Origin of the sequence: Methanosalsum natronophilum, assembly GCF_024808815.1 — an archaeon.
GTDB lineage: Archaea > Halobacteriota > Methanosarcinia > Methanosarcinales > Methanosarcinaceae > Methanosalsum > Methanosalsum natronophilum.
This window is the reverse complement of record NZ_JANUCS010000002.1, coordinates 1-57671: the sequence shown is the minus strand read 5'-3', so window position 1 is coordinate 57671 and position 57671 is coordinate 1. Positions and strand designations below refer to the sequence as shown.

Genomic DNA, 57671 nt, shown 5'->3' with positions numbered 1-57671 from the left:
TGTTGTCAATTTTTTCATTGATTCCTGTAGCATCGAGGAGCTTATGACCAGTATTTGCAATAAAATCAACAACAATCAATCCTATCACTAGCACCAAAAGTGCTGCAACTATAACTGGTACATACATGAGTACTGTTGTTATGAAATCCGCAACCACTACTATATTGAGAAAGTCTATGATTATTGCAGCAAAAACAATGTAGACAAACCACCGAATAATGCCACCAAAAAAATCAGCCGATGTAGTCCCTGCTTTACTTATCACATCTCCTAAAGATGTTTTATCAATCATATTTACAAGCCCAACTTTAGTAAATAATTTAGATCCAATTTTACCCAAGGATCTTCCTGCTATCCATCCTACAAGCAACAAAACAATAACAGCAACCAATATAGGGATAACTGCTATAAATTGATCTAGCGTAGCCATTAAACTATCCATTACGGTCATATTTATCCAACCCCACAAATTAATTTTTTTTCATTCTATAGAGTAATTTTGTACTCAAATCTGAAAAATTGACGGCTTTTTTAGCCCTATAAATAAGTCTATATTGATTTGAAGAGTTAAATAAAAATGCGAACCATTCATTTGAATTCATTATAAGAAAAAAGTATTCTGAGTCTAGTATAAAGTGTAAAGTATCTAGGTATAAATTATTTTAAGAACTAGCAGTTTTATATGAGCTAGCTATATAATTCTTTTTAGCAGTTGTTAGATAAATGCAATATCAAGTTAGAAAAATTTTTTAATTAAAACCACTTCAGCATCAAGCTAGTATCTAATGTCCAATAATAATTAAAATTTCATTCTAAATATGTTTTTTACAAATAACAGACTTATAATCTATTTATTCATTATCAGAAAACAATATAAATTAATAAAGATGATTATAGAAGTATGAAAGCTTGTATTATGTGTGGTGGGGCCGGTACAAGGTTGAGACCATTGACTTTTGGAAGACCTAAACCAAATATTCCTATACTAAACAAACCATCTGTTGCTCACTTGGTTGAACATTTAGAAAAAGAAGGTTTTAATGATATTGTAATTACGGTAGGTTATATGGCTGAAAAGATAGAGGAATATCTAGGCGATGGCCGTATGTTTGGTGTGCATATTGATTATGTATATGAGGATAAAAAGCTTGGAACTGCAGGTAGTGTGAAAAACGCTGAAAAATATCTCTCTGATGAGCCATTTATTGTTTTAGGGGGAGATCATGTTCTAAACTTAGATCTTCGTGAAATGTATAGATTCCATAAGATAAACGATGGTATAGTTACAATTGGTCTCCTTTCAATAGATGACCCACGGGAGTTTGGTATAGCTGATATGGATGTAAATAACCGTATAAAAAGGTTCTTAGAAAAACCTGGCCCAGGCGAGATATTTAGTAATCTTGCAAGTACTGGTATCTATATGTGTGACCCTGAAATATTTGAGTGGATACCAAGCGGTAAAAGATATGATTTTGCAAAAGATGTTTTTCCAGACATTCTTGGAAAAGGAAAATTCATTAATGGAATGCTTGTAAGGGGTCAATGGACAGATGTAGGTAATCCAGCAGCTTACAGGCAGGCTCAGAGATGGATGCTTGAAGGTTTACCTGAAACACAAATAGAAGGGAGCTTTAGGGCAACAAAGTCGCGTATAAACGGTCCTTTGAAAATTGGGAACAATGTTTCGGTAGGATATAATTCTGCACTTGTTGGACCGCTTGTAATTGGAGAAAATACAGTAATTGGAGATAATGTTTTGATTGGTCCTTATACTACCATTGGTTCTAATTGTAATATCATGAACAATAGTAGAATACTCTCATCTTATATATTTAATCATATCAAAATTGGAAATAATTGTAACCTTTCAGGTTCGATTATTGATAATAACACAAATATTGGTGATAATTGCAGTATTGAAAATGGTACTGTTATTGGACCTAATGTTTTAATTGGTCAAGGGTCTACAATTCATTCTGAAATTAAAGTTTGGCCTGATGTTACAATCGAGGAAAATATGAATGTTAAAGAAGATATAATAAATATGGATTATGAAACATCACAAGATGGATCTTGAAAAAACTATATATCAACTTTAACATAATTATTTGTTCAATGAACAAATTCACAAAATTTTTGCTTGCATCTTTTATTATAAGTATTATAGCAATTTTGTTTATCTTAATTATCACAGTTGATGCAACTACTTTTCAACATTTGCTTTATGTTCAACCCCAGTATCTTATTTTAGCTATTGCTGTTCATATTTTTTCTTACTTTATATGGGGACTTCGGACAAAGTTCATGTGTTCTGCTTTAAACTATGATATAAGTAGTTTAAAAGCAACTGAAATAATAACGTCAGGTGCTTTTGCAGCCACTTTCACACCTTCTTCAGCAGGTGGTGAGCCTGTTAGGATTCATTTACTTAACAAGCACAATATTCCTTTAGGCAAATCAACAGCTATTGTGTTGGCTGAAAGGTTGCTGGATGCCTTCTTCATTGTGCTTACTTTACCTTTTGCTCTATATATCTTTGGTGATTTACTTTCATCATCTGGAATGAATGCCTTTTTAATATATCCGATATTGTTTTCTATATTTATCATAATGATATTGATTTATGCTCTTTGGCGTCCTGACCATACACGAAACGTTGTCCACTTTATTGCTAATAAAATTGGAAAAACTATAGGTAAAACTGCGGACAAGATGACTGGAATCTTATCTAAAATTGATTCAGAGCTTGATAATTTCCATAACAGTATTTCTTTATTCTTAACAGATGGAAAAATTGGTTTAATTTATGGGATTTGTTTTACTATATTTTATTGGCTAGTACAGTTCTCGATATTACCTTTGATATTGCTAGGTTTAAATCTAAATCCATCTGTAATAGCAGCATACTCGGCTCAGATATTAATCACTTTGATCTCGATTGCAGCGATAACTCCCGGCTCAAGTGGTATTGTTGAGTTAGGTGCAACACCTATCTTTGCACTTTTTGTTCCTTCACCAATGCTGGGACTTGTTGTTATTGCTTGGAGATCAATTACATATTATCTAAACATAGTTATAGGTGGGTTTGTAAGTATAAAAATATTAAAAGACATGGATATAATTAATAGAATATTAGATTGATATGTATTTAATGAAGTCATTATGATCTTCCCCTATTTTCCGCAATAGATCGTTTTTGCTGGTGTATGGTCTACTGGAAGTAATATTTATAGCTTGTTTCTCAGTAACACCTGGAATTTTTCTAATTAGGTTCAGAGTTGATCTATTTACATTTAGTGGATAGGGTAATCCATGTAGTGCCCTTGGTTTGTGAGAAAAAATAGTTACATCCAGTACTTTTCCAACAGGATATTTTATTGGAATCTTTACAATAAGGGGATATGTCCCAAGCTGCCTGGCCAAAGTAAAGTTATCATGGGATTCTTCGCATATGACATCTTTTAAAATGGTTCCTGCAGGCACAACTTTTTTTAACATTGGTAAATCAATTTTGTTTCTAATACGTTCTTTATATTGCATGAAAAGTTTCTTGTTTTTATTGAGTTTTTTCTTTTTATTGTAGATTGGAGTTCCAGGAAAAGCAATTACTTGTCTTATATTGATCCGTCTTAGGTAATAATCATTTTCAAGGACTCTCTGCAAGAACTCATAATTAAGTTGAAATGTTTTTTTTGATTCTCCTGCTAATCCATGTACTATGTTTAGTCCAGGTAAAAATTCAGGTAATCCATTGTAACCTCTTATTTTTCCAACACTGTTAATTAACTTTATAGCAAAAAAAACATCATCTGGATCTGCTTTCAGATTATTTGCTTTAATCACAACTGGATCTGCACTTTCCATTCCAATAGCAGCTACGTCACCCGGTGTATGATACTGAATTATTGTTTTCATGATTTCTAGAGATTCATCTGGATATTGTGCTATAGTTGCTGGATTGACATTGTCCATATGTAGTGTTTTTAATTTAGGGGCTACGCTACGTATGCCCTTATATAATTTATTGATCATTTCAGGTTGTGGTTTTGGCATTCTTTCACTGGTTTCACGTGCATGGTAACCAAATAGATCGGGTTGACGACCTAATCTAAAATGCAAAGTACCTTGTTCATATAAACTTTTGATCTCTGAAACAACATCTTCTATTTGTCTAAAATAAGGTTCACCATAGAAATGTTCAGTACAAAAATCACAATAGGATTTCCTTGCACACCCTCGATATGTTTCTATCTCCGCAACAATGTGAGGGAATTTGGGGTGTAAGATTGGCAGATATGCACCTATGCAACTCCATCTACTAATTTCTTCATTGGTACGCAACCTAAAATCAATATTAGAAATTTCATTCTTAGTTTCGTATTTTATCAAATCGAAGACAAATGCTTCTATATCGCCCTTTACCAGTAAAAAATTATCAGTTTCAACATCTATGCTTTTGGCTACGCTTCCACCTTCTTTACTAAGACCCAAGTGCACAGGGCCACCTAATAATTTGATTCCTTTTGATGCTCTAAATAATGAACGTATTTCGTTTTCACTTATTGGGGTTGCATTAAGGTATTTTCCCGGGACTGTTGAACCTGCAATTATTATCAAGATATCTGAATTCACAATCCAATCTTTTGTATTTTCAGGATAAACTCTTAAATGATCTATTGTAGTATAATTTATGCTGTTTTTAGATAAACCTGCGTCAATGAGTGCACCAGCTATATATCTTGGATAAGGTGAAATGTATGGATCTACTCCAAGGCAAGCAGGCTCGTCAACATATCCATCAATTATCATCACTTTCATTTTATCATTTTATTTGCTAGTCTTATATTGAAGTAGTATATCTTTAATCAAGGTATATTTACTCGTGGTTTACATCAATAAAAGTGTTCTTATATTTTGATTAATATTTAACTATTAGGTGTTTTATTTTATGAGAAGTGATAGTATTAAAAAAGGTGTCGAAAAGGCACCTCATCGTTCTTTGTTAAAGGCAGCTGGACTTACAGACTCTGAAATCAAAAAACCCTTCATAGCAGTAGTAAACTCTTGGAATGAAATCGTTCCAGGACATATACACCTTGATAAACTCGCTGAAGGAGTAAAAGCAGGGATAAGGTCTGCAGGAGGGGTACCTTTTGAATTTAATACAATAGGTATATGTGATGGTTTGGCTATGGGACATGAAGGAATGAAATATTCACTTCCAAGTAGAGAAGCTATAGAGGATTCAATTGAACTAATGGTTCAGGCTCATCAGCTTGATGCCATGGTATTGATTCCTACATGCGATAAAATTGTGCCTGGTCATTTAATGGCCGCTGGTAGACTTGACATACCTACGATTGTTGTTACAGGTGGACCTATGCTACCTGGCTTTTCAGATGATAAAAATAGAGATCTAGTCTCGGTTTTTGAAGGCATTGGTGAATTCAGAAATGGTAAGATTAGTGAGGAAGAGTTTCATTTAATAGAAACACTATCTTGTGGGGGAGCAGGATCATGTGCAGGCTTATTTACTGCAAATACTATGGCTTGTCTTACTGAAGCACTAGGGTTATGCTTACCTGGATGTGCTACAGCACACGCAGTTGATGCTAAAAAAATACGTTATGCTAAAGAATCTGGTGAAAGAATTGTGGAGATGGTACATGAAAATCTAACACCAAGTAAAATAATCTCACCCGAATCAATAGAAAATTCAATAAAGATCGATATGGCTATTGGAGGAAGTACTAATACGACCTTGCATTTACCTGCTATTGCAAAAGAGTTTGGAATGGAGCTACCTTTAGAGTTATTTGATGAACTCAGCAAGACAACACCTCATTTAGTATCTCTTAGACCAGGTGGAGAAGACCTAATGCTTGACTTTGACCGTGCTGGGGGAGTCCAAGCTATAATTAAACAACTTGAGCCTTTATTGGATATGGATGCCAAAACTGTAACTGGAAAGACGGTCAAAGAAAATCTTAAACAACTTATAATCGCTAATCCAAAAACAAACCAAAGAGTAATATCATCTTTAGAGAATCCCGTTCATGCAGAAGGCGGTATTGCTATCCTAAAAGGTACACTTGCACCAGAAGGTGCTGTTGTAAAACAATCAGCCGTTAGTGATAAAATACTAGTGCATACAGGAAAAGCTAAAGTATACAACAGCGAAGAGGATGCAATGAAAGGTATCATGGATGGTAAGATCCAAGAGAATGATGTTGTAGTAATACGGTATGAAGGGCCTAAAGGTGGACCTGGAATGAGAGAGATGCTATCACCAACATCTGCAATAGCTGGACTTGGTCTAATTGATTCTGTTTCTTTGATAACTGATGGAAGGTTTTCTGGAGGTACTAGAGGCCCATGTATTGGACATGTTTGCCCAGAAGCTATTGATGGAGGCCCTATTGCTCTTGTAAAAACAGGTGATGAAATAGAGATTAATATTCCTAAGAGAATTTTAAACTTAAATATAAGTGAAGAAGAACTAGAATCAAGGAAAAAGTCGTTGACACATCCACCCAAAAAGGAAATAAAAGGATACCTATCTAGGTATCAGAGATTTGCCGGTCCTGCAAATAAAGGTGGTGTATTTGATTGAGGGAATAAAAAAATCACTTATATTTTTTATTTTTACTATTAGAAGGATGTTTTAATTTGGAATTTATAGGATTATGTACTGCATGTAACAGAAATACTAAACTTTATACCTGCATAATATGTGGTAGCTTGGTATGTAGTAGTTGTTTGGAGAATAATACTGGATTATGTAAATTATGCATGAAAGGTAAGAATATATGAGACTTTGGACTATTGCTCAACAATCAAGCTCGAGATAAGTAAGTGATACCATCTTCTTGGATTTTATTGATTTGACCTGACTCATGTAAATGTTCAAGTTGTTCTTCGATCAGCTCAACATTATACTTTTTCGCGAGTAAGTTTGTAACAACATCTTTTTTTATAGTTGATCTAATTGGGATATATGCAAGCAAATTCTTCTTCAATGAATTAGAGTTTTGTGGGCTATTGTTAAAAAAGTTCTCATCATCTTTGAGTAAAGAGCTTTCATCATGATGGTAAAATGTTTTATTTTCAATTGATAGACTATTACTTATTGGTTGATTATCACCAATATCAGCAATCAAAAAATCTTTATCCTTTGGACAATGGATTAAATTGAAGTTTTCGTAATTAATGGTATCAATGGTATCCTTATTTTCATCAATTTGACATTCTTGAGTTTCATCTCTGAATACCTTTTGTTCTAATTCATTAGCATTTTGAATATTTATTTTTTGATCTAGGTTAAAAACAGTGGTTTCTAAAACTTCAATTTTTTTTGTGATAACATTTAATTCATCGAAAAGAGTAGAAAGGTCTTTGTTATTTTCAAAGTCTTTGCTATTATTATCTTCAACAAGAGAAGACTGTGTTTCCATAGGCTCAGCTGAATTTAGATGATTTTCTATTAATTCTCTTACAAAATGGCTTTTGTTTTCTATTTCATTTAGTTTTTCAAATAAATCATCTGGTAGACTTATAGTTAATCTTTTCATGTTGATCATTTAAAGGTCTTTAATGAATAAATCATACAGTTCGAACATATTCTTTTTATTAATAGGTATAGGTGTTTTAAATTATTCCTCTACAAATAGCTGTTTTAATACATGGATTTACTATTTTATACTAGATAATTTATTGGGTGCATTAAAGAGGATTCAATACCCAGATCATCTACCGATTCACGTACCATGATGTCAGCCATTGAGACAATGGGAAACACATAAGGTGAATTTTCTATGGGGCCATATAATACATAATCTCCTGCCGCTACAACTTGCATACTAACTGATCCAATATCGCATATTTTATATTTTAGGTAATCTTCTTTTTTCTTTTCTTGTAACCATTTCCAGGATGATGGTGCATTATGTATTCCTGAGCCAACAGGGAGTCCCCACTTAGCTTTTGATACAATTGACATTCGAAGAGCTATTCCAGCACCGTTTCCCATAGGAGTAATACTAGGATCAATTAATTTATTTCGGATCCCACATTCTTCAGCTACATCTATTAGTCCTTTATCTAGTAAATTACCACCATTATCCAATAAACTTATTCTACCGTCTAATGACGAATCTACTGCATTAAAACCTAAAATAATCGCACTATCAACATCTGAAATTTTCAAGGCTTCAATTTCTTCATATTCAGTGCTCATATTCAAAGAATTATAGATTGCTCTATCAGCCAGTCCAGTTTCTGTAACATGCTTAGAAGCATTTATTCTAACATCTGGTTCCGAGGAATCAACAATGAAAGGTACATCAGAAATATTGTCAATAAAATCAATATATCGTATAATACTTTCAGATGATTCTGCGTATATATGTATGATAGAAGGTATTTTAGTTTCATCTGAACCTTGTTGCTGAATGTTAATTAACTCTTCAGCAGAGCTCTTATCGAACAAGCCCTTTGTTGGATCACTAACAATCTTGTGACCTTTGTAAAATATAGTTCCAGCAATAACACTTGGGAGTTCTCCAGGCTGTCCACCTACTTTAGTTCCCGCAATGTTGCAAATTGTTTGATCTTTTTGAAATCTGAACATTATTAATCCTCATAATTTATACATTAATTTTAAATATGGAACCTGTGACCGAATCTATGCCAAATTCTTCACTTATAATTATATCTGCAGAAGAACCTGCTTTTATAGTTTTAGCTGGTTTTTTATTATTTTTTTGAAGTATGTAGGGATTTTCCTCATATGGTCCGTTTTTTCTGTAGTACTCATGAACTAATCTATGAATTTTTTCTGTATCTGTTATTCCAGTCATATCAACGATATCAACTTGTTCTTGGAACCTTTTGATAGCACTTTCAGGAATATTTTCAATAAATGGTATTGCTCCTTCTGAACCAATGATTCTTCCATTATTATCTATTCCATTTTCATGTAATGAAATTAAAGATTTTCCTGATAAGTGACCTCTAGATTCTCCACCACATAAAAGAATGTACCTTATATTTGAGTTTGATATTACATTGGTGACTACCTTTTCAACACCCAAATTTTCTGTTTTACAGGTTCCCCAGATAGCTGCCTCATCACATGTTTCGATTGAACTAGCGAGAGTAACAACTGCAATACATGACTCAGGATCACCAATGATATAATCACCTTTGAAAGGTGGCCAGTTTTCAGCTATATTGTCCATCTTATCCTCTAATTTTTATTTTTTACAAATAAAGTCAAGTAAATTTAACTAATGCACTAGCAAGTGTTATTGCCTTTGTATAATGTCCACCTACTCTTGATGTATCTACGAAAATATGTTCTTCATTTAGGATTGGAGCTCCTATTCCATCACCACTACCTAAAAATACGAGTGTTCTGAATATAAGATTACCAGAAATACCATCGGGTGCAAAAATAAAGTTACTTTCTTTTATAGCATCCTCAATTAGAATGGTATAGTGCTCAGCTTTAATTCCTTTAGATCTTATTTGGTTGAGCAGAAATTCTCCATCTGCTAATGTTCTGTCAACAACTGGATCTCTTCCAAGATCTCCCATTCTGCCTCCTGATAAAATTCCTACTCTCGGCTCGATATCAAATCTTTTAATAAGCTTTGTTCCGCTGACTATAAATTCAATTCTATCTGCAAGGCTTCCAAATTCGTCAATTCCAACGGGTGCTAAAAAGAAAAATTTACCAGAAGAAGTTACAAGGAGTGCTATCCTATGTAATTTATCAATTTTTAATTCTGATTTCACTACTTTTAATGTATCGGAAGCATTTGCAGTTCCTCTTACTGCTGCATCAACTTTTTTAGCAGCTAATAGTTTTCCTAATTCTTGTTCAGGGTCATTGGTATCAAATATGCGAGAAATAGGAGCGAAAGGTTCAATTTGTTTCTTATTCCCAACTATTACTACATCTGCATACCCTTGCTTCTGAGCTAGGTTTATGCTTGAAATCATTTTAGATGTCGGGTTTCTGATACCGATTGCAACTCTAGCCTTGTTCTTTAATGCTTCTTTTTGAATTCGTTCTAAGAGCTCATTATTTTGTGAGTCCATAGCGTCTCCTCGACTGTTACTTGAAAAAGAATTAAATGCAAACATTAATTAATTTTCCCCTTTATGAGTATACAAGATGATGACTATAGATGAATGGGCCGAAAAATATCGCCCCCGTTCTCTTTCTGAAATAGTGGGTAATAAAAAAGCTATTGAGACTATGAGTCGTTGGGCCGATGAATGGATTCGTGACATCCCAGAAAAAAAAGCTCTTTTACTTACAGGAAAAGCAGGTATTGGGAAGACATCAGCAGCTCATGCTCTAGCTGCTGATTTTGGCTGGGATATAATTGAGCTCAATGCAAGTGATAAAAGAACTGCAGATGCTGTTGAAAGAATTGCCGGTTCAGCTTCAACAATGCATTCATTGGATGGTAGTACTTCTAAACGTCTCATAATTCTTGATGAAGCTGATAATCTTCATGGAACTAGTGATCGTGGAGGAACACGTGCAATTGGTAAGATGGTAAAAGAGACAAATCAACCTATTATACTAATTGCTAACGATATGTATGGCGTGGCATCGACCATCAGGTCATATTCTGTTGAAGTTAAGTTCAATTCAATTCAAACTAGGTCAATGATTCCTCTTCTAAAAAGGATTGCAGTGAATGAAAACATTAAATGTGGTGTTGGTGTCCTTGAAAAAATCGCAGAAGGAGCAGATGGAGATCTAAGAAGTGCACTAAATGATTTCCAAGCAGTATCAATGGGTAGAGATGAGGTAAACCTTGAAGACATTGTTATATCTGCAAGAGATACACAAGCTTCAATATTCAAAGTTCTTCCTAAGATATTCAAGGGACATAATATTGTGGAAGCTTATAGGTCAGTATATTCGCTTGATGAGAGCCCAGAAGACCTTATACACTGGATAGATGAAAACCTGATTTATCAGTATATGACAGATGATAAAAAAATAAATGAGGATATAATAAATGGACTTTTTTGTCTTTCACGCTCAGATATTTATCTTGGTAGAGTTAAAAAAAGACAAAATTATGGTTTGTGGAAATATGCGAGTATGATGATGACCGCTGGGGTTCTAGTATCTGGGAGTAAGCGGAAATCTGGATTTGTGAGATATCAGCCGCCTTCTATGTGGAGAAGACTCGGGCAATTAAGAACAAAAAGAAATCTTAGAGATAATGTATCTGTAAAGATTGGTGAACACTGTAATGAATCAATGAGGTATTCAAGATCTAATTTAATACCTTTATACTCTCATTTTATTAAAAATGAAAATAATGCTATCGATGCAATATCGAGACTTGATTTGAGCATGGATGAGGTTGTATATCTTTCTGGTAATACAAAACCTACTAAAAAAATGAAGGAAATTTATGAAATTGCACAAACTCGCTCATACAAGGAGCAAGAGGAAGAAACATTATTTTATCAATCTAAAAAGAAGCAAGCAAGTGTATCAGAGTTAGATAAATACAAGATGGATATCAAGGCTGAAGACGAACAAAAAAACAATGAAGAAAACAGTCTTAGTCTGGTAGACAATGAAAAATCTTCGAAAGAAAACAAAAAATCTCAAAAAACAATATTTGATTTTTGATCATGAGGTAAATCACATGAGTACTTTAATCGCTGAAGAACTCGCAAAAAACCAAAAAGCCATCAGTGTAGCGGAATTCTTTGAAAAAAACAGACAAATATTAGGGTTTGATTCAGGGCCAAGGAGTTTGATTACAACTATCAAAGAAGCTGTAGATAACTCACTGGATTCATGTGAAGATGCTCAAATACTCCCAAATATTTTAGTTCATGTACAGAGGATTAGTAAAGATCATGTTATTGTAACTATTGAAGATAACGGACCGGGTATTGTAAAAGAACAAATACCTAAAGTGTTTGCTAAATTACTATATGGTTCTAGGTTTCATTCACTAAAACAAAGTAGAGGGCAACAAGGAATAGGTATATCAGCTGCTGTTCTATATTCTCAACTCACTTCAGGACAACCTACTAAGATAATTTCTAAAATAGGAGCACACTCTCCTGCACATTATTATGAATTGATGATTAACACTCGTACGAATGAACCTGAAATCTTTAAAGATGAGGAGATTGACTGGGACCGAAACCAGGGGACTAGAATAGAGTTAGAAATGGAAGCTTCTTATGTAAAAGGTAGAAGACAGTCAGTCTATGAATATTTGAAATCAACGGCTGTTGTGACGCCACATGCAAGAATTACTTTAATAGAGCCGGATGGAAATGAAATTGTGTTTGAACGTGCGACAGACAAATTACCTAAACAGGCACAGGAAATTTTACCACATCCACATGGAATTGAACTGGGCACACTAATGAGAATGTTGCGATATACAGAAAGAAAGAAACTTGGTGCTTTTTTACGTTACTCATTTTCTAAAATAGGTCTTTTTACAGCTGAAGAGATATGTAAAGCTTCAGGATTAGACTTTGATATTGACCCGCATGATATCGATCGAAACCAGGCGAAGAAAATCTTAGAGGCCTTTAAAAAAGTGAAAATCATGTCACCTCCAACAGACTGTTTATCTCCAATTGGAGAAGAACTGATATATAAAGGGCTTCAAAAGGAGTTTGACGTTGATTTTATAGCTACAGCTACACGATCTCCATCTGTATACTCGGGGAACCCATTTGTTATAGAAGTTGGAATCGCGTATGGTGGCAGACTTCAAAAGGACGATAGAGTTGATATCTCAAGATTTGCAAATCGTGTTCCTTTACTATATCAACAAGGTGCCTGTGTGACCACTAGAGCAATTGAATCCATTCGATGGAAACAATATGGTCTTAATCAGCCTGGAGGGGGGCTTCCAATCGGACCAGTTATTCTTCTGGTTCATGTGGCTTCTACGAATGTACCATTCACTTCAGAGTCAAAAGATGCTATCGCAGAAATACCTGCTATACAAAATGAGACTGAGCTTGCATTGAAAGAAATTGCTAGAAAGCTTAATAGATTTTTGAAGCGACAAGGTACACTTAAAAAGAGAAGAGAAAAGGAAATTATAATCACCAAAGTTTTACCTAAAATGGCTGAAAAGCTTGCAAATACGCTAGAAAAACCAGTTCCTGATATAAGCCCAGTTGTTGCTAAGATCATGGGTAACGTGCATATTGACTCAAGTGCAGATAAACATGAGACAGGTGAGATTAATGTTAGAATTAAAATAAATAACCATGGCTCCAAATCGTTCGAGTTTGATATTCATCAACTTCTTCCTTATGAAATTAAAAGGGCAAGTCCTGAACCAAAGGTTGTGAGTGTTGGTGATCAGTATGATTATATTTGGCCTGTAAAAATAAACCCAGGTAACTCTAAAGCCTTAACATATACTTTAGAGCTAATTGATGAAAATGATGAAAATAAATTAGGAAATATTATCGTGGAAGGAATGGAACAAGAACTTGTAACTGGTGCTAAATGTGTGAAAGGGGTATAAATGGCGTCTGAAATCTCAAAAAAGAAACTTGAACATGATCGGCTGGCTAAGCAGAATTTATTAAAGGTAACAGAATCCTTATATGATCAATTCAAGGAAGGCATAATTCCAAACATAGTTATGCCTAGCCGAACCAAAAAAAACATTGAGTACAATGATGAAAGTGATGTATGGGTATATGGGGGACGAGAAAGTGAAAGAAGTTCTAAGACGGTTAAAGGTGCATTTCAACTACTGAAGACCACCCATACAATTGATTTTTTATTGAGCAATCACCTATCTCAAAACCGTGGTTCAACTTTAAGGGAATTATACTACATTTCTGAAAACTGGGATGTTGCTAAGTTTAAAGAGCAACCTGAAAGTGATAGGCTAATTGAAGACCTTGAAATAATCACAAATCTTCAGCGGGAATATTTCCACATGCGTCCAGAAGAAGATGGAGCAACCATGTTTGGACCTATTAGGATTCATGAAGAGACAAAAAGGGGTGACCGGATAATACACTGTCAGGAAGATATAGGTGAAAGTGGTTATCAAATACCTTTCAATGTAGAGAACATAAACTTTGTGGACCATGATGCAAATTTCATAATCGCCATTGAAACAGGTGGTATGTACGCAAGACTGATTGAAAACGGATTTGATGAAAAATATAATGCTATACTTGTCCATTTAAAAGGACAACCTGCTAGATCTACTCGTAGATTGATTAAAAGAATGAACGAAGAACTTGGTATACCTGTGGCAGTATTTACTGATGGAGACCCATGGTCATACAGAATTTATGCTTCAATTGCTTATGGAGCAATCAAAAGTGCACACTTATCTGAATTTATGGCTACACCTGCTGCAAAATTTATTGGAGTTCAACCAACAGATATCGTTGAATATGAACTATCTACTGATAAATTAACGGATAAAGATATAAGCGCACTAAGAAGTGAACTTTCAGACCCGAGGTTTGAGACAGATTATTGGAATGAACAAATAAATCTCCAATTAGAAATCCAAAAAAAGGCAGAACAGCAGGCTTTTGCAGGTAAAGGATTGGATTTTGTAACAGATATATATCTACCCGATAGATTATCCGATATTGGTATAATCTAAATCAAGAAGTATCAATTAATCAGCCAATTTCATTCAGATTTATAACTTTCATTTTTAAGTGTTGAGGCTATTCTTACGACATTTGTCAGAAAACAAGTAGTTTATTTACAAAGTCAAGGTTATAGAAAATCTTATATCATGTATCAACAATTCATTTAGTTGATTCATATGTCAGCAAATAAGGAAGAAGTAAAAGATGTCAAAGGGTTCATGCCAAGGGCAGTTAAATATGCTCAAAGTGTAGATAGTGGCTTTGCGAATGGAATTTCTGAGCTATACAAATCGATATGGACAGATAGAGAAAATGGCCTATCTATGAAACAAAAGCATCTAATCACATTTTCTATAGCTTGCTCAAAGAATAATACGGACAGTGCTAAGAAAATACTTGAAAGGCTAAAAAAATTTAATGCAACACGTCAGGAGATTGAAGATGTGATGATGATAGCTACATGGACAAGTGGTGTTCAAAACTTCACTGACTTTAGTATTGTAGTTCTTGAAGAAATGGATAGACTAGGTTTCTAAAAATCATTGTCAACAATTAGCTTTAACTATTTTTTATATAGAGGTGATTCAATGGATAAAGATACTAAAATTAATTTAGATAATAAAATTTACCTCTATATGATAATCTCAGCTGGTATCATAACTATCCTTTTTTATTTAATGATGAGGTTTGCTGATCAGGGAAATCCTATTTTGGTAATATTAATGGCATTATTGATAGGCGCTGTTGCATTCATCATAGCTAAGTTAATGAAACACTTTTATTTGAAAGAACTTTAATCACTTTCAACCACATTATTAAGAAATTCCTGGTAACACTTTTCAATTAGTTTTGGGCTTCCATTCATATCTACTATCTTGAAATTAAATATTTTAGCAAATTCTTCTACTTTTTGATGAAAATCTCTTTCGTAGTTTAGTCCAGTATCAATTTTTCCAACGGTATTATAACCAACTTGTTCAAAAACAAACTTGGACATTTCATCATCGTAAGGATCCGCACACATTCCAGCAGATTTAGCCATATCTCTCCAATTAGCTGCCCACATTGGTGTTAAGAAAAAAGTTCCAGATCCCCTACAACTCTTTAATGTCTTGAGGTATTCCTTTCTTCCACCTAGAACCGCAGCTATACAGTCATCAACTATTATGCCCTCATCATCTCTTAAAATTTTCACAGCCGTCTCAGATGAATTATATTCACTTTCTACATCAGCAAGCACATTTCCACATAGTCCATATAATAAGAATATCCCATTACAATAAGATGACATTTCATTAATGGATTCATAAACAGATTCTTTCAATTTGTTTGGATGTGCGTGTAATGCAAGTTCTAGTATGTGTATAATAAGTACAATTCCATTTGTTTCTTCCTGATTAAGATATGGTTCAATCTCTTTTTGCTTAAACTTACTGTATGGTAATCCTTGCGAATCGAGCTTTTCAGTAAAGTTATCAGCTTCTCCATTATCGATAATAAGAATATTTTTTGGTAAGGGTCCTTTTTGGATAATATGTATTAATTCATCTTCGAATATCTTACACAGAACAATACCGATATTTGTTGAACTTTTATTTTTCATGGAAAATCCCTGTTAAACATTCGACTTAATTCTTAAAGTATTTTTGCTGAAAAGATAAAGATGTTTTTATTAAAAAAATTCAGTTCTTGTTCATGTGGCTGCACTATAATCATGCCGTGAAACTATATAAACAGAAGTTTGTTGAGTAAATTTCCTTCTAAATATAGTGGCTTTAAGCTTTAGAGTAAAAAATGTTTGGTGTAGCATCCACATCATTATGCGCTCTTTGAGCTCCATTAGGATATATGATAGTTAGAACATCTACTGGAGCAGCCAATTTTTTTGAATCATGTAAATAATATTGGTCAGCTTCCCTTGAAATATCATACACGTTAATTATTGCATAGTTTCTACCAATCTCTTTAATTTCTATTGAATCAAATTCGTACAAGAAATTTTCAAAGGTCTGCTCTAAATTTCTACTACCTAAGAATAATGTGTAAATACTAGAGAAAAGATCTAAATTGTAATAAAGCGAAACTTCAGCATTTTCTTCTTGAAACTTTATTGTCATATGGTATACATGCATGTATTCGGCTGAATTATGGTCAGATATCGCATAGGCTATAGGCATCGAAAGAATAACAGATACTAATAATAAGGAGATTAAGACTTTTCTTCTCATTTATTTCACGACACTACTCTAATTTTTAATAAATGATCCCAATTCTACGTAATCAATTATTCAAAACAACTATAATTCTATATCTATTTATTATATTCGACCGTATTAGTAGTAAATATTAAATTATCAACCTAAATATATTATATAAGATATCAAAAGTTATAAATGGCGTTAGTTATATAAAGTTTGTGTAACTTTCAATACAGAAAATAGTCATCATAATCAACTTGTTTATGATATTTCATCCCTTGATTACCAATGGGCTGAAGTATTTACTAATAATCTACCCGAATGATTTGCTCGATCCTAAACAAAAAAGGTATAAAGCAAGCTGAATTGGAGTAAAGGCAATTCAAATGCAAATATTGTGTTAAATCTTATCCATATACCTATAGAAAGTGGAATAATCTATACTTTCAACATAATCAAATGATGGACACCATTTTGCTTAAATTACTGATACACTAAGACTTTTATTGTATCCATAACTATTGAGAATCAAACATGGAAAATGAAACCACTAATGAAGAAGATACTACTAAAGAAGAGACCAACATAGTAGATTCTAATATTGAAACAACAGACTCAATCGAAGTACCTGATAAACTTATCGACCAAGTGATTGGGCAAGAGCATGCAGTTGAAGTGGTAAAAAATGCTGCTCGACAGAGAAGACATGTAATGATGATAGGTACTCCCGGTACTGGTAAATCACTTCTAGCCAAAGCAATGGCTGAACTCTTACCAAAAGAAGAACTTGAAGATGTTCTAGCATATCCAAACTTTGAAGACCAAAACAATCCTAAGATCAGGAAAGTTCCAGCAGGCAAAGGCAAAGAAATCGTTTCTGCACATAAAATGGAAGCTAGAAAGAAAGCTCAATCCAGAAACATGATTATTATGTTGATTATGTTTGGTATTCTTATATATTCGTTTTATGTGGGGCAATTGCTTTGGGGAATTATTGCTGTTATTTTAATTCTACTCTTATCCCGACACTTTTTACCTAAAGAGGATATGATGGTACCAAAGCTACTTGTTTCAAGTTATAAGAAAGAACATGCTCCATATGTTGATGCAACAGGTGCACATGCAGGTGCTCTTCTTGGAGATGTCAGGCACGACCCATTCCAGTCAGGTGGCTTGGAAACACCTTCTCACGACAGGGTTGAAAGTGGTGATATCCATAGAGCTCATAAAGGTGTATTATTCATTGATGAGATTAACACACTTAGACTAGAATCTCAACAGAGCCTATTAACAGCACTTCAGGAAAAAGAGTATGCTATAACAGGGCAATCTGAAAGAAGTTCAGGAGCACTTGTTAAAACTGAAGCTGTTCCATGTGACTTTATAATGGTTGCAGCAGGGAATCTTGATGCGATTGAAAAAATGCATCCTGCATTAAGATCACGTATAAAAGGATATGGATACGAAGTTTATATGCGTGACTCAATGGAAGAAAATGAAGAAAATCTTAAAAAACTCTATAGATTTGTAGCTCAAGAAGTGGCTAGTGATGGAAATATACCTCCGTTTAATTCAGAAGCAGTAGAAGAAATTATAAGAGAAGCTAGAAGAAGAGCGGGACGAAAAGGACATTTAACCCTAAAACTTCGTGACCTTGGTGGTCTTGTAAGAGTTGCAGGTGATATCGCTCGGTCCAATGGTGAAAAAGTAACAACTGCAAAACATGTAGTTGATGCAAAAAGAACCGCAAGGTCAATTGAACAACAGATTGCAGATACTTATCTTGAAAGAAGAAAAGATTATCAACTCTTCTCAAAAGAGGGAGTTGCTATAGGAAGAGTTAATGGACTAGCAGTTATGGGCGGAGATTCAGGTATTGTTCTTCCAATTATCGCTGAAACAACACCACCTCTATCTACAGCTCAAGGAAACGTTATTGCCACAGGTATGCTCAAGGATATTGCAAAAGAAGCAGTTCAAAATGTATCTGCAGTAATTAAAAATGTTACTGGGAAAGATATTACAAATAGAGATATACATGTTCAGTTTGTAGGAACTTACGAAGGTGTTGAAGGCGATAGTGCTTCAATTTCAATTGCAACAGCAGTTATCTCAGCAATTGAAGAAATTCCAGTAGATCAACAAGTTGCTATGACGGGTTCACTTTCTGTTCGAGGTGACGTATTGCCTGTGGGTGGAGTTACTTATAAGATTGAGGCAGCTGCTCAGTCTGGAATTAAAAAAGTTATCATTCCAAAGGCCAACGAAGCTGATGTTTTAATAGAAGATCATTACAAAGAGCTAGTAGAAATCATACCAGTCTCAACAATAACTGAAGTTATTGAGCACAGTTTGGTCGGTAAAGAAAAAACAACTATAATCAATAAATTAAAAAAAGTAACTCATCTACAGCTGAATCTCGATATACCAGAAGTAGTTCCGGCATCACTTAATAAAGTGAATAATTCAAACAAAGGTAGTAACAATGTCACAAATTGACTTTTTTGATGCTAGAATTATTGAAGGTACAGTAACCGCCATTACGTTAGATAATGGTGATGTAGATGACATATCAGTCAACTTTAGTCAGGGTGCAAGTGTCAGAGCTCTTTGCCATGGGTCTTGGGGCTTTACATCTATTGAAGGAGAGATAGAATTAAATAATGCTCTGGACTCTGCTAAAGAGCTAGCCTATAAAATGAATTCTTATAGCCCAAAAGATAAGATTGAACTTGCTTCAATTGAAGACCCTAAAATAGGGAATTTACCAACTATAAAAATCAATCCTAATGATATATCGATTGCAGAGAAAGTCTCATTACTTAAAGACATCGAAAAAAATGCAAGAGTTAATGGTGTGAAAAGTACTAGCCTGATGTATGCAGAATCTCAGGTTAAACTAGAATATACCAATTCTGAAGGAATTGATTGCGAGTATGAATCTGTTAGGACCGGATTTGCAATAAGTGCAATTGCTTCAGAGAATGATCAATATCAGGTAGGAAGAGAAAGCAGGTTTGGTATACATGGCTATGAAATTTTTGATTTACATGATGCCTATGATTTAGCACAAAATGCTGGAAATACTGCAGTAGATCTTTTAAGTGCAAAACAACCACCTGGAGGGACATTACCCGTTATACTTGATCCTGAACTGGCTGGTGTTTTTGTTCATGAAGCGGTTGGACATGCTTCTGAAGCTGATTTAGTACAAGAAGGTAGTTCTGTATTAAAAGGGAAAATTGGTGAAAGTGTAGCATCTTCTATAGTAAACGTCATAGATGACCCAACATTACACGAGTATGGATACTACCCCTTTGACTCTGAAGGTGCACAAGCTAAAAAAAATAATATCATTAAAGATGGAGTACTAAACTCCTTCTTGCACTCTAGAGAAACAGCTCATGAGTTAGGAGGAAGGCCTGGAAACTGCAGGTCACAAGGCTATTCAACACCTATAGTAAGAATGAGTAATACTTACATAGAAAATGGCGATTCAAATTTTGATGAAATGGTTGAGATGATCAATGATGGGATATATCTTAGCGGATCACGTGGTGGTCAGGTTAATACAGGAGAGGGTATTTTTCAGTTCAACGCAGAGAAAGGTTATTTAATAGAAAATGGAGAAATAACTGACCTATTAAAGAACGTTTCACTATCTGGTAATACTTTAGATATATTAAATAATGTTGAATTGGTAGGAAATGATCTTAAAATGCACTCTGGAAGATGTGGTAAAAATGGACAGCTAATCCCAGTAGCAGATGGTTCTCCTCATATATTTGTATCTCAGGCACTCGTGGGTGGTGATTAATAATGTACGAACTTGGAGAAGCGGCACTAAAACTTGCCACCTCTGAAGGAGCCGAAGAGGCTGAAGTATATGTTCAAACGAATTACTCTACGAGCTCTGATGTTAGGAATAACAAGATAGAAAGTGCGAAAGAGCAAAAAGTAGAAGGTATTGGTATAAGGGCAATAATAAATGGTTCTGTAGGCTTTGCTAGTACCAATATTTCAAGTAAAGTTGAAGAAGCTGTTAGAAGAGCAGTATCTTCAGCCCGTGTCAGAGAAAACGATCCTGATTGGCAAGCACTTCCTTCTAACTCAAAATATCCAAAAGTTCGTGGAATAATGGATGAAAACATTAAATTTATGGAATTGGAAACATCACTCGAGCTAACAAATCAAATGATAAAATCAGTAGATGAGTTAGATGGTGTTGATGTGACATCAGGTAGCTTTTCACGTTCATATGGGAAAAAATTGATTATGAATACAAATGGAGTCAATGTGTTCGAAGAAGAGACTTTAGTCTCTGGTTTTGTGGATACTATAGCTAGAGCAAGTAACCCAAGCCATATCTCTACTGCATATGATTTTCAAATATCTCGAAACCTTGATATTGATATACATAATATTGGTAAAAATGCAGCTCAATTGGCTCTAAAATCACAAAATGGAGAGTCCATAACATCTCAGAAAACGGATATTATATTGCATCCTTTTGCAATTACTGATTTACTAGAAAGCTCATTTGTTCCGTCTCTTAATTCTGATAATGTACAAAAAGGAAGGTCTAGTCTAAAAGGAAAAATTGGAGAAAAAATAGGCTCAGAAGAACTAAGCATTATTGATAGTGGTCTGTTAGATAATGGGATCAATACATCTATTTGTGATGATGAAGGGTCAGCATCAAAAGAAACAAAAATAATAGAAAACGGTATTTTCAATTCATATCTCTATGATAGTTATACTGCTGGCAAGGACAGTACTGAGTCTACTAGTAATTCAACAAGAAGCTCATATAATATGATTCCAAACATAGCCCCAAGAAATTTTATTTTAAAATATCCACAATCTAATGTTGTCGAAGAAACGGCTGATGGTATATATATTACATCACTGATAGGTGCTCATACTGCAAACTCTATTTCTGGAGATTTTTCAGTGGAAGCTAGAAATGCATTTACTATCAAAAACGGTGAAATAAGTAAACCTATTAAATCTGTAATGATATCGGGCAATATATTCGAATTACTACATAAAATCTCAGGTGCTGGATTTGATGTTAGGCTGGTTGGTGGAACGGTAACGCCATCCATAAAATTGACTGATATGAAAGTAATTGGTTCTTAATGCTGAACTTATCTTAAGAAAGATTAATATTTAATGTGTATTAAGCTTAATAAGGCCATTGAATCTATGTCTTCACCTAAGTTTCTATCAACTTATAGGGAAATAGCCTATAATAAGCAGACAGCTGCATTTAAAGTAGCTCAAAGTATTCCTTTAAAATTTGACCATAAAATGTCAATAAATAGTCTATGGGAAATCCATGATAAGGGAATTGAAGAATATAAAAAGATCATAAAAGACAGTGCAGCTAGAATGGGTTATATTACAAAAAATGGAGTATCAAACTCACTCTTGAAATTAAAACTTTTAATTAGTCAAAAACTGCTTCAAAACTGTTGTTTTTGTGAAAGAAAATGCGGGGTAGACAGAACATCCAATGAAGTCGGATATTGTGGTGTTGGAGAAATATCAAAATATGCGACAGAGTTTATTCATATGGGGGAAGAGCCAGAACTTGTTCCTTCACATACTGTTTTCTTTACAGGCTGCACATTCTCATGTATTTATTGTCAAAATTGCAGTATATCTACATCTCCACAAAGTGGTATTGAAATTGATTCTTACAACCTTGCTAAAATTGTTGAAGATAGAAGAAAAAAAGAATCTCTTAACATAAATTTTGTAACACCAATACCCCACTTGCACACGATTTTAGATATAGTGAACAATATAGATACTAATATGCCTATAATTTGGAATTCTAACATGTATCATTCAATAGAGACTTCTAAACTGCTTGAGGGTGTAGTTGATTTATATCTCGGTGACTTCAAATATGGAAATGACGAATGCGCTAAAAAGCTTTCAAATGCAAACGAGTATATGAACACTGTCACAAGAAACTTCCATAAAGCCTATTCTACATCAGAAATTCTTATTAGACATCTTTTATTACCTAATCACATTGAATGCTGTACTTATCCTTTAGTGGTTTGGATAGCTGAAAATATTCCTAAAATAAGATTTAACTTGATGTTTCAGTATTATCCACACTATAAAGCATATGAAGATCCAAAGATTTACCGATGCTTAACAAAGGAAGAAATGCAAAAAGCTTCTTTGTTTGTAAAAGAAAAAGAAACTTTGGACATTGTGTAGTTGATGTATTTGTAACCTCATACTCAAACTTTGTTTAAGGCCTTATCTATTATCTTCATTGCACAAAGATCCCCACACATGGAACAAGCATCACTACAGCTAATTCTACTTTCTCTAATATTACGTGCATGCTCAGGGTTAATTGAAAGCTTATACTGTTTGTCCCAATCTAAACTTTTTCTGGCGTATGCCATCTCTTTATTTAGTTCTAATTCTTTTTCTTTCTGACCTTCTTTTACCAGATTGGCCGCGTGGGCTGCAATTTTAGTAACATTTGCCCCTTCTTTAATGTCATCTATTGTTGGAAGCGCAAGATGTTCGGATGGTGTTGTCATACAAAGAAAATCGGCACCATGCATACCAGCAACACTACCACCAATGGCAGCGGTAATATGATCGTAACCTGGAGCTAAATCTGTCACCAATGGTCCAAGTAAATATAGAGGAGCTTCGTTACATAAATGTTTCATACTTTTGACACTGATTTCGATTTCGTTGATCGGAACATGTCCAGGCCCTTCTACAAAAGTCTGAATGTTGTTTTCCCTTGATAGCTTAACTAATTCACCAAGTATAATAAATTCGATAAATTTTGGTCGATCTGTTGCATCGGCGACACATCCGGGACGCATTCCATCACCTAGACTTATAGTTAGATCATATTCTGCCGCAATCTCAAGTAAATAATCGTATTCTGCATAAAATGGGTTCTCTTTTTCATTGTGCAACATCCATGCAAGTGTGAAAGATCCTCCTCTACTAACTATATCTAAGATTCTATCACTTTTTTGAAGCCGTTCTATGGAATTTTTGTTAATGCCTGCATGTATAGTTACAAACTCAACTCCATCATCCGCCTGTTTTCTTAAGGCATTGAACATATCGTCTGCTGTCATATCAACTACTGAACTTCTTGACTCAGCTGCTTGGTAGATAGGAACAGTTCCAATAGGAATGGTAATATTTTTGATTATTCTTTTTCTAATTGCATCAAGGTTACCACCAGTTGATAGATCCATTAAAGTATGAACACCTGCACTTTCAGCAGCTTTTGCTTTTAAAACTTCATTATCAACATCTGTAAAATCACGTGAAGTTCCTATATTTGCATTTATTTTTGTGCTCATATACTTTCCAATAGCAAAAGGCTTTGAATCTCTTTTGATGTTTTTTGGTATTGTAATTAAACCCTTTGCTACACATGAACATATTGTCTCCTCGTCAATATCCTCAAATAGTGCAACTTTTTTCATTTCATCTGTAATAATACCATTTTTTGCATCTTTCATTAAGGTCATAGTTTTTCCATCACTTTAACTTAGTAATTAAAGAGTGTGCTCCTTTACACAATAATTGTTAAAAAAAGCAGATAAATTCAGTTCAATAAAGATGTTTTTTTAATATATAGTTATTGCAAACTAGGTGGTAATAAGAACTTATATCTAATAAGTTATTTGTACAGAACTAATCATATCTATAAATAAGTTTAGGATTTAATCATATGAAATACCATATTGAAAATAATACACTTTTAATAAAGGGCAATTTTGAAGCAATTAGTACAGGTATAAATGGTGGTATGTCAAAAGTATCTTGTATATTTAATCATTCAGTAACTTCTGACTTTGAATATAAGGATCCAATCGAATATGTAGTAAATTTAGCACAATTAAATGACATTAAGGGTAAATATTTTGGACTTTTGACAGCGGTTGACATGACAAATTTATGTATTGAACAAAATGAAAATATGACTGTATTTGTCACAGCTGGAATTACTCATCCATCTCCATTTAAGCTAAAAAATATCGGAACAATAAACATTATAATAGTATCTAAAATAGCCTTATCAAAGGGAGCAATGGCAAGTGCTATTATTACAGCTACAGAAGCTAAAAGTTTGTGTTTGTTAGATCTAGGATTTGATTTTCTAGGAACAACTACTGATGCAGTGGTGGTGGCTGAAGATAAAACATCTTCAAAAAATGGGGATACTATTACACAATATACTGGTAGCTATACTGAGTTTGGTAGTGATCTAATAAAATCAGTCAAAAAATGTGTTTGTTCTAGTATACTAAAAACACATCCTGAAATAAGCACAAACTTGGTTGATTAATTTTCTTTGCCAATTCAACCCTGGCTTGCTTTATATATTGTCGAAATTCATATATATAGTGAGACCTGTAATCAGCCTCTTAATAAAGCAGATTACAGAACACCTTGTTGGGTGAGGTTACTTTTGAAACATAGGCTGGTGCCCAAAAACATCGAGAGATGCCAATGGGTAAAGCAGGGATTGTCGGCTTAAGGCTCTACCAATCCAGCTGAATAGAAGTTCGGATTCTATTCTACGTTTGATTATGCCAAAACTGAACTAGGAGAGTGTTACTAAGAAATGGTTTCATATTTCGTTAGCAAGGTATTATTGTACACTTTCCTTTTAACCTAAAAGCTCTGTCTTCTGGTCAAACAAAGTTAAATCAGTAGTATTCGAAGTGTTGAACTTTTTGATATAGAATCGAGGAGGAATGATTATGGATGATGATGAGAACATTCACGCAAATCTTGTTAAAGATGTAATGGATGAAAAATATTTTTCAGTTGATAAAGATACCTATGTAGAAGATACAATCTCTCGATTCAGATATTATCGACCAGAAGCTGAAGAGACTACGATATATTATATATACGTGATTAATACCGATGGGCAACTTATTGGAGTATTGTCACTTCGAGACTTGCTTAATGCTAAAGGGACTCTTCCTGTAGAAGCTATCATGAAAAAAGATGTAACATTTTTACATGAAGAAGAGGATATAGAAGTAGCAGCTAGAAAAATGTCTGATGTGGCATATAGAGCATTACCAGTTGTAGGAACTAACAATAATCTAGTTGGAATTATCCGTTCAGAGGAAATGTTAGATGTGGTTGAAGAAGAAGCATCAGAGGATATATTCAAAAGTGCTGGTATGGTTTTCTCTGACGCTGAGGTTTCTAGGAGCTATGCTATACTTGAATCTTCACCCTTGGATATTCTCCGAATTCGTATTCCATGGCTCTTGTTCGCTTTAATGGGTGGTCTACTTGCAGGTGTTGTTATTGAAGGATACGAGGAATCTCTGCAAGCTGTTATTGCATTAGCATTTTTCTTACCTGTTATTATGGATATGGGTGGAAATGTAGGTACTCAAGCCTCTACAATTTTTGTACGTGGACTAGCTGTAGGCCATATTGACGATAAAAATGCTATAAAACACTTTATTTCCGAAGGACAAGTTGGTTTGATGATTGGATTCTTAGTAGGAGTGATTGGTGCTCTAATAGCTTATTTGTGGCAAGGAGTCTTTGAGCTTGCACTTGTAATATTTTTAACATTATTAAGTGTTTGTTTATTAGCATCAATTATAGGATTTGTAATTCCATGGATTGTAAATAAAGTTGGATACGATCCAGCTGCAGTTTCTGATCCAATGATAACCACCGTTAAAGATGTAAGCGGTTTGATTATTTATTTTGGATTAGCTGCATTATTACTCCCAACAGTTCTATGAATAATATTCCTCTATTATAGCACAACTAGTAGAATTTATTACGGCACAAAAATAGGGATATTGGGTAAAATATGTTATTTGAATCAATAAAAATTGGTAATTTAAATATTAGTAATAGGTTTGTCCGTTCAGCAACTCATGAGTGGCTTGCAGAAGAAGATGGTAACCCTACATCCAAAATAGGTGATATATATGAAGAATTAGCTAAAAACGAAGTTGGTTTAATAGTCACTGGTTATTCCTATATATCTTATGAGGGTAAAAGCGCAGAAAAACAACAGGGTATACATAGTGATTATTTAATTAATGGCTATATTCCAATCACTAAAAGGATAAAAAATCATTATGATTCAAAGCTTATAATACAGCTAGTCCATGGTGGTAGACAATCTCTTGTGACAAGCTCTAACCCAATACCCAAAGCACCTTCTTCTGTGCGGGATACTTCAACTAATATAAAGCCACAAGAAATGACTGAAAAAGATATCTATAATACAATAGATGATTTTGCAACAGCTGCAAAAAGGGCTAAGAAAGCAGGCTTTGATGGGGTACAATTACACTGCGCACACGGTTTTCTACTAAGCAGCTTTCTTTCTGCTTATACAAATAGGAGAAATGATCAATGGGGTGGCTTTATAAAAAATAGAGTCAGAATTATAGACTTGATTGTGAAAAAGATACGTAACTTGGTTGGAAATGATTTTCCAATCCTGGTTAAACTGAATGCAACAGATGGTTTCGATATTGAGAAGATACCTGAATCATTGGATCTTCCAGAATGTGTAGAAATCGCTAAGTGTCTTGAGGATTTAGGGATAGCTGCTATAGAGATAAGTGGAGGTATTTTCGAAGCTGGGGATGTAATGTCCCAACCTAATATTGACTTAAAAGACAAAGAAGCATATTTTAAAAAATATTCCCTAGCTATTAAAAGAGAAGTTAATATCCCAATTATATTGGTAGGTGGTATAAGATCAATAGATATTATGCAACAGGTTATAAACAATAAATATGCTGATATGATTTCAATGAGTCGTCCTTTTATTGTAGAACCAGATCTTGTAAAATCATTAAAAAATGGAATAACAAAAAAAACCATTTGCACCTCCTGTAATTTATGCTTTGATAGAACCGGCATTAAGTGCAACTATGAATTCTAAAGAAGGGTTCAGATGCGACTTGATATGTACCTTGTAGAAACTGGTCATTTCTCTACCCGAACAAAAGCTAAAAAGGCTATAAAAGATGGATTTGTAAGATTAGATGGTTTAATTGTATCTAAACCGTCTAAAAGAGTTAATAATGCAGATAAAATTGTAGTTGAATCGGGGCATGATAAGCCAAAAGGATATTTTAAATTATCTTATATCCAGTCACATACGAATGTATTAAGAAGTAATGATCATGTATTGGATATTGGTTCAAGTGCTGGTGGTTTTTTATTATTTTCATCAGAAATAGTTGATCATGTACAAGGTATTGAATACAGCTTAAGCTTTAAAGAAGAACTAGATGAACTTGTTTCTATTTATGATAACATATCGGTCATCTATGGTGATATTTTTTCTATCCATTTAACAGAATTCGGAGATAAGAAGTTTGATGTTATATTGAATGACCTAACATTAGATCCACAAGATTCGGTTACTGCTTTGAGCAGGGTAATTCCAATGCTAAGGGAAAATGGTCGTTTAATACAGGTTCTAAAAACTGAGACCTTTAATGAGATTGAGCCAATATCCGAAAAACTTCAAGAACTAGGGTTTAGGATTAAAAAAAAAATTGGGTCTACTAAAAAAGAAATATACCTTTATTGTGTACTAGATGCATAATGGAAATAATGGTAGAGCAGTCATATTTTAAAGACTGCTATTTTTCGTTATCTAATTACATCATTCCTGAAGCATCATAGTTATGGATGTTATGTTCAGGTTTAACATTCATCATATCTTTTTTATCGGCTCTTAAGACATCATCTACTCTTAGAACCATTGCTGTAGCCTCAGAAGCTGATTTAATAGCTTGCTTTTTGACTCTTACTGGATCCAGTACACCTTTTTCAACCATATTGACAACTTTTCCTTCATATACATCTAAACCTACATACTTATCTTTTCCACTTCCTGAACGAAGTTTTATTAGCATGTCGGTACCATCTAATCCAGCATTTTCAGCTAAGGTTCTTGGTATAATTTCAAGTGAATCTGCGAATGCTGTTATTGCAAGCTGTTCTCGACCTCCTACAGAAGGAGCAAATGAGCGTAGTATGTTTGCAGTACTTATTTCAGACGCTCCGCCACCAGGAACAACTTCATGATCTTCCACTGCAGATGCAATTACATGTAAGGCATCATCAAAAACACGTTCAATATTCTCAGTAACATGCTCGGTTCCACCTCTTAATACAATAGTAACTGTTTTTGCATTACTACATTCTTTGATGAAAGTTTTAGCATCATCAGATTCACCAACTTGTTCTAGTAATCCGGCAGATCCAATGTCAGTTTCATCTATTTCATATAAACTTCTAACAAGCTTAGCACCTGTAGCTCTTGCGAGACTTTTCATCTCGGATTCTTTTACACGTCTGGTAGCATAGATACCATTTTTCTGCAAATAGTGGACAGCATTATCATCAATCCCTTTTGAACAGAATACGGCATTTGCCCCACTTTTGACAATAGCATCTACCATCTTCTTGAAACCTTTATCTTCCTCTTTGACAAAAGCTTCCATTTGGTCAGCAGATTTAATTTGGATTTTAGATTCAGTTCCTGTCTTTTCAACTTCTAATGGAGTATCTATTAGAGCTATTTTTGGATTTTGAATCTTTTTTGGCATGTTTGGATGCAATGCCTTTTTTGTTAAAACGACACCTTCAACTAACTCACTGTCGGTTATTTTTTGGCCTTTATCTTGTACAATTAGTATATCATCATCGATGTTGACCTCACCGTTTTCTAGTACCTTTAGGACAGCATTTACAGCAATGGTTGATATGGTCTCACTGTAGCTCTCAGATGCTTTTCCAGTGATGGATGTGTTTGAAATATTCTTCAAAATTTCTACATCTGATGAATCTATATCAATCTTGTATTCATCTAAATAACTCATTGCTTTTTCAGATGCTAACCTATAGCCATTAAGGATGCTTGTAGGATGAACTCCTTGCTCCATTAGCTCTTGTGCTTTTTCTAGTAACGTACCAGCAAGAACGGCAGCACTGGTTGTACCATCACCAGCAATATCTTCTTGGGTGCGTGCTACTTCTACAATCATTTTTGCTGTAGGGTGTTCAATATCCATTTCATCTAGTATGGTTGCACCATCATTTGTGATAACAACATCACCTATTTGGTTTACTAGCATTTTATCCATACTCACGGGTCCAAGCGTAGTCTTAACTAAAGTCGCAACTGCTTTTGCTGCACGTATATTCATTGATACGGCATCCCTACCTTTAGTTTGCTGCTTATCGCTACCCATTATGTAAACTGGTTGACCGCTATAATTGTTATAATTTGCTGACATAAAATATTACCTCCGAGAAGTGATTTACCTTTGATTTAACTTCAAATCTTACATGTCATATATTGATTTAACTGTTAGTAGTTCTATAAATATTTGGCGGAATAATTCCAACTACAAGTGATGTAAAATATGTTCATTCTATGTACCTTTCAATTCTTTGGGAACAATATTTCCATTTTGGTACCATGATTAGATTCAATAGTAAGTTTGCCCTGTAGTTGTTTTGTAAGCATTTCAATTAACTGAAGGCCAAGTGAAGGCTTATAACCCTTGATTATGTCCTGAGGTATACCAACACCATTATCACATACTTTAAGCCTATATTCGTCACCTATATCTTTAAATTCAACTTTAATTTTACCATCAATTTTTCCTGAAAACGCGTGCTTGAGGGAATTTGTTACAATTTCGTTTATCAGAAGGCCTAAAGGAGTTGCTAGATCTACTTCAAGGTTTATATCATCAATGTCATGTTTAACTAAAACCTTTTTATCATGACAATATAGCTGAGATAAATAATCAGATAGTTGCTTTGTATAATCTGGAATATTAATGCTAGCTGCACTTTCTCCTTGGTACAGTTTTTCGTGAGCTATTGACATTGAACGTATTCTTGTTTGTGTTCTTGTTAAAATGGTCAAAAGCTGTTCATCTTTGATATTCTTTTTTTCTAAATTAATTAAGCTAGAGATTACCTGTAGATTGTTTTTTACTCGATGATGTATTTCTTTTAACAAAAGATCATTTTTTTCAGCTTGTAAAGCTTTTACTTTGTTAGTAGTGTCATGTAAAATAATAAGATATCCGAGTAACGTTCCATCATTGTTTGATATTGATGACCGCTTGATTTCAATCCATTTCTCTTGATTAGCAAGATCTATTTTGAACATATCATCAATTTTTCCATTTTGGGATGATAAAGCCTCATATAAATGATTATAAATTTGTTCGTTCACTTTTTTATTGTTTTCATAAATTAATTTAGTAGCACTTGTGTTCATATCAATGATATGTTCCTTTGTGTCTAGTATAAGTACAGCATCATCTATCTCATCAAAAACTTGAGTTCGTGCTAAAGGTAATGGATTTAATATGTCATGTCTAGTGAAACCGTAAGCAAAAAACAAACTTCCTATAGTGAGTCCAAATGGACTACTATCAAAGCCAAATGGATTTAAAGATAATAAGTTAATAATCAATGTGAACAAAGGAATAAGGGACCCTATTGCTAATATTAGATAGTTAATCCTATGTTCTCTTAAAGAGTTTGAATATTCTTTTAGTAACATATAACACCCTAAAAGAACTGAAAATCCAAGATATCCTGAATGTATCCACGCCCAGGGTCCTCTATAAAATTCTATGGTTGACAAACCATTTATACTGACTAATGTCAAATTGTAATAAAACAATTCATGGGAGTCAATAGTAACTATTAAAAAGAGCCCTATGATTGGTATCAAGAATATAGCTAAAATTAATGATGCTTTCAGATATTTTGCATTATTTGTATATGTAAGTATAAACATCAGCCAAAGGCTAGGCATAAAGGAAATTGAAATAACCTGTAGTATAAAAAAAGCTTCAGCTAAAGAGGAATTATTAGTTAGTAGCTCCATATAGTAAAATAGTGAATAGAGAATAATAGTAACAAAGAAAGCTACTATATATTTCGTACCTACCTTCAGCCTATATGATGAACATAATAATGCAAGAATGGATACGAATAATATAGAGAATAAGAGTCCAACTTGAATCAAAAAACTAACAGTAAATATTTGTTCCATCACTAACTCCAACTTCTTCTAGTGTTTAACTGAACTAATATATTCTTATTCTATATAGGATAACTGTTTTTAGACTTAAGGCTAGTTTTAATATTAACAAATACTACCAGTTTTAAAGGTAGATTAAATTATAATTAACCATTGAAGTATTTTATCTATACATGCTAGCACATGTGATTTTTCTTTTAAAAGGAACTATTTATTGGTATATATTTATTAAAGTAGAATTTTGTGTTGTACTAACAGTTAGTTTTTATTTCAAGTCAGTGTGTTATTGTATAAGCTAGACTCAAAAGCTTTAATAGCAATTGGAATGAATTCGAGTGCTATGCTTACTTTTGTTGGACTTGGTCTATTTGACGAAAAAGACATATCTGTGAAAGGCTTAGAAGCTATAAAGAATGCAGATGAGGTATATGCTGAATTTTATACATCTAAATTAGTAGGGTCTACTATTGATAAAATGGAAGAGTTATATGGTAAACCAGTTAACTTGCTGACAAGGGAAGATGTGGAAATAAACCCAAAGTGGATTGAACGAGGCAAAAACAAAAACATTGTGTTTCTAACAGGTGGGGATACTATGGTATCCACAACTCATATAGATTTGAGGCTTCGAGCTATAGATATGAATATTCCAACTAAGCTAATCCATGCATCATCTATAGTATCAGCAGTATGTGGTTTATCTGGATTACAAAATTATAGGTTTGGGAAATCAACCACAATTCCTTATCCTTATTTAAGCAGCCGTGGTAATAAAATAGTTTCTCATACTCCGCATGAAACTATTTGCTCTAACTTAAAAATGGGTCTGCATACGTTAGTATTTCTAGATATTGATATGGAAAAGGGGTATATGACAATCAATGAGGCCTTAAAAATCTTGCTTGAAATCGATTTGATTAAAGATAGAAACCAGATTTCAGATTCATTAGTTTTAGGTATTGCACGAGCCGGCTCAGACAATCCTACCATTAAATGTGACTACCTTAAGAGTTTATTGGACGCTGATTTTGGGGAACCTTTGCATATACTTGTAGTACCAGCAAATCTTCATTTTATTGAAACCGAGTCTTTAATAAAGCTAGCTAACGCTCCACAATCCTTAATGGACTTGGTTAATGACTGAATTGATACTTTTCATTTATCTAAAATAAGGCTTGAAATTTATTATAGATAGTAAACTTAATGACTACTTATATTAGTATAATAGTGAGTGTAAATATGGTTAAAGATTCAATTGGAGTTATTGTTGGTAAAACAGGTACACTTGAGTTTAAGTTTTTAGTTTCTGAAAGTACGGCAGTTGAAAGAGGGGAATACATAAAAATATGGCATGAAACTGATGGCTGGGTATTAGCGCAAGTAGTTTCGCTAATAAGCTCAAGCGACAATTTTTCATTTGAAGAAGCTAAAAATGGAAAACTTCCAGATAGAAACGAGGAGAATATTATTGGTGACGTAACAGTGATAGGGAGCAGAAACAAGACAGGTTTACTTCGGGCACCTACGATACCTTTTAGCCCGGGTGATAAGATTTATAAAGCGGATAATAAATTAATTTGTTCTGTTCTTGGACTGTATGGGAAGGATATGTATATAGGGTTGCTCGATGGAACCGGTATTCCTGTAAATCTTAGTGTAAATAGTCTTGTTCAAAAACACTGTAGCATACTTGCAAAAACAGGTAGTGGTAAATCTTACACGGCCAGTGTTTTGTTGGAAGAACTACTTGACAATAAAATACCTTTACTTATAATAGATCCACATAGCGAATATTCTTCTTTAAAGAAAGAAGGGTCTATCGATTCAGAATCTCAAAAGAAGTACCAGATATCATCAAAAGGTTATGGATCTAAGATTAAGGTATATACTCCTGCTAATAAAGCCATTAATCAGGATGCAGATGAAGTATTTAGAATAAATGGCATGAACTTGAGTGTTAGGGATATAATTTCAATTTTCCCAGATAATTCTACAAATACTCATGTAGGAATTTTATACGAAGCTGTACAGAAAGTTCGTGCAGAAATGGAAAGTTATTCACTTGACGATGTTATCTTTGAAGTTGCAAACAATGAAAGTAAAGCCAGATGGAATGTTGTAAACTACCTTGAAGAAATAAGGGATACTGAAATTCTGTCACCTAATCCAACTTCAATTGAAGGACTAATTGAGAAGGGAAAAGCATCTATAATAGACTTCAAAGGAGTACCTCCAAACATTCAAGGAATGCTGGTATCTCATCTTTGTACATCTCTTTTTGAGGCCCGTAAGTTAAACAAAATCCCACCAATGATGCTGGTTATTGAAGAAGCCCATAACTTTGCGCCAGAAAGAGGTTTCAGCAAAACACCGAGTTCAGAGATATTGCGGACAATTGCTTCTGAGGGTAGAAAATTTGGACTAGGATTGATGGTAATATCACAACGTCCCGCTAGAATTGATAAGAATATATTATCACAATGTGGGACCCAAATAATTATGAAAGTAACAAACCCAAACGATCTCAAGTCTATAAGTAAAGGTCTTGAAGGAGTTACTTCTTATGTTGAAGAAGAGCTAAAAAGACTTCCACCCGGTATTGCAATGCTTGTTAGTAATGAAGTAGAAAGACCAATACTTATAGATGTAAGGACAAGAAAAACAAAACATGGTGGTGAATCAGTTGATGTTGTTGAGACTAATAAAAAATACAAATCAACTAATATTAATAAAGTGGAACAGAGTCCATCTTCATCTGAAGAAACGGTCGCAAATCCTCCACCTAAAAGAAGGCCTACAAGAAAATCTGAAAAGAGCAATAAAGGTATTTTAAAGAAATTCTTTGGAGCTAATAAATAACGTCAAAAAACAGCATTGTTATATGAAATGGTGATAAATTGGTTGCAGAATTATCAGAAAAAGTGTATAGGTATGAGAACATGTTGAAGAAAGCACTTGAAAAGGCAGATTATGCTCCAATCGAACAATCTCATATGTATAAAATAGCTGAAGACTTTTATAATATGGCACTTTCCTATTATGAAGATGGTAAACATTTTATTGAATTAAAGGATTTAGTTAATGCACTTGGATGTTTCAGCTATGGTCATGCATGGTTGGATGCAGGGGCAAGACTTGGACTTTTCAATGTCGATGATGAAACACTGTTTACTATTTGATTATAGATTAATAGAATTATTTGTGAACTTTGTATAGCACAAAAATATGTTTGAACTTAGAGATTTAAATAATTAAGTAAAGTTAAACTTGGAGATAAGAATATGGCAAATTATCATGTTACACTTGAAGCAGCTTGGTTGGTAAGAGATGTTAAATCGGCAGACGATGCAATAGGAGTAGCAATTGCTGAAGCTGGAAAAAGGTTAAACCCAAAACTTGATTTTGTTGAAGTAGATGTAGGTACAACGACGTGCCCAGCATGTGAGGAACCTTTCAGTAGTGTTTTTCTTGCAGCTAACACTGCCATAGTTGGTCTTGCATTAGAGATGAAAGTTTTCGATGCTGAAAGCGATGAACATGCAGCAAGAATTGGTAAATCAGTTGTAGGTAAAGCTTTGCGTGATGTTCCATTAAATGTAGTTAATGTTGAAGAATTTGAGTAAAATAGAATATTAGGTTGTTTTTATGGATCAGAAAATCTCTGTAGTTGGTCATACATCAGTTGACTACTTATTTAATGTTGAGAAAATAGCTGGCCCAAATGAATCTTATCCCGTAATAGATTATAATGAATATTATGGTGGAGGAGCTGCTAATGTTGCAGCTGGGATTGCAAAAATAGGAGGCAATAGCCAATTAATATCTCCTGTTGGACCTGACTTTTTAGGGTCTGACTATGAAAGTCATTTGTTGAAACTTGGGGTGGATCTTTCTTTAATATATATAATTGAAGGTGAGAAAAATACGAGTGCTTTTGTTTACACTGATAAAGAACATAATCAATGTACATATTTTCACTGGGGTGCTTCATTTAAATTCCCTGAGCTAGTACCTCCAAATGTAAACTTTGTACATTTAGCTACTGCGGATCCGATTTTCAACTCAAAGATTGCAAAGATTACACCATTTGTTTCATTTGATCCAGGACAAGACCTTGTACTTTACTCTAAAAAGGATTTAAGATCAATACTTGAAAACACAAATATCCTTTTTACCAATAGACATGAAATTAAAAGAGTTTGTGAAATCCTGGAAGTTGATATAACACATATTAAAAACTTAGTTGATATTTTAATAATAACTTATGATTCTAAAGGTAGTACAATATATAATAAAAACATTGAATATAAAATTCCAGCCATAGATGTTTGTGCAGTAGATCCGACAGGAGCTGGGGATGCTTATAGGGCAGGTTTCTTAGTAGCATATCAAAAAGGGTATCCTCTAGATAAATGTGGTAAAGTTGGGTCAACTGTAGCTTCGTTTGCTGTTGAATCGGTGGGATGTCAAACTTCACTTCCTACATGGGCTCAAATGGTTGAACGCTTTCAATTACATTATGAACCTATTAATGAATGAAAGAACGGGGGCACTCTCTATTATTAAGGAAGCAATGCACTATGAAAGCGTAGAAAATAATAATGTTATTTGTCATCTATGCAGCCATGAGTGTAAGATAGCACCAAAGTCCCGAGGTATATGTAAAGTCCGTGAAAATAGAGATGGTAGACTTTTCAGTTTGATATATAACACAGTTTCAAGTGAAGCTTTAGACCCAGTTGAAAAAAAACCTTTATACCATTTTAAACCAGGTTCACTTTCTTATTCCTTAGGCACTATAGGTTGTAATTTTAGATGTAAAAACTGTCAAAATTGGCAAATTGCTAGGATGAGTGTTGAACAAAGCCCAAGTTATACCAAACAAATTACTTCGGAATATGTGGTATCAAAAGCATTAGCTTTGAATGCAGAAAGCATAGCCTGGACATATAATGAACCAACTATATGGCATGAATTCACATACGAATCAGCAAAACTAGCTAACGAAAAAGGTCTATCTAATATATACGTATCTAATGGCTACATAACACCAGAGGCTCTGAAACATTTATCTCCTTATCTTGATGCAATGAGCATTGACATTAAAAGCTTTAGGAATAAATTTTATGAACAAGTTTGTGGTGCAAGCCTTGAACCAGTACTAAAATCAACTCATCTTGCAAAAAAACTAGGCATTCATGTAGAGATTGTGACGTTGCTAATTCCAAATATGAATGATAGCTCTGATGAAATAAGAGAATTATCTAGATGGATTTTTCAGAAACTAGGGCCAGATACTCCTATTCACTTTTCAAGATTTCATCCGCAGCATGAAATGAGCAATGTAGGTCCTACACCAATATCGATACTAGAAAATGCTTATAATATTGCGAGAGATGAAGGTTTAGACTTTGTTTATTTGGGTAATGTTCCAGGAAGCAAGTTTGTCAATACCTTTTGTCCTTCATGTGGTGAAAAATTAATTGAAAGGGATGTTTTTAGTGTAAACTCTAGTAAACTAGGTGAAAATTATAAATGCTTTAAATGTAATAGATTCATACCGATAAAAACTAAATGAGAGAATCTATTGAGTAAAGTATGTTAACTAATTTTTAATTAGCATATTCTTCGAAGCCTAACTCTTAATTTAGTAACTATATGATTGATAATATTTTTATTAGGCAAATTGTCATCCGTGTGCAAAATTTAAACAAAAACTTTAAATCTAATTAGTACGTTAGAAGTTTCGCTTTCATTTACACACAAAAAGCCGTCATAACTCAGTTGGTAGAGTGCCTGGCTGTTAACCAGGTTGTCACAGGTTCGAGCCCTGTTGACGGCGTATTTTTCTTTTAGGGCCTATAGCTTAGTCAGGTTAGAGCGCTCGGCTCATAACCGAGTGATCACCGGTTCAAATCCGGTTAGGCCCATTAATATTTCTAAAATGCTACAATATTTTAAATAAAACTTTATTATTGAACACTTTATTTGCTAAACTCACTAAATAGTCAGCTAACTCTTTATAGCGTCACTAAATTGCTGTAAAATTTTAATTAGGAATTGAAAGTAGTTTTTATTTTTAATTTAAAAATATCAATTTATCTTGAATAATTATAAGATAGGTAAATAAGCTAATTAATGATTATTTAGATACCACTCTCTGGAAATTAACTTGGCTAAGCTAGAAAAGCAGCTATGCCTTAAGCAGGCATTAAAATCTAATATTTTCTTTAAAATACAGCATTTACCTTACACTACATATTATTTTCAAGTATCTTTAGTAGTATTTTTTTTAATATTAGACGCTTAAGCCATTTTAAGGCATATTAATCAGATAACAGCTTTTCTAATTCCTTGGTATTATTTATGGGAGCTAAACAGGTGTTATTTCTACAAACATAAGCTTTTGACTCGGAGTCACTTAACTTATCTTTCATTAAAGGTAGTTTAAAAATATCTTCATTTTCTTTATTAATGTACAAAATAAATCTAAGTGGATTAAATCCTTTTTCCGCGATTTCCAACATGCTTTTTACACTTTTCTTTTCACCTGTAATAATAACCTGCTCAAGGGAATTGTACATGAAATAAACAGCAATAAGAAAATAGCAAAAACCTTCAGGTACTTTTTCAATATTATCACCAAAAGATTTAATTTGTATCTTAGCTCGTTTTAAAATATCAATCTTGCCTGTAAGAGAATAGAGCTTAAGCATGTTTACAGCAGCAACCGAATTGCCTGAGGGGGTAGCACCGTCAAAACTATCTTTTGGACGAACAATTAAATTTTCTGCATCCCACCCATATTGAAACAGGCCACCATTTTCATCATCCCAAAAATATTTCAGCATATCATCATTTAGTTCTAAAGCTTTAAACAAATATTGTTCTTCGTAATTTGCTTGGAACAATTCTATTAGACCCCATACTAGATAGGCATAATCTTCGAGAAAACCCTTGTGTTCTACTTTTCCCTGTCTATAGCTTGCATAAAGGCGGCCATTAATATCAGTCATATTGTCAAGTATGTGATTAACGGCTTTTTCTGCTGCATGAATATATTTTTCCTTCTTTAAAACTCGAAAACCTTTTGCAAGTGCAGCAATCATTAGACCATTCCAAGATGTAAGTACTTTGTCATCTTTAAGGGGATGTACCCTTTTTTTGCGATATTGGAATAGTAAATCTTTTTCTTCATTGAATTGAGGTAATTCGTTTGTGTTGATAAGATTAGGTATATTATTACCTTCAAAATTTCCTTTTTCAGTTATATTGTAATAATGACAAAAAGCTTCCCCTTTTGCTTCTCCTAAAACTAGTTTTATTTCACTGGGTGTCCATACATAATATTTTCCTTCTTCACCTTCAGAATCAGCATCTTCAGCTGTATAAAAAGTGCCTTCATTTGAAGTCATATCCCGCAAAATGTAAGTGAAAATCTCTTCAGCAACTTTGGCATAAAAAAGTTTACCTGTAGCCTGATATGCTTCTAGATAAGCTATAGATAACAGAGCATTATCGTACAACATCTTCTCAAAATGCGGTACTAACCACTCCCGGTCAGTAGAATAACGAGCAAACCCAAATCCAATATGATCATAAATTCCACCCTTATACATAGATTCGAGTGTTGTTTCTACCATTTCCAAAGCTTCTTTGTTCCCAGTCATATCCCAATATCTTAATAAATAGTACAGGTTTTGAGGTGTTGGAAATTTGGGAGGATGGCCAAATCCACCATAATCTTTATCGAACTTATCTTTTAACTTTTCGTAGGCTTTTTGCAATACATTTTTAGAAACTTCTCTTTCACCGTGCTTAAAAATTCTTTCTGTCACCTCTGTTATTTGAATTCCCGTTCTATTAATTTTGTCTCTATCTTTTCTCCAGACTCCAACTATTTCATATAAAATTTCTTTGAGACCTGGTCTTCCATAATTACTTTCTTTAGGAAAATAGGTTCCTACAAAAAACGGTTCTTTATTCCCCGTCATAAATACAGTTAAAGGCCATCCTCCACTTCCTGTTAGGGCTTGGCACGCTGCCATATACACACTATCAATATCAGGCCTTTCTTCACGATCTACTTTTATAGGTATGTAATATTTGTTGATGATTGATGCAACTTCCTCATTTTCAAATGATTCTTTTTCCATAACATGACACCAGTGGCACGTGCTATAACCAATACTTAAAAATATAGGCTTATCTTCTTTTTTAGCTTTTTCAAAAGCTTCATCCGACCAAGGATGCCATTTTACTGGATTGTATGCATGTTGTAGTAAATATGGGGATTTTTCGTAAATTAGATGATTAGGTTCAGTATTTTTTTCATTCAAAACAGTCAACTCCCTTATCTTAAATATAAGCTAGAATTTCGTGGGATATTACCAAAATATTTTTTTATTGATATTGAAGTAAAATCACTTATAACAATTAGCTCGACTCGTAAGACTTCAAAATAATATGTATATATTTTAATTTCATCTAAATTGTATTATCTAAAAAGTTTAAAGTCTCCAATTTATAATATTGTCCTTTTTCTATTAAAGGTTGACACTAAACCTAAATCTGAACAATGTTAATCGAAAAAGAGTGTAGCAGTTTATACTTGACTTAGTGGTAACTAAAAAACAATCATATTTTAGTTAAATATGTTTCAATCTTCCTGAAATTAATAGGTTGTATGCTATGTATCAGGACTAAGTTTTCATAGAAACTTGTTGTTTTTTCACATTTATATAGATAGTTTATGAGTGCTGTTTCAACTACAATGAATAAAATTAGTAGTAAAATACTAATCCAACCTTATAATAATTTTAATGTTAGTTCAAATAGCGCGACTCAAGGCTAAAAGTCAAGTGATTAAATTAAATTTAATAAAACAGTATCCCATTTTAGGGATTCTATTACAAAGAATTTGATTCTTATTACCAGTTGTTACTAACAAAACTTTTGATAAAACAGTTGTTAGCTTAAAAGATTATATTTGTTACATCAATCTAAGGTTTAATATACCAGCATTCAGGCCTTTATATTACTACCTTAGAAAACTTGTAAAAATGAAAGGAATATGACTACAGTGTTAGTTGAATACAAAGATGTGACTGTTAGCTTCAATAATGAAGATATTGTGAAAAAATTCAACCTGAAACTAAAAAAAGGTGAAAAAGTTCTTTTTAAAGGAAAGTCAGGTACAGGTAAATCAACACTCTTAAAGCTTCTAATGGGATTCACGTTTCCTTCTCTTGGATCAATTAATTTTAGAGGTAAATCTCTAAACTGTGATAATATTTGGGAAGTAAGGAAAAATGTTTGCTACATATCGCAGCATTCAGATGTATGGGAAGGTCCAGTTATAGATATATTTAAAGAAATTTTCTCTTATAACAATAATGCACAGGACTTGGATTACTCTAAAATAGATTCCTTAATGAATTATTTCAATCTTGATAAAAATAAATTATACCAAGAATATGATAGTCTCTCTGGGGGAGAAAAACAAAGGATATGCATTATTTTGGCAATTTTATTGCCTCGGGAGATTTATCTTCTTGACGAAATTACATCGTCCTTAGATAATGAGATGAAAAGCAAAGTAATAAACTACTTTTTAGAGCAAAACGATTTGACTCTTATAATAGCCTCACATGATTCTCAGTGGGAATCAAATAATATTAAGGTAATACCGATAGGTGAATAAATGGACACTTATGAAATATCTTCTTTTTCCCTTTTTTTGTGTTTATTATTGCTCTTAATACCCTTGTTAATAAGTTATTATATCAAATTAAAATTGATCAGCAAGACATTAGTTACTGTAGCTAGAATGTCAATCCAATTATTTTTAGTTGGAATATTCTTGACATTTCTTTTTGATCTAAATAATAGTTATGTGAATTTTAGTTGGATTTTGATTATGTTAGTGGTGGCTGGATATACTTCTATTAAAGATATAAACTTAAAAGTAAGAGATCTTATATTACCAGTAGCAGCTGCTTTTTTTTTAGGTAATGTTTTAGTATTGCTATATTTTAATCACTTTGTTATTAGATTAGACAATTTGTTTGAGGCTAGATATTTAATTCCTATAGCTGGAATGTTTTTGGGCAATTCTTTAAGAGGTAACGTGGTTGGTTTAAGTGACTTTTTTAGATCCTTAAAGCACGACGAAATGAGTTATACCAATAGACTTTCCTTCGGTGCAAAAAAATATGAGGCTTTAATGCCTTATATTAGAAATAGCCTATTATCATCCCTGCAACCTACACTTGCTAGCATGGTAACTATAGGAATTGTAACTCTTCCTGGTATGATGACCGGTTTACTTCTTGCAGGCGAATCACCTTTATTAGCAGTTACTTATCAGCTAGCTATCATGATTGGAATATATGTATCTACTATGTTAACAGTTTCTTTAACTCTCCTTATGACGATAAGATTTGGTTTCGATAGATATGGACTTGTAAAACAAGAAATATTTAGCAACTGAGTAAATTAAATGGTTCTGAACTGTAACTACAATATATTTATATTTAAATTATGATATATTTGTGGCGAATAGTTAATATAAAATGGATCTTCTTAATAACACAAATCACAGTGAAGGTACTCAACATGAATAACAACAACCTCAAGTATATCGCTATTTTCTTAGCTGTTATAATGGTAGGGGCAGTTTTTGCAATTGCATTCACGGCCATATCTCCACCAGAACAAAATGATGAACAAGAACAGGAAAGAATGGACCCAATTCCCTTTAATGCAATACCTGGGGAAACTGTAAATAGTCCTATAAACTCAATATCAGATGCATTAGATTTAACTCCTGGAGAAGTAGCCTCTGCACAATTTGTTGACGTTTCAAAAGTAAGAGGTACATCATTTGAAATGCTTTTTGGTGAAAGTCTTGATAATATTGAACGTATGTTTAACTCTAAATTGATTAATACATATATAGTAACAGGTCAGCAATCATCATTTGAATTATCTACGATCGAAGATGACCATATAGGTATTCCTTTTGGTGAACCTTATATGCACAAAGACTATCCAATTTTACCAGTTGGTGAAGCATACTTTATGTCGATAGGAACTCCAATGGCTTTAGGCCAGCAAAATGATATAGAGTCATTTATTGACATTATAGTTGAGGAAAAAGAAGGAAATGACCAATTTGAATCTATTTTAGAATATGCTGATGTCAATGAACATAAATTCCAACAGGTTATTGGATCAGGTAACAATCATTTTGATCTATTGTACGTTGGTTATGCTGGGACAGATACTAATGAATATGCTCGTCAGGCAATATATGAAAATCCAAGTGAAGAACTTGTGGAGCTAATCGATGATCTTTCTGAAACTGATAATTTGGAGTATACGGTTGAAGAAATAGATGATATCTTGAAAGTAACTATTCAAGGTTCATTTGAACTAGTTTTAAGCGAACCAATTGAGCCAGATGAAATGTAATTATTATGATATATCATCATATCATAATAACTTCACTTGAATCAGAAGATTTATACATTAGTATGCAATTGTAGCTGCATTATATTATTAGCATAAGGTATTTATGTAAAAGAAATATTCATTAAACCAAAATAGTTAGCTTGGTTTTCTGACTAAAACACGTTAGCTATTAGCTAAAATAAATAAAATTAACAATAATTCAAATTATTATAAAAAATACAATAAAATACAATGATTGATGAAAAATCACGATATTCTAAATATTGTGATTTTGAAGGAGAAATGTAAAATGATAAAGAAAATCGAAGTTCCAGAAGAGTTAGTCAATAAGTCACTCGAAGCACTTGAAATGGCAAGAGATACCGGTAAAGTAAAAAAAGGGACTAATGAAGCTACGAAAGCAATAGAGCGTGGTATTACAAAAATAACCATAATTGCAGAGGATGTAACTCCTGAGGAAATAATAGCACACCTACCAGTACTATGTGAAGAGAAGAATACACCCTATATCTTTGTCAAGGAACAAAAAGAACTTGGTGCAGCTTGTGGAATAGGAGTTGCATGTGCAGCAGTAGCAATAACTGATGCAGGTAAAGGCAAAGAGTTAGTTGATGATATCACTGAAAAGATCAACTCTCTTAATGAATGAATAAATCATAAATGAAGATGGGGAAATTTGGTATGGCAGATGATAACACTGGATTTGCAGCTGAAGTAATTGATGTTATAGGTAATACAGGCATGCATGGAGAAGCCAGTCAGATACAATGTCGTGTTCTTGAAGGTAGAGATAAGGGAAGAATAATTACACGTAACTGTGTAGGGCCAGTTAGAATCGGCGATGTATTTATGTTACTAGAAACATCTAGAGAAGCAAAGAAATTAACTACAAGGTGATGGTATCTAATGGAACAAAGAAAATGTTCATTTTGTGGTGAACTACTTCAACCAGGCTGTGGATCTCTATATGCTAAGAAAGATGGTTCAACTTATTATTTTTGTTCATCTAAATGTGAGAACAACAATAAGTTGGGTAGACTCCCAAGGCGTACAGTATGGACCGAACAAGGTAGAATATATCTCAAAAAGCAATAAATATGGGGTATATAAATGGAAGAATCTTACGTAATGATTAAACCAGACGGTGTTCAACGAGGTCTTGTAGGCGAAATCATTTCTCGAATTGAAAAGCGAGGACTAAAAGTAGCGGCTCTTAGAATGAATACTATCAGTGAAGAAAAAGCTCAAAAACATTATGCTGAACATGAGAATAAACCATTTTTTGGTTCTTTGATATCTTATGTTACTTCAGGGCCTTCAGTTTCAATGGTAGTTAAAGGAAAAAATGCAATATCTATCATGCGGACAATCAATGGGTCTACAAACCCAGTAGAAGCTACACCTGGAACCATACGTGGTGATTTTGCTATTGAAACAGGTAGAAATGTGGTTCATGCATCAGACTCAAAGGAGTCAGCTGATAAAGAAATAGCTCTACATTTTAATGATAATGAAATTGTAGACTATGCGAAGATAGATGAGCCCTGCCTCTATGAGTGATTAAAAAACACCTAATTACATTTTTAAGTTTGATTTCAATCAAATCTTATTAGGGGAGAGTCTTCAAAGATGGGAAAGCAGGATACATTGAGAACACCAATAGTTTGTGTTATGGGTCATGTAGATCATGGTAAAACATCTCTTTTAGATAAAATTAGAGGTACTACTGTGACATCAGGGGAAGCTGGTGCTATTACACAACACATTGGTGCAACTGAAGTTCCTATAGAAACAATTGTAAATAAATGTGGACAGCCACAATTGCTAAATCAATTCATAGTTCCTGGACTTCTTTTTATAGATACACCTGGGCACCATGCTTTTACTTCACTTAGAAGCCGTGGTGGTGCACTTGCAGATCTAGCTATTGTAATTGTTGACATCAATGAAGGATTCATGCCTCAAACTATTGAAAGTCTTCAAATTCTCAAACGTTTTAAAACTCCTTTCCTAGTAGCAGCTAATAAGGTTGATCGAATTTCTGGCTGGAGAAGCTGTCCTAACGAACCATTTTCTCAAGCTTTCAATAAACAGAATGATTATGTACAGCAAATAATAGATACCAAGACTTATGAACTAGTTGGAAAATTATACGAACAGGGATTTAACTCTGAGAGGTATGACCGAGTAAAGGATTTCCAAAAAAATATAGGCATAGTTCCAATCAGTGCTTTAAGCGGTGAGGGAATACCTGATATTCTTATGGTTCTTTTAGGACTAGCTCAAAAATTCTTAGAATCTAACCTACACTTTAATGCCAATAATCCTGGGATAGGAACGGTACTAGAAATCAAAGAAGAAAAAGGTCTTGGAACTACAATAGATCTAATTTTATACGATGGAAAGCTGAAGAAGGGAGATACAGTTGTAGTTGGCAGTTTAGGTGATCCTATTGTCACAAAAGTAAGGGCATTGTTGAAGCCAAGTCCTTTGAAAGAAATCCATACAGAGGAAAAATTCAAAGCTGTAGATGAAGTAACTGCTGCAATAGGTGTAAAGATTGCTGCACCATCATTAGATGAGGCATTAGCAGGAACTCCTCTAAGAGTTGCAAATAGTGAAAATGTTGATGAGGTAGCAAGGGAAATTAAATCTGAACTTGACCAAGTCACATTGCCAACAGGAACTAAAGGTGTCACTATAAAAGCCGATACTATTGGTTCACTGGAAGCGCTTGTAAATGAATTAACAAAAGAAGAAATACCTATTCGCAAGGCTGGAGTTGGAGATATCTCACAAAGAGATGTTATTGAAGTAAGTGCTATCGACGATCTCTATTATTCAGTTATAATTGGATTTAATGTGAATATTTTGCCAGATGCCAAAGAAAAGATGAAATCTTTAGACCTTAAAGTCTTCAAAAATGATGTTATATACAGACTAATAGATGACTATAAAGACTGGGTATCAGAGAAAAAAGAGAAATCCGAAAAGAATATTGCTGAACTCATTGTAAAACCTGGTAGATTCTTAGTAATGCCAGGTTGTGTCTTCCGACAAAGTAAGCCAGCTGTTGTTGGTGTAAAGATAGTAGGTGGGACTGTAAAGAATAATGTAGAGATAGCTACTACAGAGGGCGATGTAATTGGGAAAGTTAAAGGTCTCCAACTTGAGGGTGAGAATATAAATAAAGCTACAGTTGGCATGGAAGTAGCCATGGCTATTGATGGACCTACGGTTGGTAGACAACTCAAAGAAGGTGATACACTGTTTGTAAATGTTCCTGAAAAGCATGCCAAGGTGCTTGAAAAAGAATTACATAACTCTTTGAATGCAGATGAAATCGAATCATTCGAAACATTCTTAGATATTAAAAGAAAAGATAACCCATTTTGGGCAAAGTAAAATAACGATAATCATTGAATAATTTAAATTATATGAAACAAATTGTATAAGCAATTGGAGGAGAAATAATGGCAGATTTTAAAGTAGTAGTTTCGGATCCAAAGTCAAAAACATATCAGTTTGATCTAAAAGGTTCCGAAGCAAATAAATTGTTAGGTAAGTCAATTGGAGATAATTTTGATGGTAACATCTTAGGGCTTAAAGGATATACACTGAAGGTCACTGGTGGAAGCGATAAAACTGGAGTAGTTATGAGAAGAGATATTCCTGGCCCAAAAAGGCGCAAGATCTTAGTTTCTAAAAGTGTAGGTTATACTCCTAAATCAAAAGGTGTTCGTAGAAGAAAATTAATGCATGGTCGTGAAATCGCAACAGATACAGTTCAAATCAATACTAAAGTAATTTCTTATGGTGATAAGTCGATTGAAGAAATTCTTGGTGGCGGTTCTGAAGAAAATGTAGAGGCTGAGAATTAACCTATTCCTATTCTCAACCTTTTAAGTTTCTTACATAGATAATCAAATTAATTCACTTATTTTCAATTAAGTCCAAAACTTTATTTAGAAAATACTCATGCATTCTTGTATCATTAGTAAGTTCTGGATGAAATGCTAAAACTAATAAGTTATCTTCTTCTGCGGCAACAACAACGTTGTTCATATAACTAAGAGGAGTTACTGTACTTCCAAACTCTACTATTGCAGGTGCTCTAATAAAAACACCTTTATAGGGCCTATCTAAAAATTTCACATCTATTTCTGTTTCAAATGAATCTTTTTGTCGTCCAAAAATATTCCTTTTAACTTTTATGTTCATTAAGGATAACAAGTACTGACCTGTTTTCTTTACTTGCTCATCTCCCTCTTTTGCTAACACAATCATTCCAGCACAGGTTCCCATGATTGGTATTCTTTTATTATGAGCTTCTATGATTTCTTCATTAATTCCTTCTGATATCAATAAACTTGACAAAGTGGTGCTTTCACCACCTGTTAAGATTATTCCATCGCAAGATTTTACGCTACCATGATGCTTTATCATGATAATGTTACCTTTCAAACCTAAATTATCCAAGGCATTGTGTAGCATATTTTGATGTTCTGCTACATCTCCTTGTAAAGCAATAATACCAATTGTAAGAGTTCTCATGGTTTAATATTTAATTTCAAAAAATCTCATAATCTGGCTGGATCTTATGCGGATTTATAAAATTATGTATAAGCAAGGAAAAAGCTAAGTTACCATCCACGTATTTGTAAACTTTCTTCTTGTGGTATTGTGCTAATACTTGTCCCTTTCATGCCTGAACCAATTCCTTTTGAAACTTCTGCAAGTACCTTTGGGTTATCATAATTATTAGCAGCTTTTACAATTGCCTTTGCCATAATTTCAGGATTCTCAGCTTTAAATATACCAGAACCTACAAATATGCCGTCAGAACCTAGTCTCATCATTAAAGCAGCATCAGCAGGAGTAGCAATACCGCCAGCTGCAAAATTAACTACGGGTAAACGTTGTAATTTAGCTGTTTCTAACAATAGTTCGGATGGAGCCTCAATATCTCGTGCATACATCAAAAGCTCTTCTTTGTTCTTTCCTTTAAGCTCATGTATTTCACCCATGATTTGTTTCATATGTCTCACAGCTTCACTTACATCACCTGTTCCAGCTTCCCCTTTAGTCCTAATCATTGCGGCTCCTTCATATATTCTTCTAAGAGCCTCTCCTAGATTACGTGCACCACAGACAAATGGAACATTGTATTGAGTTTTGTCAATATGATACTGGTCATCTGCTGGAGTTAACACTTCGGATTCATCAACCATGTCAACACCAAGACTTTCAAGGATTTCCGCCTCTACAAAATGGCCAATACGTGCTTTTGCCATAACGGGTATTGTAACTACATCGATAATGCTTGACACTATTTCAGGATCTGCCATTCTTGCAACTCCTCCAGCCTTTCTAATGTCTGCAGGTACAGCTTGCAATGCCATTACAGCGACAGCCCCCGCATTCTCGGCGATCTTAGCTTGTTCAGGGGTAGTGACATCCATTATGACTCCACCTTTCTGCATTTTAGCAAATCCTCTTTTAATTAGTTCTGTCCCATGTTTTAAATTCTCTAATTCCATTTTAATCATCCTTATTAGAATTAATTATTTGATAATATCACATATATTTAAATACATTACTTATTGGCAGTAAATAACCATATCATTCATCAGATTTTATACGAGCAACACCCACAACTTTATCTTCTGGACGAACATTCATAATCTTCACTCCTTTTGTATTGCGTCCTTGTACTCTAATATCTTTAACAGGTATTCTAATAACAATTCCATTAGAAGTTGTTAGCATTACCTCATCTTCGTTTTTCACTGTTTTTATGTTCACTACGGGCCCATTTCTAAGACTTGTGACAATGGTAATTATACCTTTCCCACCTCTTCTCATTGATCTATATTCATTAAAGAGTGTTCTTTTTCCGAATCCTTTTTCAGTTATTGTAAGAAGTGTCGCATCTTTATCATCATCAACCACATCGATGCTGACTACTAAGTCTTCTTCTTCAAGCCTAATTCCACGTACACCACGTGCGGTGCGTCCCATCTTTCTTACATCTGTTTCTTTAAATCGAATAGCTTTACCATGTCTAGATACAATTATAACATCTTTAGAGCCGTCGGTAAGAATTACATTTGAAAGCTCATCATCCTCATCTAAACTAATTGCAACAATACCATTTTTTCTTTTGTTTCTAAATTCAGAAAGTTGACATTTCTTAACAATTCCTTTTTTAGTGCTCATTAAAAGGTAATGTGAGTCACCAAACTCGGTAATTGGTATCATTGTAGTGATATATTCATCTTTCAGATCAAGAAGGTTAACTATGGCTTTTCCTCGTGATTGTCGACTTGATTGTGGTATTTCATACACCTTTTTACAATAAACTCTTCCTGTATTAGTAAAGAACAAAAGATAGTCATGAGTTGAAGCAACAAAGATATTTTCAACAAAATCATTATCTTTAGTTTCCATGCCAACAATACCTCTGCCACCTCGATGTTGGAGATTATATGTATCTTGAGGAAGTCTCTTTATGTATCCTGAATGTGTTATAGTAACTACAACATCTTCTTTCGGGACTAGGTCTTCATCATCTATTTCATAATCTGACTTTTGTATGATTGTTTTCCGGGTATCTGAATAGTTTTCACGTAATTCGAGTAACTCTTCTTTAATAATTTCATATTTCTTAGGAGTACTTCCAAGTATTTCTTTTAATTCTTTAATAAACTCTAAAAGCCCATCGTACTCTTCATCGATTTTCTTTCTTTCAAGTCCGGTTAGTTTCTGTAATCTCATCTCAAGGATGGCTTTTGCCTGAACTTCATCTAATGGAAACTTATTGATAAGGTTATTCTTAGCATTTTCAGTAGTATCAGAAGCTCGTATAGTACTAATTATTTCATCTATATTATCTAGAGCTATCTTTAATCCATTTAGTATATGAGCCCTTTTTTCTGCTTTTGTCAACTCAAACTGACTTCTTTTTTGTATAACATCAATTCTGTGGTCTAGATAAATTCTCAATATTTCTTTTAGGTTAAGCACATTTGGTACATCGTCTACTAGTGCTAGATTGATTATACCAAAAGTAGTTTGCATTTGTGTATGCTTATAAAGTTGATTCAAAATTATATTAGGATTCGAACCCCTACTAAGTTCGATTACAACCCTTATTCCATCTCTATCAGACTCATCTCTTAAATCTGAAATACCAGAAATTCTTTTATCTCTTACAAGTCCGGCTATATCTTCAATTAGCTTTGCTTTGTTTACTTGATATGGCAATTCAGTGACTATGATTCTATACTTATCGTTTCGAATCTCTTCAATTTCTGCAATTGCACGTACTTTTACTCTACCTCTCCCTGTACGATAAGCATCCTTTATACCTTGTGTACCTATAATCATTCCAGCAGTAGGAAAATCAGGACCTTTGATAACTTCCATCAATTCATTAATAGAAATATCAGGGTTATCTATCATCATTGAAAGTCCATTAATGACTTCACCAATATTGTGTGGAGGCATGTTTGTAGCCATACCAACCGCAATCCCTGTAGATCCGTTAATCAATAGGTTAGGCAGCTTTGCAGGTAAAACGATAGGTTCAGATAGTGAACCATCATAGTTCGGTCTAAAATCAACAGTTTCTTTATCGATATCTTTTAACAGCTCTTCAGATATTTTATCCATACGGACTTCAGTATATCTCATTGCTGCAGCAGAATCTCCATCTATTGACCCAAAATTACCTTGACCATCAATTAATGGATATCTTAATGAAAAATCTTGAACCATTCTAACAATGGAATCATAAACTGCCATATCGCCATGTGGATGATATTTACCAAGAACGTCTCCCACTACACGTGCAGACTTCTTATAACTTTTGTCAAATGTAATCCCAGCTTCTTTCATAGCATATAATATTCTTCTATGGACAGGCTTCAATCCATCCTTTGCATCAGGTAAAGCTCGACCAACAATAACACTCATTGCATAGTCAATATATGACTTTTTCATTTCATCTTCAATAAAAATAGGTACTACATGACCATCATTTGCACCAAGTCTATTATTATCAATTTTAGAGTTACTTTGATTGTTATCTTCCATTATTTCACCTATCGGTAATCACACATCTAGATTTACAACTTCTTTTGCATTTCGTTGTATGAATTCTCTCCGTGGCTCTACATCATCTCCCATCAAAATGGAAAACACTTCGTCAGCTGCAACTGCATCATCCATTGTTACCTTTAAAAGTGTTCTAGTTTCCGGATTCATCGTTGTTTTCCAGAGCTGCTCAGGATTCATCTCTCCTAAACCTTTGTAGCGCTGATATGTAACTCCCTTATTTCCCAATTCGTTCAATTTAGTTTTTAAACCATTTTCTGTATAAACATAATATTCGGATTTACCTTTTTTTATTTGGTACAATGGGGGTTGTGCAATGTAGAGGTAACCAGCATCTACTAGTTCAGTCATGTACCTGAAAATAAAAGTTAAAATAAGTGTTCTGATATGTGCTCCATCAACATCTGCATCAGTCATGATGATTATTTTATGATATCTAGTTTTAGTTATGTCAAATTCATCACCAATCCCAGTACCCAGGGCTGTGATGAGTGAAAGAATTTCTTTATTCTTTAACATCTTGCCAAGCCTTGCTTTTTCTACATTTATTATTTTACCTCTGAAAGGTAATATGGCTTGGAATGCTCTATGTCGGCCTTGTTTTGCCGATCCACCAGCAGAATCACCTTCTACTAAGTATAATTCACTAAAAGCTGGATCTTTTTCAGAACAATCAGCTAATTTCCCAGGTAGCGTACTAATTTCAAGTGCACTTTTCCTTCTAGTTAGTTCTCTAGCTTTTTTTGCAGCTTCTCTTGCTCTTTTTGCAGATAGTGCTTTTTGTATAATTTGATTTGCAACCTTTGGATTTTCTTCTAAAAACTCAGAGAGACTCTCTGAAACAAGAGAATCAACAATGCCTTTAACCTCACTGTTTCCTAAACGTGTTTTTGTTTGCCCTTCGAATTGAGGTTCTGGTATTTTAACACTTATTATGGAAGTCAACCCTTCTCTAATATCTTCTCCAGACAATTTAGAGCTATCCTTTGATAGGTTATTCTTTCTTATGTAATCGTTTGTTACACGGGTAAGGGCCGATTTAAATCCTATTAGATGCGTTCCACCTTCATGTGTATTGATGTTGTTTGCAAAAGAGTAGATGTGCTCAGCATAAGTATCAGTGTATTGGAGAGCTATTTCGACTAATATTTCATCCTTTTCTCTTTCAAGATAAATGGGATCTTTATGCAAAGCTTGGCGGTTTTTATTTAGGTGTTCAACAAAGGACTTGATTCCTCCTTCATACCTAAAAAGATCTTTTTTGTAATCACTTTCATCTCTTCTATCTTCAAGTTCAATTTCTATTCCCTTGTTTAGAAATGCAAGTTCTCTAAGTCTATTGCTAAGTAAATCATAACTAAATTCATCAGTTTCAAAAATAGTCGTATCAGGTTTGAATTTGATAGTGGTACCTGAATCACCAGTTTCTCCAACATGTTCAACTTCATTTTCTGGAACACCACGTAAATATCGCTGGTAGTAATGTTTTCCATCACGTTTAACTTCGACATCCATCCACTCTGATAGGGCATTTACTACAGAAACACCTACACCATGTAACCCTCCAGAGACCTTGTAATTGCTTTTATCGAATTTTCCACCTGCATGGAGTATAGTCATTACAACCTCAAGTGCTGATTTATCATATTTTGGATGAATATCTACAGGAATTCCTCTACCATCATCGATAACGGTTATAATGTTGTTTGGATTTATGATTACATTGATTCTGTTACAGAACCCTGCAAGGGCTTCATCGATACTATTATCTACAACTTCATGTACTAAGTGATGCAAACCTCGACTGTCAACACTTCCAATATACATACTTGGTCGTTTTCTTACAGCCTCAAGTCCTTCAAGAACTTGTATATGAGTTGCATCGTACATTTCTTTTTGATCCATATGTATTTATTCTCCATAAAATCCAATATAATACAAGTAATTAGGTAAATCCATTCAACAATTGAGCGGAATAAAATGTATAAAATAAAGTTAAAAGATTCTACTTTTCTGTTTCTGCTAATCTATCAAAATCTGCTATGAACACATTTGATATGTATTCATATTTATTAAATTTAGTGTAAATCAATGAACTAAAAAATTTACATGTAATTCAAATTTAAGTAAAAGAACAATACAAAACAAAATAATTGGGAATAGAAAAAGAAAAAAAGCAATCATATAATGATTGCTGGTGATTTATCATCTTTTTCTACTTCATAGTCCGCAACTAATGCTTCGGTAATCAATACCATTCCTGCAATAGATGCTGCGTTTTGTAAGCTGCTTCTGACAACTTTGGCAGGATCTATAACTCCTGCATCGAAGAGGTTCTCAAATATATCTTTTTTAGCATTGTATCCATAGTGTTCATTGGTCTCATTCTTTAGAGCAGCCACAATCTCGGCACCCTCGCGACCAGCATTTTCTCCAATTTGTCTAACAGGCTCAGTCAAAGCTTTTTTAATAATTTCTAAACCTATCTGTTGATCATCTTCGAGATTTAATTTATCGAGGTCCATTGCAAATCTGAATAATGTAACACCACCGCCAGTAACGACACCTTCTTCTACTGCAGCCTTAGTAGCATTTAAAGCGTCATCGGTTCTCATTTTCTTTTCTTTAAGTTCAGTTTCAGTAGCAGCACCTACTTTAATAACAGCTACTCCTCCACCAAGTTTTGCTAACCTTTTTCTTAATTCTTTCTTTCGATAATCTGAATCTTCAGATTCTATCTGAGCTTCTAAAATTTTCACTCTTTGATCAATATCTTCCTTCTTCCCATAACCTTCAACGATAGTAGTGCTCTGCTTATCTACATTAATCTTTCTTGCAGTACCAAGCATATCCTCTGAGAATTCTTCTAATTTCATCCCTTTGTCTTCGGTTATCACAGTAGCACCTGTTACAGCAGCAATATCCTCCAACATTTCCTTTTGTTCATCTCCAAAACCAGGTGCTTTAACTGCACAAACTTTAAGTGAAGCTCTCATTATATTCAAAATAAGTGCAGCTTGTGCATCACCTTCAACGTCAGGTGAAATTATTAATAATCCTTTATCATTGTTTGCTATCATTTCGAGAACTGGAACTATTTGGTTAAGGCTGTTAATCTTTTTATCAGTCACAAGTACATAAGGATTCTCGAGTTCACATAACATTTTTTCATGGTCAGTTGCCATATATGGTGATAAATATCCTCTATCAAACTGCATACCTTCGACTAGCTCAAGACCAGTATCAATATTGTTGGATTCTTCTACTGTAATTACTCCATTATAGCCAACTTTTTCCATTGCATCTGCGATTAGATTTCCGATTTCTTGGTCATTGTTGGCAGATATTGTAGCAACTTGAACTATTTTGTTCCTGTCATCAACATCCTCGCTCTTGGCCTTTAGCTGGGAAACAATATGTGCTGTTGCCTTGTCGATACCCCTTTTAATCTCGATTGGGTTTGCACCAGATGTAATGTTTTTCAATCCTTCTTTCAGAATTGCTTGTGTTAATAGAGCTGCAGTTGTAGTTCCATCTCCAGTATTGTCTTGTGTTTTTGAAGCAACTTCTTTAACAAGCTTTGCTCCAATATTCTCGAACTTATCTACTAATTCAATCTCTTTAGCAATTGTAACTCCATCATTTGTAACTACAGGATTGGTTTCTTTGTCTAGGACAACGTATCTTCCTCTTGGTCCCAATGTAATTTTCACAGTATCTGCTACTTTGTTGATACCATCTAATAATGAATTACGTGCATTTTCTTCAAATTTCAATTGTTTTGTTGACATACTCTCACCTCATTTTTATTTGTACTAATATTTTTAATCTTCAACGATAGCTAATACATCTTTGAAATCGATAAACATATGTTCTTTCCCATCAATGTCTATTTCATCTGATTGGAAACCACCATATATGATACGATCTCCTTCTTCAAGAGGTAAATCTTTTCCATCCTCATACTTTCCAACGGCTACTACTACCCCCTCTTTTCTGTCTTTTTGTGCAGACTCTGGGATATATATGCCACCTTTAGTGACCTCTTCTTGCTTTATAGGTTTAATTAAGACTCTTTCTCCGATTGGTTTAATTTTCATATTTTCAGTCCTCCTGAAAAGGTTTTGAACACTGGCTATTAACCAGTTTTATGTTGCTATAAATGTATAAGTAATATAAAAATTTAATCAATTAAAGTTAAATTATTCATATATAGTAGATATTGTTAGTTATAAAAAGAAATAATTATAATAAAATTTATATTATTAAAAAAAAATCGATATAATTTCTATTTAATAAATAAAATTTATATATGATATATTGGTTAGAATTACTCATGACCCAACAAATTACATTAATCAACATAGAAAAATCTAATGAAAAGGATTTGGACAAAGATATCCGGTGGATTTGTGATTCTTTTGGGTTGTCTTCAGGAAGAGATATAGATGATATTTCAATAAAAATAATAAGGGATTTATTGAACAACATACCAAGTGAAACCAATATCTCGTCTGAAATGATTGCTAATGATTTAGGTATAAGTACATCAAGAGTTAATCATCATATTAGAAACTTGATTCAATCAGGTTTGTTATATCGCAAAAAAAGGTACATATACTTACGTGGCGGTAGCCTTAAAGCAGCAGTTCAGGAAATTAGAAAAGATTCGGAACGCATCTTTGATGAACTCGAACAGGTTGCTGAAGAAATAGATCAAAATAAAGGAATAAAAAACAGATAAGGTGCAACTACTATCCTTTAAAAATAAGTGCACAAGATTGAAAGTTGTTTCTTGTGCAAATATATGTTTAATATAACTCTGTATTAATTGCTTGTTCTTGGTACCTATTGTCATTACGTGCTCTGCCAATCACAATACTTGGAATTTTTTGTAGTTTGAAAAACTGTTCTTTTGACATACTTACGATAAATCCTGCGAGCATTATACAGATACAACCTTTTATTGTGCTGCTAAATATAGGGTCACCTAAGATTGCAAAACCAAACATTATGCCACTTACGGGTTCTAACAAAGCCAAAACCCCTGCTTTTTGTGCCTTTATTGCAACTATTCCACTTAGGTAGAACAATGCACCTATTGCTGTTGTAATTACTCCAAATGCAATCAATATGCTTAGATTATCTAGTACTATTTGATATGAAGTGTTGATTGCAAAAGGTATCAATATTATTACACTTATTCCTGTAGACCAAAATAACTGTGATAACCCAGTGTATGATTCTTTTAGATAATTAACTGTAATTATGGTAGTCCCAAATGAAAGACCTGCTAAAAGTCCAAAAATCACTCCAAGAGTGTAATTAACATATGTACCACCAGCGATCGCTGCATCATTTGGGTTTACAATCATTAAAATTCCTGTAATTGCAAGCATTAGACCTACAATTCCTTGCATTGTTATTCTTTCTTTCAAGAAAATAGGCGATAATATAATTACGTATAGTGGAGCAGTATATAATAACAATACGCCTATTGATATATTGGTATATTGTATCGCTGAAAAGTATGAAAACAATGTAATTACATTTAATACCCCTATTAGTGCAATATATCTCTTATTTTTTGTTAATCTAATTTCATTTAATCTTTTTGTAAGTATTATGAACCCAAATAGCACTATAAAACCAAATAAGAGTCTATAAAATAAAATAGATCCAACATGCATATTATTAATACTATTTAAGAAAATACCTACCATTCCTGCAATTAAACAACCTATCACTACGTTTAAATACGCATTATTTTGATTTTTAGTAATTTGAGCCATGATTCTACCTGGAGAGTAATTCTTACATATATATCTATCGGATAAGTACACTTAAAAGATTAAAAAACATAATAATTGTTATAAATACCTTTTATATTTATATTAATATTAAAATAACTTTAATATATATTAATAAGAAGTTTAATTATATTTAGATGCTTATTAGGGTATTTTAAAACATTTAATAATATTTAACTAAAAATATAACTTTAATTAAGTAAAAATAAGATTAATAGAACTAATCTTTAATTTATAATTCTATATTTAGAATTTTTTTATTGTATGTTTGATTTTTTTAGATTTTTTTTAGTTTTGTGGTGATTATTG

The 57671-nt window shown here is 33.6% G+C and carries 51 protein-coding genes, 2 tRNA genes and 1 riboswitch (1 of these 54 running past the window's edge); of the genes, 34 read left to right on the top strand and 19 right to left on the bottom strand.

The window, feature by feature from the left end:
- A protein-coding gene (locus tag J2T59_RS01710) for a mechanosensitive ion channel family protein (RefSeq protein WP_259133384.1) crosses the window boundary here: on the bottom strand, nt 1-451 show its 5' portion. Its footprint begins 461 nt before the window's first position; the window shows 451 of its 912 coding nt (coding positions 1-451); it begins with the start codon at nt 449-451; its stop codon lies off the left edge, out of view.
- A 450-nt stretch (nt 452-901) separates the two neighbouring features.
- Between J2T59_RS01710 and J2T59_RS01705 the strand changes: the two genes are divergently transcribed.
- Both J2T59_RS01705 and J2T59_RS01700 read left to right on the top strand, forming a co-directional pair.
- Nucleotides 902-2080, top strand: a complete 1179-nt coding sequence (locus J2T59_RS01705) for a nucleotidyltransferase family protein (protein WP_259133382.1) — start codon at nt 902-904, stop codon at nt 2078-2080.
- Nucleotides 2081-2118: 38 nt separating this feature from the next.
- The gene (locus J2T59_RS01700; RefSeq protein ID WP_259133379.1) at nt 2119-3144 is read left to right on the top strand and encodes a lysylphosphatidylglycerol synthase transmembrane domain-containing protein; all 1026 of its coding nucleotides are present in this window, start codon (nt 2119-2121) and stop codon (nt 3142-3144) included.
- Here J2T59_RS01700 and J2T59_RS01695 read toward each other — a convergent pair.
- Nucleotides 3136-4821 carry a radical SAM protein gene (locus J2T59_RS01695; protein ID WP_259133377.1) on the bottom strand — a complete coding sequence of 562 codons (1686 nt, stop codon included), beginning with the start codon at nt 4819-4821 and terminating at the stop codon, nt 3136-3138. The genes J2T59_RS01700 and J2T59_RS01695 overlap by 9 nt on opposite strands.
- A 130-nt stretch (nt 4822-4951) precedes the next feature.
- Here J2T59_RS01695 and ilvD point away from each other — a divergent pair, with 130 nt between their 5' ends.
- Nucleotides 4952-6616, top strand: coding sequence for a dihydroxy-acid dehydratase (ilvD, locus tag J2T59_RS01690; RefSeq protein WP_259133375.1), 1665 nt, complete (start codon nt 4952-4954; stop codon nt 6614-6616).
- A 223-nt stretch (nt 6617-6839) separates the two neighbouring features.
- Here the strand turns inward: ilvD and J2T59_RS01685 are convergent, their stop codons facing one another.
- The 4 genes from J2T59_RS01685 to mtxX form a co-directional block, all read right to left on the bottom strand.
- Nucleotides 6840-7583: a CopG family ribbon-helix-helix protein gene (locus J2T59_RS01685; RefSeq protein WP_259133374.1), complete on the bottom strand. Its 744-nt coding sequence runs from the start codon at nt 7581-7583 to the stop codon at nt 6840-6842.
- A gap of 116 nt (nt 7584-7699) precedes the next feature.
- Nucleotides 7700-8632, bottom strand: a complete 933-nt coding sequence (mtrH, locus tag J2T59_RS01680) for a tetrahydromethanopterin S-methyltransferase subunit H (protein WP_259133373.1) — start codon at nt 8630-8632, stop codon at nt 7700-7702.
- 16 nt (nt 8633-8648) lie between these two features.
- Nucleotides 8649-9242, bottom strand: a complete 594-nt coding sequence (locus tag J2T59_RS01675) for a tetrahydromethanopterin S-methyltransferase subunit A (RefSeq protein ID WP_259133372.1) — start codon at nt 9240-9242, stop codon at nt 8649-8651.
- 34 nt (nt 9243-9276) lie between these two features.
- On the bottom strand, nt 9277-10107 hold the full coding sequence (mtxX, locus tag J2T59_RS01670; RefSeq protein WP_259133576.1) for a methanogenesis marker protein Mmp4/MtxX: 831 nt from the start codon (nt 10105-10107) through the stop codon (nt 9277-9279).
- A 76-nt stretch (nt 10108-10183) separates the two neighbouring features.
- On the opposite strand from mtxX, the gene J2T59_RS01665 reads away from it, so the two are divergent.
- The 5 genes from J2T59_RS01665 (at nt 10184) to J2T59_RS01645 (ending at nt 15455) form a co-directional block, all read left to right on the top strand.
- Nucleotides 10184-11674, top strand: a complete 1491-nt coding sequence (locus J2T59_RS01665; RefSeq protein ID WP_259133371.1) for a replication factor C large subunit — start codon at nt 10184-10186, stop codon at nt 11672-11674.
- Between the two features lie 16 nt (nt 11675-11690).
- Nucleotides 11691-13556 (top strand): DNA topoisomerase VI subunit B, encoded by a 1866-nt coding sequence (locus J2T59_RS01660; RefSeq protein ID WP_259133370.1) that lies wholly within the window; start codon nt 11691-11693, stop codon nt 13554-13556.
- Nucleotides 13557-14666 (top strand): DNA topoisomerase IV subunit A, encoded by a 1110-nt coding sequence (locus J2T59_RS01655; RefSeq protein ID WP_259133369.1) that lies wholly within the window; start codon nt 13557-13559, stop codon nt 14664-14666.
- 168 nt (nt 14667-14834) lie between these two features.
- Nucleotides 14835-15194 (top strand): carboxymuconolactone decarboxylase family protein, encoded by a 360-nt coding sequence (locus J2T59_RS01650; protein ID WP_259133368.1) that lies wholly within the window; start codon nt 14835-14837, stop codon nt 15192-15194.
- Between the two features lie 51 nt (nt 15195-15245).
- On the top strand, nt 15246-15455 hold the full coding sequence (locus J2T59_RS01645; RefSeq protein ID WP_259133367.1) for a hypothetical protein: 210 nt from the start codon (nt 15246-15248) through the stop codon (nt 15453-15455).
- Here the strand turns inward: J2T59_RS01645 and J2T59_RS01640 are convergent.
- Nucleotides 15452-16261, bottom strand: a complete 810-nt coding sequence (locus J2T59_RS01640) for a DUF1638 domain-containing protein (RefSeq protein ID WP_259133365.1) — start codon at nt 16259-16261, stop codon at nt 15452-15454. The genes J2T59_RS01645 and J2T59_RS01640 overlap by 4 nt on opposite strands.
- 172 nt (nt 16262-16433) lie before the next feature.
- Nucleotides 16434-16886 (bottom strand): hypothetical protein, encoded by a 453-nt coding sequence (locus J2T59_RS01635; RefSeq protein WP_259133363.1) that lies wholly within the window; start codon nt 16884-16886, stop codon nt 16434-16436.
- Between the two features lie 504 nt (nt 16887-17390).
- On the opposite strand from J2T59_RS01635, the gene lonB reads away from it, so the two are divergent.
- The 4 genes from lonB to J2T59_RS01615 are packed head-to-tail and all read left to right on the top strand — an operon-like array spanning nt 17391 to nt 23096.
- The gene (gene lonB / locus J2T59_RS01630) at nt 17391-19355 is read left to right on the top strand and encodes an ATP-dependent protease LonB (RefSeq protein ID WP_259133361.1); all 1965 of its coding nucleotides are present in this window, start codon (nt 17391-17393) and stop codon (nt 19353-19355) included.
- Nucleotides 19342-20673 carry a TldD/PmbA family protein gene (locus tag J2T59_RS01625; RefSeq protein WP_259133359.1) on the top strand — a complete coding sequence of 444 codons (1332 nt, stop codon included), beginning with the start codon at nt 19342-19344 and terminating at the stop codon, nt 20671-20673. Before lonB ends, J2T59_RS01625 begins: the two co-directional genes overlap by 14 nt.
- Nucleotides 20674-20675: 2 nt before the next feature.
- Complete coding sequence (locus J2T59_RS01620; RefSeq protein WP_259133358.1) at nt 20676-21998, top strand: TldD/PmbA family protein; 1323 nt, start codon at nt 20676-20678, stop codon at nt 21996-21998.
- A 33-nt stretch (nt 21999-22031) separates the two neighbouring features.
- Entirely contained in the window at nt 22032-23096 is a 1065-nt protein-coding gene (locus J2T59_RS01615; protein ID WP_259133356.1) for a 4Fe-4S cluster-binding domain-containing protein, read from the top strand.
- 23 nt (nt 23097-23119) lie between these two features.
- On the opposite strand, the gene thiC is transcribed toward J2T59_RS01615, so the two are convergent.
- Nucleotides 23120-24394, bottom strand: coding sequence for a phosphomethylpyrimidine synthase ThiC (gene thiC, locus J2T59_RS01610; RefSeq protein ID WP_259133354.1), 1275 nt, complete (start codon nt 24392-24394; stop codon nt 23120-23122).
- Nucleotides 24395-24597: 203 nt separating this feature from the next.
- Between thiC and J2T59_RS01605 the strand changes: the two genes are divergently transcribed.
- From J2T59_RS01605 to J2T59_RS01590, 4 genes are all read left to right on the top strand, one after another.
- Entirely contained in the window at nt 24598-25215 is a 618-nt protein-coding gene (locus J2T59_RS01605; RefSeq protein ID WP_259133352.1) for an adenosylcobinamide amidohydrolase, read from the top strand.
- 96 nt (nt 25216-25311) lie between these two features.
- A riboswitch (M-box (ykoK) riboswitch) is annotated at nt 25312-25488 on the top strand.
- A 145-nt stretch (nt 25489-25633) separates the two neighbouring features.
- On the top strand, nt 25634-26650 hold the full coding sequence (gene mgtE / locus J2T59_RS01600; RefSeq protein WP_259133350.1) for a magnesium transporter: 1017 nt from the start codon (nt 25634-25636) through the stop codon (nt 26648-26650).
- Between the two features lie 71 nt (nt 26651-26721).
- On the top strand, nt 26722-27813 hold the full coding sequence (locus tag J2T59_RS01595; RefSeq protein ID WP_259133348.1) for an NADH:flavin oxidoreductase: 1092 nt from the start codon (nt 26722-26724) through the stop codon (nt 27811-27813).
- A gap of 12 nt (nt 27814-27825) precedes the next feature.
- Entirely contained in the window at nt 27826-28485 is a 660-nt protein-coding gene (locus J2T59_RS01590; protein WP_259133347.1) for a S4 domain-containing protein, read from the top strand.
- A 55-nt stretch (nt 28486-28540) separates the two neighbouring features.
- Here the strand turns inward: J2T59_RS01590 and thsA are convergent, their stop codons facing one another.
- Together thsA and J2T59_RS01580 are read right to left on the bottom strand one after the other, a co-directional pair.
- Complete coding sequence (gene thsA, locus J2T59_RS01585) at nt 28541-30184, bottom strand: thermosome subunit alpha (RefSeq protein ID WP_259133345.1); 1644 nt, start codon at nt 30182-30184, stop codon at nt 28541-28543.
- Nucleotides 30185-30333: 149 nt separating this feature from the next.
- Nucleotides 30334-31971 (bottom strand): histidine kinase N-terminal 7TM domain-containing protein, encoded by a 1638-nt coding sequence (locus J2T59_RS01580; protein ID WP_259133344.1) that lies wholly within the window; start codon nt 31969-31971, stop codon nt 30334-30336.
- A gap of 328 nt (nt 31972-32299) precedes the next feature.
- On the opposite strand from J2T59_RS01580, the gene dph5 reads away from it, so the two are divergent.
- The 8 genes from dph5 to J2T59_RS01540 all read left to right on the top strand — a co-directional run bounded on the left by dph5 (nt 32300) and on the right by J2T59_RS01540 (nt 37889).
- A complete protein-coding gene (dph5, locus tag J2T59_RS01575; RefSeq protein ID WP_259133574.1) occupies nt 32300-33103 on the top strand; it encodes a diphthine synthase in 804 nt (267 codons plus the stop codon).
- A gap of 95 nt (nt 33104-33198) precedes the next feature.
- Nucleotides 33199-34818, top strand: a complete 1620-nt coding sequence (locus J2T59_RS01570; protein ID WP_259133342.1) for a helicase HerA domain-containing protein — start codon at nt 33199-33201, stop codon at nt 34816-34818.
- Nucleotides 34819-34856: 38 nt separating this feature from the next.
- A complete protein-coding gene (locus J2T59_RS01565; protein WP_259133340.1) occupies nt 34857-35138 on the top strand; it encodes a DUF357 domain-containing protein in 282 nt (93 codons plus the stop codon).
- Between the two features lie 102 nt (nt 35139-35240).
- The gene (locus J2T59_RS01560; RefSeq protein WP_259133339.1) at nt 35241-35582 is read left to right on the top strand and encodes a DUF555 domain-containing protein; all 342 of its coding nucleotides are present in this window, start codon (nt 35241-35243) and stop codon (nt 35580-35582) included.
- Between the two features lie 22 nt (nt 35583-35604).
- Nucleotides 35605-36498 carry a carbohydrate kinase family protein gene (locus tag J2T59_RS01555; protein WP_259133338.1) on the top strand — a complete coding sequence of 298 codons (894 nt, stop codon included), beginning with the start codon at nt 35605-35607 and terminating at the stop codon, nt 36496-36498.
- A complete protein-coding gene (gene amrS, locus J2T59_RS01550) occupies nt 36479-37537 on the top strand; it encodes an AmmeMemoRadiSam system radical SAM enzyme (RefSeq protein ID WP_259133337.1) in 1059 nt (352 codons plus the stop codon). The genes J2T59_RS01555 and amrS overlap by 20 nt, the downstream gene beginning before the upstream one ends.
- Nucleotides 37538-37728: 191 nt before the next feature.
- A tRNA-Asn gene (locus tag J2T59_RS01545) sits at nt 37729-37801 on the top strand.
- 13 nt (nt 37802-37814) lie between these two features.
- A tRNA-Ile gene (locus J2T59_RS01540) sits at nt 37815-37889 on the top strand.
- Between the two features lie 396 nt (nt 37890-38285).
- On the opposite strand, the gene J2T59_RS01535 is transcribed toward J2T59_RS01540, so the two are convergent.
- Nucleotides 38286-40298 (bottom strand): thioredoxin domain-containing protein, encoded by a 2013-nt coding sequence (locus tag J2T59_RS01535; RefSeq protein WP_259133336.1) that lies wholly within the window; start codon nt 40296-40298, stop codon nt 38286-38288.
- A gap of 734 nt (nt 40299-41032) precedes the next feature.
- Here J2T59_RS01535 and J2T59_RS01530 point away from each other — a divergent pair.
- The 9 genes from J2T59_RS01530 to J2T59_RS01490 all read left to right on the top strand — a co-directional run bounded on the left by J2T59_RS01530 (nt 41033) and on the right by J2T59_RS01490 (nt 47315).
- Nucleotides 41033-41662 carry an ABC transporter ATP-binding protein gene (locus J2T59_RS01530; protein WP_259133335.1) on the top strand — a complete coding sequence of 210 codons (630 nt, stop codon included), beginning with the start codon at nt 41033-41035 and terminating at the stop codon, nt 41660-41662.
- Complete coding sequence (locus tag J2T59_RS01525) at nt 41663-42451, top strand: ABC transporter permease (protein WP_259133334.1); 789 nt, start codon at nt 41663-41665, stop codon at nt 42449-42451.
- Nucleotides 42452-42576: 125 nt separating this feature from the next.
- Nucleotides 42577-43434: a hypothetical protein gene (locus J2T59_RS01520; RefSeq protein ID WP_259133332.1), complete on the top strand. Its 858-nt coding sequence runs from the start codon at nt 42577-42579 to the stop codon at nt 43432-43434.
- A 289-nt stretch (nt 43435-43723) separates the two neighbouring features.
- On the top strand, nt 43724-44083 hold the full coding sequence (gene rpl7ae / locus J2T59_RS01515; RefSeq protein ID WP_259133330.1) for a 50S ribosomal protein L7Ae: 360 nt from the start codon (nt 43724-43726) through the stop codon (nt 44081-44083).
- A 32-nt stretch (nt 44084-44115) separates the two neighbouring features.
- A complete protein-coding gene (locus J2T59_RS01510) occupies nt 44116-44331 on the top strand; it encodes a 30S ribosomal protein S28e (RefSeq protein WP_259133328.1) in 216 nt (71 codons plus the stop codon).
- Between the two features lie 9 nt (nt 44332-44340).
- Complete coding sequence (locus tag J2T59_RS01505) at nt 44341-44529, top strand: 50S ribosomal protein L24e (protein WP_259133326.1); 189 nt, start codon at nt 44341-44343, stop codon at nt 44527-44529.
- Nucleotides 44530-44544: 15 nt separating this feature from the next.
- Complete coding sequence (gene ndk, locus J2T59_RS01500) at nt 44545-44994, top strand: nucleoside-diphosphate kinase (protein ID WP_259133325.1); 450 nt, start codon at nt 44545-44547, stop codon at nt 44992-44994.
- A gap of 69 nt (nt 44995-45063) precedes the next feature.
- The gene (gene infB / locus J2T59_RS01495; protein WP_259133324.1) at nt 45064-46839 is read left to right on the top strand and encodes a translation initiation factor IF-2; all 1776 of its coding nucleotides are present in this window, start codon (nt 45064-45066) and stop codon (nt 46837-46839) included.
- A 68-nt stretch (nt 46840-46907) separates the two neighbouring features.
- Complete coding sequence (locus J2T59_RS01490; protein ID WP_259133323.1) at nt 46908-47315, top strand: 30S ribosomal protein S6e; 408 nt, start codon at nt 46908-46910, stop codon at nt 47313-47315.
- Nucleotides 47316-47367: 52 nt separating this feature from the next.
- Here J2T59_RS01490 and pdxT read toward each other — a convergent pair whose 3' ends face one another.
- The 6 genes from pdxT to groES all read right to left on the bottom strand — a co-directional run bounded on the left by pdxT (nt 47368) and on the right by groES (nt 55652).
- Nucleotides 47368-47988 (bottom strand): pyridoxal 5'-phosphate synthase glutaminase subunit PdxT, encoded by a 621-nt coding sequence (gene pdxT / locus J2T59_RS01485; RefSeq protein ID WP_259133322.1) that lies wholly within the window; start codon nt 47986-47988, stop codon nt 47368-47370.
- A gap of 89 nt (nt 47989-48077) precedes the next feature.
- Complete coding sequence (pdxS, locus tag J2T59_RS01480) at nt 48078-48974, bottom strand: pyridoxal 5'-phosphate synthase lyase subunit PdxS (RefSeq protein WP_259133321.1); 897 nt, start codon at nt 48972-48974, stop codon at nt 48078-48080.
- Nucleotides 48975-49056: 82 nt separating this feature from the next.
- Entirely contained in the window at nt 49057-51531 is a 2475-nt protein-coding gene (gene gyrA, locus J2T59_RS01475) for a DNA gyrase subunit A (protein WP_259133320.1), read from the bottom strand.
- 18 nt (nt 51532-51549) lie between these two features.
- Nucleotides 51550-53457: a DNA topoisomerase (ATP-hydrolyzing) subunit B gene (gene gyrB / locus J2T59_RS01470; protein ID WP_259133319.1), complete on the bottom strand. Its 1908-nt coding sequence runs from the start codon at nt 53455-53457 to the stop codon at nt 51550-51552.
- Nucleotides 53458-53732: 275 nt separating this feature from the next.
- On the bottom strand, nt 53733-55343 hold the full coding sequence (gene groL, locus J2T59_RS01465) for a chaperonin GroEL (RefSeq protein WP_259133318.1): 1611 nt from the start codon (nt 55341-55343) through the stop codon (nt 53733-53735).
- Nucleotides 55344-55376: 33 nt separating this feature from the next.
- Nucleotides 55377-55652, bottom strand: a complete 276-nt coding sequence (gene groES / locus J2T59_RS01460) for a co-chaperone GroES (protein WP_259133316.1) — start codon at nt 55650-55652, stop codon at nt 55377-55379.
- Between the two features lie 236 nt (nt 55653-55888).
- Here groES and J2T59_RS01455 point away from each other — a divergent pair, with 236 nt between their 5' ends.
- Nucleotides 55889-56296 (top strand): helix-turn-helix domain-containing protein, encoded by a 408-nt coding sequence (locus J2T59_RS01455; protein WP_259133314.1) that lies wholly within the window; start codon nt 55889-55891, stop codon nt 56294-56296.
- A gap of 67 nt (nt 56297-56363) precedes the next feature.
- Here the strand turns inward: J2T59_RS01455 and J2T59_RS01450 are convergent, their stop codons facing one another.
- A complete protein-coding gene (locus J2T59_RS01450; protein ID WP_259133312.1) occupies nt 56364-57344 on the bottom strand; it encodes a DMT family transporter in 981 nt (326 codons plus the stop codon).
- Nucleotides 57345-57671: the final 327 nt, after the last annotated feature.

Coding starts and splice junctions, on each gene's coding strand:
- thsA (WP_259133345.1), bottom strand. CDS start 30,184: ATGTCAGCAAATTATAACAATTATAGCGGTCAACCAGTTTACATAATG.
- J2T59_RS01620 (WP_259133358.1), top strand. CDS start 20,676: ATGTACGAACTTGGAGAAGCGGCACTAAAACTTGCCACCTCTGAAGGA.
- J2T59_RS01665 (WP_259133371.1), top strand. CDS start 10,184: ATGATGACTATAGATGAATGGGCCGAAAAATATCGCCCCCGTTCTCTT.
- gyrB (WP_259133319.1), bottom strand. CDS start 53,457: ATGGATCAAAAAGAAATGTACGATGCAACTCATATACAAGTTCTTGAA.
- J2T59_RS01695 (WP_259133377.1), bottom strand. CDS start 4,821: ATGAAAGTGATGATAATTGATGGATATGTTGACGAGCCTGCTTGCCTT.
- mtxX (WP_259133576.1), bottom strand. CDS start 10,107: ATGGACTCACAAAATAATGAGCTCTTAGAACGAATTCAAAAAGAAGCA.
- J2T59_RS01510 (WP_259133328.1), top strand. CDS start 44,116: ATGGCAGATGATAACACTGGATTTGCAGCTGAAGTAATTGATGTTATA.
- J2T59_RS01560 (WP_259133339.1), top strand. CDS start 35,241: ATGGCAAATTATCATGTTACACTTGAAGCAGCTTGGTTGGTAAGAGAT.
- pdxT (WP_259133322.1), bottom strand. CDS start 47,988: ATGAGAACTCTTACAATTGGTATTATTGCTTTACAAGGAGATGTAGCA.
- thiC (WP_259133354.1), bottom strand. CDS start 24,394: ATGACCTTAATGAAAGATGCAAAAAATGGTATTATTACAGATGAAATG.
- groL (WP_259133318.1), bottom strand. CDS start 55,343: ATGTCAACAAAACAATTGAAATTTGAAGAAAATGCACGTAATTCATTA.
- J2T59_RS01700 (WP_259133379.1), top strand. CDS start 2,119: ATGAACAAATTCACAAAATTTTTGCTTGCATCTTTTATTATAAGTATT.
- J2T59_RS01450 (WP_259133312.1), bottom strand. CDS start 57,344: ATGGCTCAAATTACTAAAAATCAAAATAATGCGTATTTAAACGTAGTG.
- mtrH (WP_259133373.1), bottom strand. CDS start 8,632: ATGTTCAGATTTCAAAAAGATCAAACAATTTGCAACATTGCGGGAACT.
- J2T59_RS01655 (WP_259133369.1), top strand. CDS start 13,557: ATGGCGTCTGAAATCTCAAAAAAGAAACTTGAACATGATCGGCTGGCT.
- J2T59_RS01650 (WP_259133368.1), top strand. CDS start 14,835: ATGTCAGCAAATAAGGAAGAAGTAAAAGATGTCAAAGGGTTCATGCCA.
- J2T59_RS01660 (WP_259133370.1), top strand. CDS start 11,691: ATGAGTACTTTAATCGCTGAAGAACTCGCAAAAAACCAAAAAGCCATC.
- J2T59_RS01520 (WP_259133332.1), top strand. CDS start 42,577: ATGAATAACAACAACCTCAAGTATATCGCTATTTTCTTAGCTGTTATA.
- J2T59_RS01640 (WP_259133365.1), bottom strand. CDS start 16,261: ATGAAAAATAAAAGTTCAACAAATATCGGTATTGTTCTGTGTAAGATA.
- lonB (WP_259133361.1), top strand. CDS start 17,391: ATGGAAAATGAAACCACTAATGAAGAAGATACTACTAAAGAAGAGACC.
- J2T59_RS01570 (WP_259133342.1), top strand. CDS start 33,199: ATGGTTAAAGATTCAATTGGAGTTATTGTTGGTAAAACAGGTACACTT.
- J2T59_RS01705 (WP_259133382.1), top strand. CDS start 902: ATGAAAGCTTGTATTATGTGTGGTGGGGCCGGTACAAGGTTGAGACCA.
- J2T59_RS01625 (WP_259133359.1), top strand. CDS start 19,342: ATGTCACAAATTGACTTTTTTGATGCTAGAATTATTGAAGGTACAGTA.
- mgtE (WP_259133350.1), top strand. CDS start 25,634: ATGGATGATGATGAGAACATTCACGCAAATCTTGTTAAAGATGTAATG.
- J2T59_RS01525 (WP_259133334.1), top strand. CDS start 41,663: ATGGACACTTATGAAATATCTTCTTTTTCCCTTTTTTTGTGTTTATTA.
- J2T59_RS01685 (WP_259133374.1), bottom strand. CDS start 7,583: ATGATCAACATGAAAAGATTAACTATAAGTCTACCAGATGATTTATTT.
- J2T59_RS01505 (WP_259133326.1), top strand. CDS start 44,341: ATGGAACAAAGAAAATGTTCATTTTGTGGTGAACTACTTCAACCAGGC.
- J2T59_RS01455 (WP_259133314.1), top strand. CDS start 55,889: ATGACCCAACAAATTACATTAATCAACATAGAAAAATCTAATGAAAAG.
- ilvD (WP_259133375.1), top strand. CDS start 4,952: ATGAGAAGTGATAGTATTAAAAAAGGTGTCGAAAAGGCACCTCATCGT.
- groES (WP_259133316.1), bottom strand. CDS start 55,652: ATGAAAATTAAACCAATCGGAGAAAGAGTCTTAATTAAACCTATAAAG.
- J2T59_RS01590 (WP_259133347.1), top strand. CDS start 27,826: ATGCGACTTGATATGTACCTTGTAGAAACTGGTCATTTCTCTACCCGA.
- J2T59_RS01530 (WP_259133335.1), top strand. CDS start 41,033: ATGACTACAGTGTTAGTTGAATACAAAGATGTGACTGTTAGCTTCAAT.
- gyrA (WP_259133320.1), bottom strand. CDS start 51,531: ATGGAAGATAACAATCAAAGTAACTCTAAAATTGATAATAATAGACTT.
- rpl7ae (WP_259133330.1), top strand. CDS start 43,724: ATGATAAAGAAAATCGAAGTTCCAGAAGAGTTAGTCAATAAGTCACTC.
- J2T59_RS01580 (WP_259133344.1), bottom strand. CDS start 31,971: ATGGAACAAATATTTACTGTTAGTTTTTTGATTCAAGTTGGACTCTTA.
- J2T59_RS01555 (WP_259133338.1), top strand. CDS start 35,605: ATGGATCAGAAAATCTCTGTAGTTGGTCATACATCAGTTGACTACTTA.
- J2T59_RS01595 (WP_259133348.1), top strand. CDS start 26,722: ATGTTATTTGAATCAATAAAAATTGGTAATTTAAATATTAGTAATAGG.
- J2T59_RS01615 (WP_259133356.1), top strand. CDS start 22,032: ATGTGTATTAAGCTTAATAAGGCCATTGAATCTATGTCTTCACCTAAG.
- amrS (WP_259133337.1), top strand. CDS start 36,479: ATGAACCTATTAATGAATGAAAGAACGGGGGCACTCTCTATTATTAAG.
- pdxS (WP_259133321.1), bottom strand. CDS start 48,974: ATGGAATTAGAGAATTTAAAACATGGGACAGAACTAATTAAAAGAGGA.
- J2T59_RS01635 (WP_259133363.1), bottom strand. CDS start 16,886: ATGAGAAGAAAAGTCTTAATCTCCTTATTATTAGTATCTGTTATTCTT.
- infB (WP_259133324.1), top strand. CDS start 45,064: ATGGGAAAGCAGGATACATTGAGAACACCAATAGTTTGTGTTATGGGT.
- ndk (WP_259133325.1), top strand. CDS start 44,545: ATGGAAGAATCTTACGTAATGATTAAACCAGACGGTGTTCAACGAGGT.
- J2T59_RS01605 (WP_259133352.1), top strand. CDS start 24,598: ATGAAATACCATATTGAAAATAATACACTTTTAATAAAGGGCAATTTT.
- J2T59_RS01490 (WP_259133323.1), top strand. CDS start 46,908: ATGGCAGATTTTAAAGTAGTAGTTTCGGATCCAAAGTCAAAAACATAT.
- J2T59_RS01645 (WP_259133367.1), top strand. CDS start 15,246: ATGGATAAAGATACTAAAATTAATTTAGATAATAAAATTTACCTCTAT.
- J2T59_RS01675 (WP_259133372.1), bottom strand. CDS start 9,242: ATGGACAATATAGCTGAAAACTGGCCACCTTTCAAAGGTGATTATATC.
- dph5 (WP_259133574.1), top strand. CDS start 32,300: ATGCTTACTTTTGTTGGACTTGGTCTATTTGACGAAAAAGACATATCT.